We start from the raw sequence: 57,671 nt of genomic DNA, 5'->3' as shown, positions 1-57,671 counted from the left end.
CATGGATTATGTGCGTGACCTATTATAAGAAGTCCAGGAATCGTAAAGAGAGTAGAGAGTGCACTCCAAAGGATAAGTAAATTTCTTGTTCCAATTTTATCAGCTAGGATGCCAAATATGGGTTGGAGTAATATGAAAATAAAGAGTGCCGCGGTCATTACAGTTGTAGCTGTATGTTTATCAAAACCGGTAGTTGTGATCAGATATTTCTGCATATAAGTCGTACAGGTGTAAAATGTGAGAGATCCTCCAGAGGCGAAGAGAACAATTACAAAAAAAGCTTTTGTGTGTTTGCTTAGAAGCTCTTTAAGACTCCCAGTGTGTTTTTGAGAGCGGCTTTCTTTAGTGGTTGTTTCATGAAGTGAACGACGTAGATAAAGTATAACCAATGCTCCCAATCCACCAATGATAAATGGAATACGCCAGCCCCATGTTATTAATTGGTCTTCCGTTAGATAAAGTGCCAAAATAAATATAATAAAACTAGCTAAAAGTTGACCAGTAATAAGCGTACCAGATTGGAAAGAAGCGAAGAGACCGCGGTGTTTTTTAAGGGAAATTTCGCTTATATAAGTTGCAGCTATACCATATTCACCACCTGCTGAAAGTCCCTGCATCATACGGATTAGGAGAAGAAGAATTGCTGCAGTTCTCCCTAAAGTTTCATAAGTGGGAAGTATGGCAATGAGAAAAGAGCCCCCACACATCATAAGAATAGATATGAGCATTGAGCGTTTGCGTCCATAACGATCAGCAATAAAGCCAAAGAGCCAACTTCCAATTGGGCGCATAAGAAAACCAATAAAGAAGATTCCTGCAGTTTTAAAATATTGGGTAACAACATCGCCATCCGAAGGGAAAAATTGTGGTGCAAAGTAAATAGATGCAAATGAGTAAACGTAAAAATCATACCACTCTACTAGATTCCCTGATGCGCTAGATATGATAGCAAAGATACGTTTTCTTGGATCATGTTGTATTAAAGTTGTTTCATGTTTCATGAAATGTTCCCCTTTTAGATTTATAGTCCATATTTTCTAAACATTATTGTTTATGATTTCCAGAAAAATTCAATTGTGTAATGATTATTTTTTATGAAAACTATTAAAATACAATACTTTTGCAAATTTAAATTATTTATTCTATATTATAAATAGTTTTATTAATTATTTTAAATGATTAAAATCATTTTTAATGAATTTATAAGTAAATGGAATAGTATTCTCTACAAGACTTAATCAAGTTTTTACTACAGTAATATACCTTTAATTTCATGGGAAGTTGTTAAATTTAAATTATATCAATAGGCTTATACAATTTCTAGTAATTGAAATAGTTTATAATAGGCTATTTTATTCTTTTATTAAATAATTTTATTCATAGAATTAACTCTGTTTCTGAGTTGCAAGAGGTACAGTTATGAGGGCGTGATATAAAAAGGATAGAAATGAAAAAATCTTACAGCATTTGGGTTTCTCAATAGAGATACAAAATGATAAACAACCATTACAAATTAACACGTTATGGAAGTAATGTCTGTAGGTCATAGAAAGTATTCGATGACTGTCCATTATTGAGAGTAAGATAATGAAATGGGTTTCATAATTAAAAATTAAGTTTTTGTGTAAATAATTATAAAAAAGCCCACTTTCTTGGGCTTTTTTATCCAAAGAATAAGTTTAATGAAGTCTATCGTCTTTATCGAGATATCCTCCTTTATTTATATCGGGCATAAGGAGAATAGAGATGAGTGCAATGACCATCATACCAACTATGTAAAAAAAGAAAACAGATTCGTATCCCATATTTTTTAGTCCAAGTGCTACATATTCAGCAGAACCGCCAAATAGTGCATTACCAATGGCAAAAGCAAATCCAACACCAATTGCGCGGATTGAGGCTGGGAATAATTCTGCTTTTATGATACCAGCAATAGACGTATAAAAACTCATAACACAGAGTATTCCAATAATGATTAAAAGTGCTGTCCAGGCATTATGGGCATTCCCAATCATTTTAAGTACAGGAATGGTGCAGATAATAGATAAGGTACTCCAACTAATGAGTGAAGCTCTTGCTCCAATTTTATCGGCTAGGGAACCTAAGAGGGGTTGAAGTAGCACAAAAATAAAGAGGGCAGCAGTCATTATCGTTGTTGCGGTTTGTTTATCAAAGCCCGTGGTTGTGATCAGATATTTTTGCATATAAGTGGTGTATGTATAAAATGTGAGTGATCCACCAGCTGTAAAGCCAACAACCAAAAAGAAAGCTTTTTTATGATTGCGAAAAAGTTCTCTAAGACTACCAGAATGTTGTTCAGAGCGACTTTTGTGGGTTGTTGTTTCATGGAGCAAACTACGTAGATAAATTGCAACAATTGCTCCAAAACCACCAATGACAAAAGGAATACGCCATCCCCACGCTTTTAACTGATCTTCAGTAAGGTAAATGGCTAAAATAAATATTATAAAACTTGCGAGAAGTTGACCTGAGATCGTTGTTGCATATTGAAAAGAAGCAAAGAGCCCACGACGATTTTTGGGCGCAACTTCGCTCATATAAGTTGCTGCTGTACCATATTCACCGCCAACGGAAAGTCCTTGAAACATGCGGACTAAAAGGAGAAGAAATGCTGCTGTTATTCCCAAGGTTTTGTAAGTGGGAAGTATGGCAATGAGAAAAGAGCCACCACACATCATAAAAACAGAAATAAGCATTGAGCGTTTACGTCCATAACGATCCGCAATGAATCCAAAGAGCCATGCTCCAATTGGACGCATAAGAAAGCCAATAAAAAAGATTCCTGCAGTTTTTAAGAGTTGTGTAACGATATCTTCATCTTCAGGAAAAAATTGTGATGCAAAATAAACCGATGCAAAGGAGTAAGCATAAAAGTCGTACCACTCTACCAGATTTCCTGATGCACTGGATATGATAGCAAAAATACGTTTCCTTGTATCATGTGGATCTAAAGTTGTTTGATTATTCATGAAGTATTCCCCTTTTAGATCTATAACTTTTTTTAAAGCTATTTACGATGTGCATTATAAAAGCGACATTGTATCATGATTAAAGATTTTTTCTAGAGCTATCAATGTTGTTTGGGCTCATGGTATTGTTATATTGCGTAAATCATACGCTTTTGACTATCCTTAAGAAAGTATTGCTTTTTGTTTGATTGTGAATTACTTGCATATGATGAAGATATGATACTCTTTAGTTTATATGCTTGATGTTGTTTTATAAAATGGTGTGATTGACTATTATATGCAAGGTTGGCGTGTGCGTAAAAATGCTTTTTATGAACGATTTTAAGTACCAAGGAAGAATGGAATATTAAGAGCTCGTAAATAGTATAATGATAGTGACTTGCACTTTATATAGTGACTTGCACTTTATTAAGTGTAAAGAGGGTGGTACACATGTTTATACTTTATGGGGCTTTTACGTTATGTCATTCACGGGCGCCGTCGTGAAATGGAGTTGGGTGCATTGAGAAATATTTCTCAAAAAAGCGTGCGAATTTATAACATAATGTATTTCTATTTTTCATGAAAGGCTTTGTGTTGCATGAGGGTTCCATTAAGAACGTATTAAACAAAAGCATGAGGCAACATATAATCTTTATTATTGATAAAATTTCTTGAAAGATAATCGTTTTTCTTCGATTTTGAGCGGGAATGGGAGTATTAAATAAATTAAATGTTTTTTACCTTCAGTGAACCAAATTCAGTAAAAGAAGTATTTATGCATAATAATATGAAGCCATTTATTTTTATAAGCGGTATATGCAAGAGGAAAATTTCTTCTTTAGAGTGTTTGAAGGGATAAAAAATTGTGAGCTTTAAATTTCCATAAGGCAGATATAAAAAAGCCCAGTATTCTGGGCTTTCTTGTTAAAATCCTTTTTTGTTAACATCAAAGGTTAATGAATATCGTCTCCTTGTAAATACCCTTTTTTGCGAGCATCTGGCATTAAGAGAATTGCGATGAAGGCAACGATCATCATGCCGGCTATGTAAAAGTGGAATATAGATTCATATCCATGTTTTTTTAATTCGAGAGCTACAGTTTCAGCTGAGCCGCCGAAGAGTGCATTGGCAATAGCATAAGAGAGCCCAACTCCCATGGCACGCACTGAAGCAGGAAACATTTCTGCTTTTACGATACCTGAGACAGATGTATAAAAACTCAAAATACACAGCATTCCAATAACGATTAAGAGCGCAGTCCAAGTGTCATGGGTGCTACCAATGATTCTGAGCCCTGGAACGATAAAGATGATGGAGAGGGTACTCCAAATAAGCAGTGAAGTTTTAGTGCCAATTTTATCTGCGAGAGAACCAAAGAGGGGTTGAAGTAACATAAAAACAAACAGTGCAGCAGTCATTATTGTATTGGCGGTGGGTTTATCAAATCCGCTCGTCGTGATCAAATATTTTTGCATATAAGTTGTGCTGGTATAAAATATGAGCGATCCTCCAGCTGTAAAACCGATCACTAAAAGGAACGCTTTTCCGTGATTGTGTAGAAGCTCTTTAAGACTACCAGTGTGTTTTTGAGAGCGGCTCTCTTTTGTGGTTGTTTCATGAAGAGAACGACGCAGATAAATTGCAACAATTGCTCCACATCCACCAATCACAAAAGGAATACGCCATCCCCATGCCTTTAACTGATCTTCTGTGAGGTAGAAGGCGAGAATAAACATAACCAGACTTGCAAGAAGCTGACCGCCAATAAGCGTGGCATATTGGAAGGAACTAAAGAAACCACGACGTTTTTTAAGAGCAACTTCGCTCATATAAGTTGCTGTTGTGCCATATTCACCGCCAACGGAAAGTCCTTGGATCATACGGAGCAAAACGAGTAAAATGGCTGCTGTTGCTCCAATTGTTTCATAGGTAGGAAGGAGAGCAATAAGAAAAGAGCCGCCACACATCATAAAAACAGAAATAAGTAAAGAGCGTTTACGTCCATAACGATCCGCAATAAAACCAAAGAGCCAACCACCAATTGGACGCATAAGAAAGCCGATAAAAAAGACAATGGAAGATTTTAAAAGTTCGGTAACAACATCTCCATCAGAAGGAAAAAACTGCGAGGCAAAATAAATAGATGTAAAAGAATAAACATAAAAATCATACCATTCCACCAAATTACCTGATGCGCTTGATATGATAGAAAGAACACGTTTTCTTGTATCATGTGGAGCTAAAGCTTCTTGTTTTTCCATAGTCGATCCCTTCAATTTCACATTCATCCATCTTTGTTCATTATCCCTCTATGTTATTTTCTTAGAAGCTGTCTATAGTATTTTATCTTTTGCATCAAATTTTAGTCAGATTATAATAATTTCTTGTGTAAGATGTTTTCGGAAAAAGATTTGAATTATGTTTGTACGGATTTTACAGTTTTTATTTTCTATAATGAGAAGAATCGGACATAATAGCCTTATGAAATCATATCTTGCTCTTTTATCTCATGTTTTAAATCAGGGTATTGATCGGACAGATCGAACGGGTGTTGGAACGCGATCTATTTTCGGGTATCAGATGCGCTTTGATTTACAAGCGGGATTTCCATTGTTGACAACAAAGAAACTACACTTACGTTCAATTATTTATGAGCTTTTGTGGTTTCTTAAAGGCGATACAAATATCGCATGGTTGAAAGAGCATGGTGTGTCGATTTGGGATGAATGGGCTGATAAAAGGGAAATCTTGGTCCTGTTTATGGTTATCAGTGGCGTTCTTGGCCTGCTCCTGATGGACGCCATATTGATCAAATTAATAATCTTTTAACGATGATTAAGGAAACGCCAGATTCTCGTCGCTTGATTGTATCAGCTTGGAATCCGGCATTAATAGAGGAAATGGCTTTGCCTCCGTGCCATTGTCTTTTTCAATTTTACATTGCTGAGGGTAAATTATCTTGTCAGCTTTATCAGCGTTCGGCAGATATTTTCTTAGGTGTTCCATTTAATATTGCATCCTATGCATTGCTAACGATGATGATTGCGCAAGTAAGCGGTCTTAAAGTAGGCAATTTTATTCATACTCTGGGAGATGCTCATCTTTATTCTAATCATTTTGAACAGGCAAAATATCAATTGTCTCGTATACCAAATGCTTTGCCATGTATGCGCATAAATCCAGCGGTAACAGATCTTTTTTCTTTTCAATTTGAGGATTTTGAGTTGCTTAATTATAAAGCGCAGCCACATATTAAGGCACCGGTAGCAGTATGACGATTTCCATTTGTTTAATTGCTGCTGTTGCAGAAAATGGGGTCATCGGTCGTGAAGGTGCGATGCCGTGGCATTTATCGACGGATTTGCAACGCTTTAAAGTTTTGACGTTGGGTAAGCCCATTATTATGGGAAGAAAAACTTGGGATTCTATCGGGAGACCTTTACCAGGACGTATAAATATCGTCATTACGCGTAATTGTACCTTTGGTGCTGAAGGGGCTGTTGTTGCTCATTCTTTATCGCAAGCTTGTTCTCTTGCAACAAGCGTTGCTTCTCAAAATGATGTAGAGGAAATTTTTATTATTGGGGGGGGGGAAATTTTTCAACAAGGGTTGCATATGGCTGATAAAATATTCCTTACAGAAGTTTTAGCTTCTATAGAAGGTGATAGTTTTTTTCCTGTTTTTGATAAAGAAAAGTGGACTATTGTGGAAACACAAGATATTCCAAAAGGGGATAAAGATAGTCATCCGACACGTTTTGTTGTTTATGAGCGGAAATAATTTTTTTATATGAAGTGGAAAGGGTTTATCAGTTGCATGCTAATGAGATAAGAGAATCTCTATAAGATTCAAGTGAATGGTTGGTATTTGAATGAATGGTAGTCAGTTAAAGAGGTGATAATGCCCTGGACAAATCAAAATGGTGGTGGCCCGTGGAGTGGCGATAAAAACAAGAAAAGTGGTGACAAAAAAACATCGGCTAAGAATCTTTTTGGTTCTGGTGGTAATAATGGTGGCGAAAATGGTCCCAATCTTGATGATATTTTGCGTAAAGGAAAGGATCAGTTTCAACAATTTAGTAGAGGGGGAATTATTGTTTTGTTCCTTCTGCTTGCTGTGTGTTTTTTGCTCTATCAATCACTTTATATTGTCCAACAAAATGAGCAAGCAGTAGAATTGCGTTTTGGTGTGCCTAAGCCGGGAATTATCGGTGATGGATTGCATTTTCATTTTTGGCCAATTGAGACCTATATGAAAGTGCCTTTAACTGAAAAAACAATTGCAATTGGTGGGCAGACTGGACAGAAACAACAGAGTGAAGGTTTGATGTTGTCTAGTGATCAAAATATTGTTAATGTCAATTTTTCTGTTTACTATCGCATTTCACATCCAGGGCAATTTTTATTCAATGTGAATGATCAAGAAGGGACAGTTCGTCAGGTTGCTGAAAGTGCAATGCGCGAGGTCATTGGTTCCAGACCTGTTGATGATGTTTTACGCGATAAAAAAGAGGAAGTTGCTAACGATGTGCGAAAAATTACCCAGTTGACTGTTGATAAATATCAACTCGGTGTCGAAATAAGCCGTGTATCGATTAGTGAAGCTGCTCCTCCTACTAAGGTTGCTGCTGCGTTTAATTCTGTTCAACAAGCAGAGCAGGAACGTGGACGAATGATTGAAGAAGGAAATCGTGTGCGTTTTACGAAGATTGGTTTAGCAAATGGTGAAGCTTCACGTACACGGGAAATCGCAAAAGGCGAAAAAGCACAAATGGTTGAAGAGGCACGTGGGCGTGCTGAACGTTTTCAGGCTATAGCTCGTGAGGCTGCCATTTCACCAGAGGCTGCGCGATATCGTCTTTATATGGAAACGATGGGGCGTATTTTTTCTTCACCAAATAAATTGGTTCTTGATCAAATTAATTTTCCAGCAGTGCCTTATCTTCCTTTGAACGAATTGCTGCGTAACAATTTATCAGAAAAAGCAAAATCGGCACGTTCGGCATCGCTCTTGGATGCTCATATTTCTGGAGGGCGCTAATAATGCAACAGTCTCGTTTTTTGTTTATTTTTAGTACTATAATGTTTCTTTTGATCATTTTGTGGATGTCACTTTTTATTGTCTATCCTCGTCAACAAGTGGCAATTAAGCGTTTTGGTCAAATTGTTAAGGTCGAGTCTAATCCTGGAATTTATTTGAAAATGCCCTTTGTGGATAAGATGATTGTGGTGGATAATCGTTTGTTGCGTTATGATGTTCCTACGCAATCGGTACAAGTTCGTGGGGGGGCTTATTACGAAGTGGATGCGTTCTTTATTTATCGTATTACGGATCCTAAATTGTTTTTACAGCGTATTGCTTCAGGGCGTCCACAAATTGCGGCACGTGAAAACCTTGCACCACGGTTTATTGATGCTTTGCGCGCTGTTTATGGTAAACGAGAATTTAAAGCAGCCTTATCGGATGAACGAGGCGCAATGATGGCTGAGGTGCAACGGCAATTTTCTATAGATGCAGGTTCGCTGGGTATTACGATTGTTGATGTGCGTATTCGAAAAACCGATTTAACGGATGCTGTTTCAGAAGATGTTTATCGACAAATGGCTGCTGAACGAGAGGCTGCTGCGGAAAACATCAGGGCTCGTGGTCAACAAGAACGAGATCGTATTGTGGCAGAAGCAAATCGTGAATATGAAGAAATTGTAGCGGCCGCAAAGCGTGATGCTGAAATTACTCGCGGTGAAGGACAAGCCGAAAGTATTCGCATTTTATTAAGTGCGCGGGAAACTAATCCATCTTTTTACGATTTTTGGTTAGCGATGGAACAGTATAAGAATTTAGAAAGGATTCCGATGGTCATTGCACCAAATGAGGATTTCTTTTTTTATTTTCGAAATCCCTTGCAAGAAAAGAAAAAGCTTTCATCAACAATGAGTCCTAGTTTGAGCAAAACTGATTCAAAGTCTAGTGGAGAATAGATGTATACTATTTCATATGGGAAGTATGCTCTATAGCTGCTTTTTCTATGATGAATGGAAGAGAGTGTGAAGCCATACTGGTTGTGCATAATAAATTGGTAAGGCTCTTTGCGGCTTTGGTTAAAGGCATGTCATGGATAGAAGTATCGTGAGTAGAAATACGTTTTTGAAGTCTTTTATCACAAGAGTTGTTATCACAAGAGTTGTTTTGTGTGTGATTCTGTTTTTATCAGGATCAGTGAATTTGTCTTGGGGCGCAGAGACAGACAAGACATTGCTTTCTGTTCCTGATTTAGCTTCTGAGCTTTTGGAGACGGTTGTAAATATTTCTACGGCACAGACTGTTGAAGGAACAGAACAGGATGAAAATACTTCGGTACCCGTTATTCCCAAAGATTCATTGCTGGAGGAATATTTTAATGATTTTTTTACACCTAAAGATGGTCAAAAAAATAGTCAATTTCAAAAGGTGCGTTCTTTGGGGTCTGGTTTTGTGATTGATGCGCAAAAAGGGATTATTGTTACAAATTATCACGTTATTGTTGATGCTGATGATATTGAAGTTAATTTTACGGATGGTACAAAACTCAAAGCAAAGCTCCTTGGCAAGGATAGTAAAACTGATTTAGCATTGCTTCAAGTGGATGCGGGACGTAAAAAATTAAAAGCTGTGCGTTTTGGTGATTCAGAAAAAGCACGTATTGGTGACTGGGTTATGGCTATTGGTAATCCTTATGGTTTTGGTGGAAGTGTGACGGTTGGTATTATTTCTGCACGTAACCGTGATCTTAATGCTGGTCCCTATGATAATTTTATTCAAACAGATGCCGCAATTAATCGGGGCAATTCTGGTGGTCCGTTATTTGATAGAAATGGTGAAGTCATTGGCATTAATACAGCAATTGTTTCACCTTCTGGAGGATCTATCGGTATTGGGTTTGCTATTCCATCGGATATGGCCCTTTCTGTTATTAATCAATTGCGTGATTTTGGAGAAATAAGGCGTGGTTGGTTGGCTATTCGTATTCAGCCGGTAACAGAGGATATTGCAAAAAGTTTAAAATTGGATAATGCTGTAGGAGCGTTGGTGGCTGGTAAAATAGAACAGACGGAAGGAAATAATGTCGATAATAGCCAGTTACAAGCTGGAGATGTTATTCTTTCCTTTGGTAATTCCAAAATTAAGCATGCACGTGATTTGCCGCGTTTAGTTGCAGAAAGTTCAGAAGGAAAAGTGGTGGATATTACTGTTTTACGGAATGGGCAAGAAAAAACAGTAAAAGTTAAGCTTGGACGTTTGATTGAAACAGATGCAAATGAGGATATAGAAGAAGAAGTTGATGATAAAAAAAACAATGATCTGTCGAAAGACGTGACAATGCAATTGATGGGAATGACGCTATCTGAAGTGACTGAGGATTTGCGTCGTCATTATTCAATTTCAGATAAACTTCGAGGATTAGTGGTGACATCTGTTGCACAAAATAGCGCAGCGGATAAAAAGCGTATTCGCGTTGGTGAAGTCATTGTTGATATCAATCAGAGTGCTATCACAACAATCGATGAGGCTAAAAAACGTATTCATAAATTACGTGAAGCTGGACGCAAAAATGCTCTATTTATTGTAGCGCGTCCAGATGGAGAGTTACGGTTCGTAACGCTTCTAATGGATTGATCCTTAAAAAATTAATTTTTTGTTTTTTTATTAGCCTTAGTATATGGGGTATTCTGTAGCTCAGCCATGTGATGTCCAATATTTCTCAAGCTCATTTCTCGACGGAGATTATGGATTGTGTAACATAAAATCCACTAGGCAGCTCTGTTTTTGCGTTAAATAAAAGGATAAGTTGCTAGCATCATAGATTTGCTAGTTTCCAATATTGCAAAAGCCTAGGTTTTGAAATGCTGCATAAGAGATCTATGTCTTGTGTTTAAGTCAATTTTTATCTCTGCTTGTGGTGTACAAGTGAATGGTATTGATATGGCGCTTTATGAGAAGGATAAAAATGAGAAAATCTTATGGTATTGGGAGCTCTTATTGCAGGTTGCAAAACGCTCAACTATTATAAAACAAAGGATGCAATTATTATTATAAATAATGTTTTATCTAGTGAGACTTTTAGCCCTTTGTGATTATACTTTTTGTGCTATAGAAAATGTTTTTTTCACTTCAGTTTAAAAAAGTTATCCTAGAAAAAATCATATTAAACTCAATTGGTTATATATATTTATATCTTTCTTGGTAATGGATGAAAAAATAGTTATAAAAAAGATAATTTCTGAAGCCCTTATTATAAATCAGGTAGCATGCTATTTTTATAGGAAAAACTAAAGCTGTTTGATTGTATAGGTTAAGTTCAGTATTGTTTTTATGACTGATGACAAAGAATATGTTTATTTTTAATGGACTAACGGACAGAATGATTATGGCTGTAGTTTATTATTGAATTATGATAGCAAAAAATGCTTGGAACTTCCCTTGATGTCGTTATTACATTCATTTTTCTTTTTATAAGTTTCATAAGGTGCTTTGTCTTGAGGAGAATTTGTGTTCGTATTTTTGTTTAAAGTGTTCATTCTATGATAACAAAGATAAAATACAGGGGCTTTGGGGAATGTCATGCATGTTGCAATGAGTTACTAATTGGGAAAGATTGCTATTCATGACACAGAGAACAGTTACATTGATAGCAGGGCCAACGGCAAGTGGAAAGTCAGAACTTGCCTTGCAAATGGCGCAAGAAAAAAATGCTCTCATTATTAACACTGATTCAATGCAGGTTTATGATGTTTTAAATATTTTAACGGCACGGCCGAGGGAGGCTGATACCGCGATTGTTCCACATTATCTTTATGGTCATGTGAGTCCTACTTTGAATTATTCAGTAGGGCAATGGTTGTGTGATGTCCAGAAGCTATTGGCTACTTTTTCTTTAAGATCAGTTATTTTTGTTGGTGGAACAGGACTTTATTTTCGTGCTCTTTTAGAGGGAATTTCGGAAATCCCTCATATTCCAGATGTTGTGCGGCAGAAGTGGCGTTTGCTGCTTGATAAAGAGGGCGTTGCAAGTCTTTATCGCCAGTTGTTGCAGATTGATGCTGTTGTTGCTGAAAAAATTTCTTCACAAGATGGACAGCGTATTGTTCGTGCTTTGGAAGTTTATGATGCAACTGGTGAAAAGCTCAGTTGGTGGCAGAAGAAAAAAACAACGCCTCTCATTGCGCCGAATTTTACCGAAAAAATTCTTCTTATGCCACCACGTCCTCTGCTTTATGAACGTATTCATAAACGCTTGGATTCTATGATTGAAAGAGGCGTTTTAGAAGAGGTGATGATCATGAAGAATCTTAAGCTTTCCCCTTCGTTACCAGCAATGAAAGCGATTGGTATACCTGAATTTATGGCTTATTTGGATGGATATAGAAGCTTTGAGAATGCTCTTGAAGCGGTGAAAATACAAACGAGAAGATATGCAAAAAGACAAATGACATGGTTTCGTCATCAATTTGATGAAAAATGGATACTTATTTCTTGAGAAAAGCGCTGGAATTTTGCAAAAAAATTGCAAAAGATAATTCGTGAAGAAGAAATTTTTTAGAAAATATAATTTTTTATTGACGAATGGTATCAATGGAATTAGAGATTCTTCTATAAGGAATTTTTTTATATATTTTATACGTTGGAATAATGGGGGGTGATCATACAGTGTGTGTTGTGTAATGGGCTCCTTTGGGGGCTTTTTTTATGGGCTCCGTTAGGGGCTTTTTTATTGTCCTATCAAGTAGGTGAGTGGGAAAAATGAGAAATGATCCAAGAAAGCAAGAGAGTGTAGATGGAAAAATAATGTCGGGAGCTGAAATGGTGGTTCAAGCTCTTATAGATCAAGGGGTTAAGCATCTCTTTGGTTATCCTGGTGGGGCTGTTCTGCCTATTTTTGATGTGCTCTATCACCAAGATACACTCCAGCATATTTTGGTGCGCCATGAACAAGCTGCAGGGCATGCTGCTGAAGGTTATGCACGCAGTACTGGAAAGGTAGGTGTTATGCTTGTAACTTCTGGTCCAGGCGCAACGAATGCTGTTACACCTTTGCAAGATGCTCTTATGGATTCTATACCTCTTGTTTGTTTTTCTGGTCAGGTAGCGACAACGATCATTGGAACAAATGGCTTTCAAGAAGCTGATACGGTTGGAATTACAAAGCCCTGTACGAAGCATAATTGGCTGGTTAAAAATGTCAATGATCTTGCAGCAATCATCCATGAAGCCTTCTTTATTGCTCAATCAGGGCGTCCAGGACCGGTTTTGATTGATATTCCTAAGGATGTTCAATTTGCTTCAGGATTTTATAGAGCACCTCAAGCGCCGACATCTATACATTCTTATTCAAAGCCGAAAGGGAATGCGCAGGCTATCGAAGAGGCTGTTTCTCTCTTAGCAGAAGCAAAGCGTCCTGTTATTTATTCTGGTGGTGGTGTTATTTCATCAGGTCCTGAAGCTGTAAAGCTTTTGCGCGATTTAGTTCAACTGGGTGATTTTCCGATTACTTCAACACTCATGGGGCTTGGTGCTTATCCAGCTTCTGGCAAAAATTGGCTTGGAATGCTTGGGATGCATGGAACCTATGAAGCTAATATGGCCATGCATGATTGTGATGTTATGTTGGCTGTTGGAGCACGATTTGATGATCGTATCACTGGGCGATTGGATGCATTTGCGCCTCATGCGCGTATTATCCATATTGATATTGACCCTTCTTCTATTAATAAGATCGTAAAAGTGGAAGTGCCACTTATTGGTGATGTTGCTTGTGTTTTAGGAGATATGACGCAACTCTTAAAGATACAGCAATCAGCGTTTAACAGTGAAGTCCGTGAGGTGTGGTGGACGCAAATTAACCGCTGGAGAGCTCGTAATTCATTGGCATATGCGGAGAAAAAAGATGTTATCATGCCGCAATATGCTCTTGAACGACTTTATGCTCTTACCAAAGGTGCGAATGCTTATATCACAACGGATGTTGGACAGCATCAGATGTGGGCAGCACAATATTATCGCTTTGATAAACCAAATCATTGGATGACTTCTGGTGGTCTTGGGACTATGGGTTATGGTCTCCCTGCTGCTATTGGTGTTCAAATTGCTCATCCTGATGCGCTTGTTTTATGTATTTCTGGTGATGCCTCCATTCAAATGAATATTCAAGAGCTTGCAACAGCAATTCAGCATGACACACCTGTAAAAATTTTCATTTTAAATAATCAATATATGGGTATGGTTCGCCAGTGGCAGCAGTTGTTGCATGGCAACCGTCTTTCTCATTCTTATACAGAATCTATGCCTGATTTTGTAAAATTGGCAGAATCTTATGGAGCGGTTGGTATTCGTTGTTCAAAACCCGATGAACTTGATGATAAAATTCAGCAGATGATTGCTTGTGATAAGCCTGTTCTTTTTGACTGTCGTGTTTATCATTTAGAAAATTGTTTTCCCATGATCCCATCGGGATGTGCCCATAATGAGATGTTATTACCCGATGAGGCAAGTGAGGAAGCTGTTGCAAATGCTGTTTCTTCTGAGGGAAAGATTCTTGTATAAAATTAATATGGTAACAAAATAGTGAAGGATGGTGATGATGAAGTCTTAGGAGTCTTCATCTCTGTCTCTTCTTTGTGGAGAGTTCCTATTATCCTTAGAGCTCATTTTATGATTTTCATTCTTTGTTTAAAGACATGGGGGTTTAAAGACATGGGGTGTATTATTATTTGTTTATCTAAAAAATGTTATAAGTCGTGTGCCCAATTATGTTTGAATTTATTTGTACGCGATGTTTGTTTTTTAATTCATCTGTTCACTTTAATAGCTATTTCGTTGCATTTTTTAGATAATACATTGAATTATCTATTATAAATTAATTATGTTGTCTCATATATGAAAGATTCCATCGTGCAAGAAAAAAAGCCACCATGCTTGAAGGGTGCAACCATGCAATCATGTCTATGAAAACAATAGAAAAGTTTGTTACTATGTTTTGGTTTTGCATTATGAAATTACTCTAAATCGCTCTTTCAAGGGCTTGATAGGAGCCACCCCTAGCGGTTTGAAAGAAAGGGCAAAAATAACAAAAATCAAATGCAGCCATAGAAAATCAATTGGCCACAACAGCTTATAATTAGATAGTCACCTCACCTGATTATGCGGGAGAGATCTATACATATGAGATGTGTCGTCAATATATATATATATAAACCAGAATAATACTCAGCATCATATCATTATCAGGACATTAACATTGAAAATAAAATACTCTTTCTTTTATTTGTTCTACATATCTATGACTCCATAAATCTGCAGATACAAACACTCTTTGAATCCACCGCATTGGATTTTCATAACGATCAAATGATCCCAAAAATTTATCTCTAGAGTGTAGAGCCATTCTGTTATCAATGTATAATAATCTTCCTGGTTGTACATTAATTCCAAAAGATACAGCCTTAATAGCTTCATAAAAATGATCTAAAATTTCCTTGGCTTTTTTTTTGACTGTGGTTCTAACATGCCTGGATAAAAAACAGCGCTGATATCTGGAAATTCACTGTCCCCTTGAACGAGGGGCACTTTACTTGTAGAGGTTACCCCATTTTTTCTCCATCTATAGGGAACATTAATTATATATAAATTATCCCTTAAACTCCTCAAATCCTCCTCATTTAAAAGTTTTAAAGCTAGACGTGCATCAGATATTCTCGTTAACGGGCCATCAACATCATTGCGAACACCAGTTAAAAGTATCCCTTTAGGAGATAAATTTAAACCTTTTATAAATTTTAGTGCAGCATTTTCTATATGAAAATCTAACTCAACTTCAGATCCTAATCCTGTATAATCCTTTTTATTATCCTCTAAAGGAACTAGGTTATTTACTATATGTTCGCCTTCAAACTTAATTGAATAAGGCTCTCCGATTAATAAAGAAAACATCATAATTAAATTTTCGCTTATATAACCGCTTTTACAAGACGAATCTAAATTATAAGGATTAGGTGACGTATTAATTTTTCTATCAATAGGAAGGTTTTCAAAGATTAAATATGGTCTAGGGGTAATAGACATCTTTTGATTCATAAGAATTGTCAAGATTCTATGGGGTAGCAGCGAAAATGCTATTTTTTAGCTCAACCGAATATTCAATACCACCATATGGATCATAAATAATATGGTCTAAAGCCTCCCAAAGATTGTCTCTTTCGCCATTGCTCAACTCAAAAGTATTTTCATTTATCATTATAGTTTCCTCCCCAATTATATTCCCCTACTTTTTTATTAAGAAAAGTGAAAAAACAATTATTAAAATTAAAATCAACCATGTTAGTAAATAAGTGTCTGTAAAATCTTGGATTAATCCAAATAATGGTGGAGCAGCAATAATTGCGATTTGATTGACAGACATTGCTAATCCCAGAGAAAAGCCAACGCTTTCTTTCGGCGAGGAGTCTACAATATAAGCAACCCAAGGGCCATACCATCCTAATCCAAAAAAACCTAACCAAGCAGATAAAAGAGTTAAATAAATTATGGATCCATTCATGCCCAAAATTAATATTAAAAATCCAAAAACGACTGCAATCATGCAAAACAAGACAGGAAAAAATCGTCCTTTTTTACAATGATCACTCCACGCTGCTAAAATAATTCTTCCTAAGGCACCAGAAGCCTGTGAAACAAAAAACAAATAAGCACTTTTATCTAGAGGCAGGTGATAGATTCTATAAAAATAAACAGTTATAAAAATGGTTAAAACATATTGGACGATCACAAGTGAAACGCCTGAAAAAATAATATTCTTCATATGCGGTGCAGCCAACATCGCAAGACGAGACCTTACATTTGCATAGAACGAAACTTTTGCCTTGCTTTTGGGAACGATAGCGACAACTTTTGCTGGTGCGTGATAAAAAATAATAAAGATACATCCCCCTAAAAAAGAAACAATGGCACCGACCAAAAACGCACCTTGTATGCCATAGACAAACGCACTAGCAGGAAGAACCATCCCAGCTAATGCCCCACCTAATGGTAGTCCCGCCTGCCTTATTCCCATTGCAAATCCGCGTTGCGATTGTGGAAACCATGCAGAAACAGATTTAGCGCCACCAGGTTGAGCAGAACTATAAAATCCCCCTACAATGAGCAAACAAACCAAAAGGGAAATATAGTTATCTGCGATTGCTCCCAACAAAAGAGTGACAGAAACACCGAATGCGCCAACGCCAACAATATAGCGCTCGTTAAACTTGTCGAGTAATTCGCCAGCTATAAGTAAGCCAATAATAGGTAGGAATTGCGCTGCTGAAGACAGCAAACCTATTTGAGAGTCACTCAGCGAGAAATCCCTCTTAAAAAATTCAGCTAAAGGACCAATCCCTTGAACAAAGAAGCAGGCTGATGCTTGAGCGATAGTGGCAACAAGCAATACAATCCATCGATAATAATTTTTTCTATAAATTTATTATTGCTCACTCAGCCTCCCTCCAATTAAATTGTATTCCAATGAAGTAGCCTTTTTTAATAATGCTTGCAGCAATAAATGAGGTATTTTATGCGGATGACATAAAAATCTGTCAATACGATTGGTATTAATATGAAAGCTAAGGAAATAAGCTATTATGTGTCGTGCAAATTTGATACGCTAGCGATATAAGATAAATTTTACAAACATTGGCTCAGCCAGCATTAAGCGCTCTTCATAAAAGATGCTATATTTTGGCAAGCTTTTTCCATATAATTCTCAAAGCTTTCTTCAGTCACATAGCCCAGATGCGGAGTGCAAAGAACTCTCTCTGATTGCAATAATTTGCTCTCATATACTGGCTCGCTGTCATAAACATCCAGTGCAAAGTAAGTTGAATTTTCCAAGCTTAGTATTTTTTCTATCGCCCCTTTTTCAACCAAAGCTGAACGCGCTGTGTTGACAAAAAGAGCATGAGGTTTCATACTTAATAGATCATCTAATTGAATGATTTCTCTGGTTTTATCGCTTAAACGTAAATGTACGGATATAATGTCAGGACGTGTAAAAAATTCATCTTTTGAATGCGTAAAATGATAACCTAAATTTTTTGCTTCTTGCGTTGAGCGCTCGCTCCCATAAACCAAAATGGACATGCCAAAAGCTTGAGCATATTGAGCAACCATTTTACCAATACGCCCAAACCCGAATATTCCAAGAGTCGCCCCTTTCATTTGGTTGCCAAATGTTGTTTGCCATCGTCCTTTTTTCATATCAGACACAGATTTACAGAGTTTTCTACGCGCAGACATCATTAAGAGCCACGCAAATTCAGCAGCAGAAGTTGGATCTCCACCACCGTCTAATATTTCAATTCCTAAGTCTCTACAAGCTTCTATATCAATATGTGAACCTATAGGGCCTGTTTGGCAGATTAATTTTAAATTTGGCAGTTTCAGGAGAAGATTTCTATCAACTATAGTTCGCTCTCTGATTAAGATAAGAATATCTATCTCTTTGAGCTTATCCTCTAAATCACATTCTTTAGCTAAATTATTTATAACCAGTACTTCATGCGATTTCATTAATTTTGTAATAGACTGTAATGTTAGGGTGGCTTTTTGATAGTCATCTGGAATTAATATTTTCAATTTAAACCTCCCGTTTTATTCATCAATATTTGAGCTCATCATTTCATTTCTAAAACAATCAAAAAGTAATCTCATCGCTGATATTTTGACATAACGCTAAGCCTATTAGCAAATTATACCTCTTGATTTCATTGTTATTTATAGCAATAAGAATAGCATTAATCAGTTAATTTTTGTAAACTTTAAAACATTGTAACAAAAAGAAAAAGTTTGACTCAGTCGATGGAGAATTGCGCTTTTCTCATATTCTAGAGGACGAACCTGAAATGCTACTCTGGATTAAAACCAGCTCCAGTTTTCTTATAATAAACTACCAAGAAGGTCATACTTACGAACCAGATTTTATTGTCGAAACAGAAAAAGCTACATATTTGTGCGAGATAAAGTGTGCTTCATATAAGCGTGATGTCTTTCTTTATTCGTTGAGATATAACTTATTTGTAGCATGAAGAGTAAATTTATTGAAATCATGATAAGAGGGAGATAGGAACTTTATAGGTGTATCATCATAGGATTAAGCAGTTTTGTTGAGAGCTATTTCTATTTTTGCCAAAAGGTTTTTGATATATTTAATTATTATTTCGTAATAGTGGATGTACTTTATTTTTAGGTGCAAGAAAGCTGATTGATTGTGTAAAACAGTATTCAAAAATTACATTATTCTTATCCTGTTAAGGACATTTTTTCTAGCGAGGGTTTTGCAATTGCAATGCTCTTTTTCTCATTCTAAATTTTGGTTAGAAAAAGCGTATATAGGTGTTATTTTAAATTTAAGATATGCATATTCCATTGTTGGTGTTACTGTTATAAAAAATGATATTTTATTTGATAAGTATAAGGTGTTACCAAGAAGATCGATGTATAGATAAAATTTAGATTGTTACAATATCTTGAAAAAGCAATGGGTAAATAATTGATAATTGTGCTACGAAAGTTGTTAGATGGGCGTGTGTCAGCAATCCTTAATAAAAAAGTTTTTCTTGATAGTCGTTTTTTTTCAAAATACTGCTCTTTTTATGCAAATCTTATGTTGGTAAGCTATGCAATTTTCACCGGAACAGGATAATGCATTGAAGGCTGTTGCTGCGTGGTTGAAAGAGGGGCGTTCTCCACTTTTTCGCCTCTTTGGCTATGCGGGGACGGGGAAGACAACGCTTGCGCGCTATTTTGCGGAAACAGTTGATGGTTCTGTCCAGTTTGCTGCTTTTACCGGGAAGGCGGCGCAGGTTTTGCGTTCTAAAGGTGCGAGCAATGCTTGTACTATTCATTCACTCATTTATTGTCCGCGTGGAGAAGAGGAAGTTTCCGATGAAATAACAGGAAAAAAGTCTATTGCTCCAACATTTGCATTAAACCGGAGAAGTGCAGCTGCACAAGCGAAACTCATTATTATCGATGAATGTTCGATGGTAGATGAACAATTAGCGCGTGATTTAATGAGTTTTCAGACGCCTATTCTTGTTCTGGGTGATCCAGGTCAGTTGCCTCCTATTTCAGGAGGAGGATTTTTTTCCAATGGAGAACCAGATTTTCTTCTCTCAGAAATTCACCGACAAGCGCAGGATAATCCAATTATACGTCTTGCTATGAACGTGCGTGAAGGACGCGATATTGCTTATGGCGATTACGGGGCAGCGCGTGTTGTTACACGTAAAGAGGTGGATAAAGAATTAGTTTTGGAGGCTGATCAGGTATTGGTAGGGATTAATCGAACGCGTTATCTTTATAATAAACGTTTGCGTGAGTTGAAGGGGTTTACAGCGGATTATCCACAAGCGGGGGACAAGCTTGTATGTTTGCGTAATGATCCTGCTAAAGGCTTGTTGAATGGCTCTTTATGGAAAGTTCTCACTTCACAGAAGGAAACTGTTAAACCGGGTGTTAATCTTCTCGTTAAGCCAGAAGAGAGCGAGCGTGGGGTGGTGAAGATTAAACTTTTAAAAGCAGCGTTTGAAAATTCTAATAATGAGATTTCATGGCAGTTAAAAAAAAGATATGATGATTTTGATTATGGATATGCATTAACTGTTCATAAAGCGCAAGGGTCCCAATGGGACAATGTGGTTTTATTTGACGAAAGTTTTGCATTTCGTGATATGTATGCACGCTGGCTTTATACCGGAATTACCCGTGCGGCAGAGCGTTTGACGATTGTTCGATAGAGAATTTTTATTGCTTGGGATTATACTGGGCGATGTATTTTTTCTGTGTTTAGAAATGTATATGTAAATAGGGATGTATATGGCAGTAAAACTTTCGGTTAATCTCAATGCTATTGCTGTTTTGCGCAATCGGCGTAATCTTCCGTGGCCAAATATTGAGAGTATTGGGTATATAGCGCTTACAGCTGGCGCAGCAGGTTTGACGGTTCATCCGCGTCCAGATGAGCGGCATATCCGTTTTACTGATTTGCCGGATATACGCTGTTTAATTAACAGCTCTTTTCCTACGGCTGAATTTAATATTGAAGGTTATCCAAGCGCTACATTTTTGGATTTGGCAGAAAAATATGCTGATCAGATTACCCTTGTCCCTGATGATCCAGCTCAATCAACCTCTGATCATGGTTGGGATTTTGCTCGTGATGCAGAATTTTTGACACCCATTGTTCAGCGCTTGAAAAAAAGAAAAATTCGTGTGTCGTTATTTGCTAATCCTCTTGTAGATGGTCTTGACATTGCTAAAGCGATTGGTGCCGATCGTGTCGAATTTTATACTGGGCCTTATGGTGGTGCGTTTAAAGATAAGATAAAACAGGATCAAGAGTTGGATAAACTTACTGTAGCGGCAAAAAAAGCCAAAGAGCTGCACTTAGGCGTCAATGCAGGACATGATTTGACGATTACGAATCTTCCTGCTCTTGTTAGTCGTATTCCTTGGCTTGATGAAGTTTCTATTGGCCATGGGCTTATTGCAGATGCATTAGAGTATGGAATGCATGATACTGTTCAGCGTTTTATCCGGTTATTATCGTAATTTTTTCTCTCTTATAAAATTGAAAGAAAAATTTTATAAAGCTTTGCCACTTTATTTAAAACAATTTTATATATGTTTAGATAAATAGCATTATTAGCATGCATTATAAATATTCTATTGTTGCTCTGTTTATTGGTCGCTTGCTATCTTTTGTTTGTGAGTGTATGCGATGTTCTTTATTTGTACCATCCATTATGAGGAAGTGTTACAATCTTCTTACTATAATTTCTTTGAAGGGATAAGAAATAGGGTTTTGAAAGTATTTTCCTTTTCCTTATAAAGCAGTGCGTAGGATTTTAATGGATCAATACACAAAGTTTCTTGATGTTTGAGCTCATTTTACGGGTTATCTGTAAGTAGTATAACGTAAAATCTTCATGGATGATATGAAATCTATTGCTATCATCATTTTATTTGCTAATTTAATATTGTGGCAGCTTTTGCAATGAGATAATTTATAAGATATACTGTTCTCTATGTGCAATGCTGCTTTTGGCATATAAGGGTTTTGATGATTTCATCATGAACAGATTTAAAATCAAAAAATGCTTTTTATGAATAGGCTTAATGCAATAAGAGCTGTCAAATATAATGATGATATCGATTTTTAGCTTTATGAAGTAAAGAGGGTGGTGTGCAATAAACCTTAGACTATTATAGGGGATTCTTGAAAAGAGTTCGAGCACATTAAAAGTTTTTTATAAGACTCCATAAATGAATAACATAATGGCACTATGGGGGTGTTCTTTTTTGCGTGAGAAGCGTGGATATTAAAGAACGTAAAAAGTAAAATACTCTCTCTATTGTTCTAAAGATATTGTTGTATATGCTTTTGAAGGTTGTATTAAAACAATACTTATTATTTTGTAATTTTTCTTGCTATCCGTATTGATTTGGTTCATGTTAAAAATTGTATATTGTATCTTAATTTTTAGAATATAGTGTTTTGTTGCACGATAGAAGAGTAAAATATTAGCAAATATATTTTCTTTAGAAATCTTGTTTTGTGTAATTATTGTTTTTGTAGAATAGCAGTTGAAGTTGATTTGGGGATCCGTATATGGTTTGGGAATGTTTGGGGACTACAGTTTTTCTATGCAATATGTAAACTTTAAAAATTATTCGATTGCTGTGTTCTTATAAGCGGTGTTTTTTGTCTTTATAAGTGTATGATGCAGTGAAGATAACGTTTTTTATTTAATAAAAATAATCTGAAATCCAGTTTAAATAGAAAAAGAAGGAAGTTTTTTATGCGTGTTTATTATGATCGTGATGCAGATGTTAATCTCATTAAAGGGAAAAAAGTAGCCATTGTTGGTTATGGTTCTCAAGGGCGTGCGCACGCTTTAAATTTGAAAGATTCCGGTGTTAAAAATGTGCAAATAGCTTTGCGTTCAGGGTCGGAAACAGTTAAGAAGGCTATGGCCGATGGTTTTGAAGTGGTGAGTGTTGCTGAAGCAGCAAAATGGGCAGATCTCATCATGATGGCAACACCAGATGAATTGCAAGCTGATATTTATAAGGAACATATTCATGATCATTTACGTGATGGGACAGCGATTGCTTTTGCGCATGGTTTGAGCATTCATTTTGGCTTGATTGAACCTAAAAAACACGTTGATATTGTGATGATTGCTCCTAAAGGTCCAGGGCATACAGTTCGTCATGAATACCAACGGGGTTGTGGTGTTCCTTGCTTAATAGCGGTGGCGCAAGATGCTTCAGGGCATGCACATAATGTAGCATTATCTTATGCATGTGGACTTGGTGGTGGACGTGCTGGGGTGATTGAAACAACGTTTAAAGAAGAGTGCGAAACTGATCTTTTTGGTGAACAAGCGGTTCTCTGTGGAGGTCTTGTTGAACTGATTCGAGCAGGTTATGAAACATTAACACAAGCAGGTTATGCACCGGAAATGGCTTATTTTGAGTGTTTACATGAAGTTAAACTGATTGTTGATCTCATGTATGAAGGGGGTATTGCAAATATGAATTATTCGATTTCTAATACAGCTGAATGGGGTGAATATATGTCTGGACCACGTGTGATTACGGATGAAACCAGAGCAGAAATGAAACGTATATTGAAAGATATCCAAACAGGTAAATTTACGTCAAATTGGATTCAAGAATATAAAGCTGGCGCTGCTCATTTTAAAAGTATGCGGCGTTTAAATGATAATCATCCTATTGAAGAAGTTGGTAAAAAACTTCGTTCTATGATGCCTTGGATAAAATCTAATGCTTTGGTTGATAAAGAGCGTAATTGAAGCTTCTACAGAGATATTTTGTCAATAGCTTTTATAATTTTATAGATAAATATAAAAGGGTAACTAAAGTTACCCTTTTTTATATGTTTTTGCAGCATAAGCTTTATTTTTTAATTTTTTGCATAATTCTTTTTTCCAAAAAGAAAGTATACAATTCCTAAAAATATAAACCACGCTGGAGTGTATTTTAAAGCTATGGCAGTATCAGCTTCTAATGACAATAAATAAATAATGAATGCAAAGAAAACAAGAAGCGCGCAACACATAATAACACCTCCTGGCATTTTATAAGGAGAGACAGTATGCTGGAGAGGGCGATTGCGACGATAGACGATGTAGCTGATCAAAATAATAGACCATACAAATATAAACAAAGTTGCGGCAATCGTCGTAACAATTGTAAAAGCAGCTATGAGGGTTTGAGATAACGATACAACTGCATAACCTAATAAGATGCATAAACATGAAAAAAATAATGCATTGGCTGGGACGTGGTTACGAGAAAGTTTTCCTAAAAATTTAGGAGCACCCTTTTGTGTTGCTAGCCCATATACCATACGGCTGGTAGAAAAAATTCCACTATTTGCTGAAGATGCGGCGGCTGTGAGGACAACAAAGTTCATCAAACCGGCAGCAGTTGGAATACCAATAAGTGCATACATTGTTACAAATGGGCTTTTTTCTGGACTGATTTGATCCCAAGGTGTCACAGACATAATCACAAGGAGAGAGAATATATAAAAGAATACAATACGGATTGGTATTGAATTAACAGCCTGTGGTAAAGCTTTTTGAGGCTCTTTTACTTCAGCAGCAGCTGTTCCAGCGAGTTCAATGCCAACAAAAGCAAAAATAACAATTTGAAATCCAGCAAAAAAGCCTGTAATTCCTCGCGGAAAAATATTTCCACCGTTCCATATATTGCTAAGAGAAGCAACCGTACCGTTTGGAGAGACAAAACCGGTAAAGATCATATAAAATCCTAAAACAATTAAGACTAAAATTGCTACGATTTTGATAAAACCAAACCAAAACTCAAGTTCGCCAAATAGTTTTACGGCGACGAGGTTGAGAATTAAAAAGGACATAAGACCCATTATAACAGGAATCCACGGATTGAGTTCAGGCCACCAAAAGTGTGTATAAGTGACAATAGCAATAATTTCAGCAGTTCCAGTGACAATCCAACACAACCAATATGTCCAGCCGATAAAGAATCCGGCACACGGTCCTAGAAGATCGGTTGAGAAGTCAATAAAAGATCGATATTGTGTATTAGAAAGCAACAACTCTCCCATAGCACGCATGACAAAGTATAGAGCACACCCAATAATCGCATAAACAAGGAGGATTGAGGGACCTGCTACACTGATTGTTTTTCCTGATCCCATAAAGAGACCTGTTCCAATCGCTCCACCAAGAGCTATAAGTTGTATGTGTCGATTATGGAGCCCACGTTGCAATTTCTTCTTCGGCTTTTTTTTAAAATTTTGTTTATTCATTTTTGGGAAGTTCCCCTTAGTTATTTTAAGCTAAAAATTACCCTAAAAAAGGTAATCCCTTCTATCGGAACACGCTATGGCTAAAGAGTAAAGGAATTTTTTTCTATGACTATATGTGAATAAAGAAAAAACATTATTAATTAATGAAATAATTGTTTAATGTATAAGAATTATAATATAAATTATACTATATTTATTATAGATAATAATTATTTGCATAAATATTTCTATATATAACTTTTATTATTCACAAAATTTTACCATTATAGAAAAATATAACTAAAATTATAAATCTATTAAAAATAAATCTATATTTAATAAATTTACATATTTATTTAAAAAATGAAAATTTAGTTTAAATTTTAATAATAATAAGTAACGTTTATTACAAATAGAAAAATATTTTCATAGAATATTTTTTTATTATAGAGGGCTATTAAAATATATTCTGTTTAGAGCTGTATTTTTAATTTTGAGAAAAAATTGACTATAAATTTTGTTTTTTGAGCGTTTTAGACAAAATCTCATGTTTTATTAGTAAATAATATCAGTGAAGTTTATAGAGAGTTCTTTAAAAAAGAGCGCGTATCTTATCCTATTATGCAGTAAGACACTGTTGTTTAGAGCAGTGATATAAGACATATAAAATTTTACACATTAGGTATTTTTAGAATATGTGCTGAGTATTTAAAGCAGGGCTAGCCCGTAGAGCCTTATGTAGGTGAACCATATAAGTGCTCAGCAGTATTCCTCCTTAAAAAGCCGGATTGTTTACAAACCGGTAGTGGGAGGAACCATCGTCTTTTAAGGTGTGAGGAGGAGATTAAGTAGAAAAAGGGTAACTAAAGTTACCCTTTTTGGAGATGTTTTGTATAGATTTTATTTGTTCTTTGGAGCGATTTTTTTTCTATAAATATAAAATACATTATACCTAAGAAAATAAACCAAAAGATACTGTATTTTAAAGCTGTTAGGGTGTCATGTTCTAATGTCAACAAATAGAGCATGAAAGCAAAAAAAACTAACACAAGCCCGCACATAATGACACCTCCCGGCATTTTGTAGACGGATTCAGCATGTAGATGAGGGTGATTGCGACGATACACAATATAGCTAATCAAAATGACGGACCATACGAATAAAAATGCAATCGCTGAAATGCTCGTCACAATTGTAAAAGCACTTATGATGCTTGGAGATGATGATGCAATTGTGTATCCTACTAAAATACATAAGCAGGAAAAGAACAGAGCATTGGCTGGAACATGGTATTTGGAAAGCTTCCCTAAAATTGGAGGAGCACCTTTTTGTGTTGCAAGCCCGTATATCATGCGGCTAGTCGAAAAAATACCACTATTTGCTGAAGAGGCTGCTGAAGTGAGAACAACAAAGTTCACCAAACCAGCAGCTATTGGAATGCCTGCAAGCCAAAACATGGAGACAAAGGGGCTTTTTTCTGGAACAATTTGATTCCAAGGTGTAACGGACATAATTACAGCGAGAGAAAGGATGTAAAAGAGTACAATACGCACCGGTATTGCATTAATTGCTTTAGGGAGAATTTTTTTAGGTTCCTTGACTTCAGCTGCAGTTGTTCCAGCAATTTCTATCCCAACAAAAGAAAAAATGGCAATTTGAAACCCAGCAAAAAAACCTGTAATTCCTCGGGGGAATATATTACCGCCATTCCATACATGGTTAAGAGAGGCAACAGTACCATTGGGAGAGGTAAAGCCTGTAACGATCATATAAAATCCAACAATAACTAATGCTAAAATTGCTACGACTTTGATAAGACCAAACCAGAATTCAAGTTCACCGAAAAATTTTACGGCAAGGAGGTTAAGGATTAAAAAGAAACCAATGCAAGAAAAAACAACAATCCATGAATTAAGTGTTGGCCACCAGAAATGCATATAGTTAATAATAGCAATAATATCTGCAGCTCCAGTCACAACCCAGCTTAACCAATAATTCCAACCCACAAAGAAAGCGATTCCCGGTCCTAGCATATCGGTTGAAAAATCAATAAGGGACCGGTATTGTGAATTAGAAAGCAATAATTCTCCCATAGCACGCATGACAAAGTATAGGGCACATCCAATAATAGCATAAACGAGTATGATGGAAGGGCCTGCTACACTAATTGTTTTTCCTGATCCCATGAAGAGACCTGTTCCAATAGCTCCACCGAGTGCTATAAGTTGTACGTGACGGTTATCTAGGCCACGTTGTAGTTTCATCTGAGGACCATCTTTTAAATTTTGTTTACAGTTCATTTTTTGGGGGTTCCCTTTAATTATTTCGAGATTAAATTACACTAAAAAATGCATTATTTTGTATCGAAGCATGATATAAATGAGGTGTAAAGGAAAAAAACGTTTTTTATGATTTTGTGTGGATAAAGAAAAGAATATGGTTTTGAAAAAAGAGGATGTTTTTCTCTTAAATAACGTAACAGATATTTGAATAGGGAGCTTTTAATTTTTATTATTCATAATGATGAGAGTTTTAATTTTTGCTCAAATAGCGCTCGAGAGTTCTCATCTTAGTTTAAGAAACAGTTTTTAATAATAAAAAATTAAAATCACTTTTTTGTTTGTATGCTGCTATCATAAATCAAAAAGTTACTTTATTTTTCATAAACGAAAAGAGGAATATCATAGCTTGTTTCTTTTAAAGTGATGAATAAGGATTCTGTTTAGATATTGATAATATTTATAAAACGTTGCGAGAAATTCACATTGTTTACACAAAATCTTTGAGACTATGATAAAGAAATGCAGCGTAACTCAGTTATACAAAGAAAAAAAGAACAGGGGATTGTATAAGCTCTGTTAGAGGTTGAGCTATTCATAGTGAGAGACAGAATCAGGAAAAGATTACTCTATTATCCTTGCAATTTGTTATCAAAGGATAGGACTGTTCCTGTCGCTATGTTAATCGTACCTTTTATCCGCTGCTTTTTTTAAAGTGGAGCTGGCAAATGATATAAAAATGGCCATTAAAATAAACCATGCAAAGATGTTGAAAGAATGTATTATGATAAGTTCAAAGCCTTTTTTGATGCCACCGCCAGAAGACAAAAACTTCGGGAAGTCCGCTATAAATATTGATACTTTGAGGTTTAGTATTTGTGTCAAAAAACTGTCTATATAGCTGGTGAAAAGTTTTGTTTTACCGATAGTACTCTTTTCATATCGTTGATATTCTTTCTTTTGAATTTAAGCTGTGTATTCCAGATTTAATCGATTTAAAGCCCATGTATAATAAAGTGCTGCCATCCATGAGTTTTACTAAAAAACAGCGTTTTGTGGTTGAGAATGAGCGCGATACACCTAGGTGTGGAAAATGTCCCATGCACATATGTTACTGTACACAATCCTAAAACGTTTACAAATGCGTTCTTTCTTCCCAATCTCGTTGCATTATTGATGATAAGGGCCATATTTGGCCCCGGTGAGATGACTAAAAAAATGAAACAATGAAAAAGGTCAGTCTTTGATGATTCATTTTACTTTTAGCTCTGAAATTAATTGATCTTCGAGATATAATTCTATTCTGTCAAACTGAGAAAGTTTTCCTACACCCTGTGGAGTACCTGTGTATATGAGATCATCACGTCTTAGCTGAATGTAGTGACTCAAAAATGATATTATCTTCTCAAAGCTAAAGATCATATTTTTCGTATTACCAACTTGTCTTGTTTCGCCATTCAGCTTCATTGCAAAGGTTATTGGGTTGTTTATTTTTTTCTTGTTGATGAAGTCAGAGACGTATGCAGCGCCTTTAAATCCTTTCGATAAAAGCCAAGGAAGCTTTTTTTCTTTCAGTTTTGTTTGCAAATCCCGCGCTGTGAGATCAAGACCTATTGCTACGGCATCATAGCATTCTTCTGCTTCTGCCTCCGTGACCATGAAAGCGTCCTTTGAGATTTTGAGCACAATTTCAGTTTCAAAATGTATTTCTTTGGAAAAATCAGGGAGATAAATTTCGTTGCCTAAAACGAGTGAACTGTTTGGCTTGCTAAAGATAACGGGTTCATCTTCAACAACATTGCCTAGTTCATGAACATGTTCAACATAATTGCGTCCAACACAGTAAATGTCATTTATCATAAGAGCCCTCCAAATTTTTTATTTTCTTTTTGTATAGGCAAGAGAGAACTTTGCAAACAACATTTTTTCTTATACCGTGTTGTACGTGTTCTGAATAAGAGACATTGTGTGGGTTGATGACTAACTACGATGACAGCCCTTCGTATTGTCTCTCTTTTGAAGAGTGCCCAATCTTATAGTCTTTGAGAGATAAAAAACACTGCTTTCATTTTGGTTACTAGTCGCGTGAAATACCTTTAATATTTTAAAGGTATTTTGGTCGTCTACGCAGCGATCAGTAGGGTCTGAAAGCCCTAAAGTTCGATCATAAAAATGAGCTTACTCTGTGGGTGTCTCGGAGTTCTGGGAGATTTTGTTATGTCCAGGTGCGATGAGCACTAAAAGCAAAAAAGCTGATTCAAACTCAGTACTTTCAGGTTTCCGGAATACTAATGCGAGGGCGCTCGCACTTGCACAAGTTCCCTTGCGTTCCTTTGCGGTGTGTTCGGATACACAAGTTGGAAAGCGTCGTAAGAATAAAAATGATGCTGTTGAATTTGATATCTCTGATCTTGTCTTGCCTGCAACAACCGATGCAAAAGAACTAGCTAGCAAAACAAATAAGGTTTCTCCTGATCCAACCTACCATTCGATACAAGTGATTTCGGATGCACAAAAGGAATATGATTTACCGGAATTTGATCTGATCATTTGTGATGAAGCCCATAGGACAATGGGGGGTGTTTTAGGAACAGACAAGCATGAATCCGAATTTATCAAGGTTCATGATAACAGCATCATTCGGGGTAAAAAACGTCTGTATATGACAGTAACGCCAAAGATCTTTAGTGATAATGCTAAAAAATAAGCCAATGAGATGAATGGCATTCTGTCATCTATGGATGATGAAGAGCTCTATGGAAAAGAGCTATACACCTACACATTCTCAAAAGCCGTTAAGAATGAACTCTTAGTTCCTTATAAGATTATTATTTTAGGTGTTAATGAAGAAGAGGTAAGTCAATCCATTCAACATCTGATAACAGACGATAATTATGGGCTTATTCTTGATGATAAAACCAAAATCATGGGTTGTTATCAAGCCCTTACCCAAATAGATCTGAAAATTGATCTTGGGGATGGCCCAGCCCCTATGCATCGGGCTTTGGCTTTTTGTAAAGATATTAAAACTTCTGAACGTATCCGTGATACATTCAATTCTCAAGAAATACAGAAAGAATTGTATGCTCTTCATAAGTTTTATAAAGAGACGCCGCCTCTTGACTGTACCTTTGCTCATATTGATGGAACCTTTAGTGCTAAAGAGCGTACAAAACAACTTGATTGGTTAAAGGAAGATGCGGGGGAAAATACCTGCCGTGTGCTCACCAATGTAAGATGTCTCTCTGAAGGAGTGGATGTCCCTGCTCTTGATGCAATCATGTTTTTACACCCGCGCAAAAGCCAAGTGGATGTGATACAGGCGGTGGGGCGTATCATGTGTTACGCCAGGGGTAAGAAAAGAGGTTATATCATTTTACCCGTTGTTGGGGTACCGACTGGGGTTTCTTCTGAACAGGCTTTAAAATACAACAAGAGATACAGTGTTGTTTGGCAAGTGATCAATGCTTTGCTTTCTCATGATGAGAACTTTGCCAATACTCTTAACCAGATAAATTTAGAACAAGATGTCAGTCATGTCTTAGAGATTGTTGCCTTAAAGATTATGACGACGGTTGAAGATGAAATCCATGTTTATGAGAAACCAGAAAGCGCAGGGCTTGAGATTGGAAAAGCAGCTCATGAACCGCAACATAGTCATGCAAACAAGATTACCCTTTTATAAAGAGTTTTCCAATGCTCTCAAAATACTGATTGTTAAAAAATCTACCATGAGTGATTATTGGGGCATTTGGGCTGGCAATGTTGCTGAGATTGCACAAAACCATATCACACGCCTTCAAACCATACTATCCGATGAAACCAATGAAGCCTATCATGCTTTTGAGAGTTTTCACAAAGAACTAAAAAACACCTTAAACAGAATTAGATTTTTCATATTGCCTATAAGAAATTATATCGCAATCTAAAATGATAACTTTATTGTTATCAAAAGCTCTGTTGAGAATGCTTATATTACTTTACGCTTTTAATTCCTTAATTTTTGAAAAAAGTATAAGCATACCTATACTCCCCCTACAAAACATATGCCATGGGTTGAATTTATATGTTGCAATGTTGATATAGGTTGTTTTTATTTTATATCATTTGAAAAAAATAATATAGGGTCTAAAAAGAACTGACAAAACTCTTCCTATACAATCACTCAGATCATTTTTTGGGAGAAAAGTCGCCTAATGCCCTGTAAAAAGTTTTGTGTGACTGTTTTAAAAGGTTCTCAAAAGAGATTCCTTTATTGTTTGCTACTATGATTTTTTACCAAAAGATAAGATTGATAGCATGATGTCTCGTTTATATGCGTGTCGTGTTGAGTGGATTAGAGGAACTGGAGAGTGAATTTATCTCTAATTATTGATAAGTATATTGTCGCGTTAAACTGGGGATATTGATGTATTAAACATTGACGAGCTAAACAGCTTTGGTTAGAAGTTTTTCATATAAATGTGGGGGGAGAGATTTCCAGCAATTAAAATAAAGCGTTTTTTGTAAAATAAAGCAGTTTTAGGTGTCCCTTTTCTTTGGTTACAAAGGCATGTGCTTTTGTTAAAAGCGTCATAGAGCAGTGGTTGTTTTGGGTGGTGTCATAGGGTCGTGGCTGTTTTGAGTGGTATTGTTAGAGATTCATGAAGTTCTTTTAAAGAGTGTTTCATGAATAGTGCAAAGCGGGGGCAATCTGTATTGTTATTGATATTTTTACGCCAAAGTTCTCTTTTGAGAATTTTTCGTGCTATTTTTGTTTTATTTGGCTTATTTACAGGTGTAAGTGTTTATGCGCGCTCCTCAGCTATTTTTCATTCCCCAACAGATAATTTTTCTCGCGGGTATTCAGAAAAGCAGCAATTAGAAAGAATTGAGAATTTACGCGCTTTAACGCCTAAAGGCATTACAACGCCTTCAGAGAAAAATCCAGAAATGCTTTTGGGGGGGAAACAATGTTTTCCCATTCATGCTCTTGTTGTTGAGGGAGTGCATCATGTCAAAAAGCGCTCTATATCAGCCGTAACAGAGCCCTATGTTGGAAGATGTATCGGTCTTGTCGATATTCAGCTCTTAATCAAGAAGTTAACCAAAGTTTATTTGGATCAAGGCTATGTGACGGCGCGTTTTTACATTCCTGATCAAGATATCAAAAACAGCAAGACGCTCAAATTTGTTGTCGTTGAGGGCAAGCTCTCAGAGATTTACTATAATGGTTCACCGGCATCTCGTTATAACAATGTTGTATGGAGTGCTTTTCCTGGGCTTAAAGGTCATGTTCTGAACATGCGCGATATTGAACAGGGGCTTGATCAGATCAACCGTTTGAGTTCAGCGCACGCTCAAAGCGAACTTCTTCCAGGGCGTGAAGAAGGGAGCACCATTGTCAATATTAACAATCATCCCGATAAAACTTTCAAAATTACTGTTTCTCATGACAATATGGGACAATCTTCCACGGGTTATGCGCGTTATAGTGGGGGTTTGAGGGTAGAAAATATTTTAGGGATGAATGATGCGTGGGATTTTAACTATCAACGCAGTGAGCCCGATTATTGGGGTGGGAGCAAGCAAGAAGGACATAGCAATAACATTTCAGCGAGTGTGAGTATTCCGTACGGTTATTGGACTTTTGGATTGAATGGCACTGTTTATAATTACCAAAGCATTATCCCTGGTAACTTTACCGATATTGAGACGACGGGAGATTCCAGTGAGTTACACGCGAGTACAAGCAGGGTTCTTTACCGGGATAGTGTTTCCCTTACAACCTTGAATTTAGGTCTTTCTTATAAAAGAACCAACAATTACCTTCTTGGCAATAAGATTGAAGTGGGCAGCCGTCAATATAGTGTCGCCAATTTTGGGATTTCGCATTCTCGCCAGATGTTGGGTGGGACTTGGACCTTTGATGTGAGTTATTTGCAAGGGCTCCCCTTGTTTCATTCAGTCAAGAAACATGCGCCAGGAGCAGGGGATGCGGAGCCACAATTTGCCAAATTTACCGGTACGCTTAGTGTCATGACGCCTTTTAAGGTAGGGGGCTTGGACTTTATACTGAGCAATCTTTTGAGTGGTCAATATTCACCGCATAATTTATTGGGGGCTGAGCAGATTTCATTGGGAGGGGCTTCCAATGTTCGTGGCACGCGTGAGAGTTTGCTTTTTGGCAATAACGGTTTTTTTAGTCGGAATGATTTGTTGCTACGCACCATTCCATGGCGCAACCACGCGACCTTCAAAAAGGTTTTTGGTGAACTCCGCCCTTATGTTGGTTTGGATTATGGGCATGTGTTTTCGCAAGCTTTGTATGGGATTAAGAGTGACCAGCTTGCCGGTTGGACAGCAGGTGTCAAGCTTGCGGGGGGTATGGTCTCTCTTGATGCAAACTATTCCAGTATTTTTTGGAGCACAGTTAAGCACAAAAAATCAGGAACATTTTTTATGACATTAACAATGGAACTTTAAGCGTCTTTTATTGGGGAGTTAAAGTATGAAATATGAGAAGAGAGCAAACAGAGCAATTTTATTGGGCGTTTTAGTTTCCAGTACAATGCTCAAAAAGGTTTTGGTAAGCGGACTTGGTGTTTCTTTTTTATTAACACCTTCAGTGTTACAGGCACAAATTACTGTGGATCCTAACGCTAATGCCGCCCATCGCCCAGATATAGTCGCAGCACCCAATGGGGTTCCCTCGATTGATATTGTTACCCCTAATGGCAAGGGCTTATCACACAATAAATATTACGATTTTAATATTGGCAGCCCAGGTGTCATTTGGAACAATCATGCGCAGGAAGTGGGGCAATCGCAGTTGGGGGGCATTATGCCGGGCAATCCGCATTTGCGCTATTCTGGTTCAGCAAAAGTGATTTTAAATGAAGTAACCAGCAGCAAGCGCAGTGCGCTTCATGGTCCAGGAGAGGTTTTTGGGCGCCCAGCCGATGTGATTATAGCCAATCCCAATGGGATAAGCTGTGATGGCTGTGGCTTTATCAATACGCCCCATGCGACCTTAACCACAGGTGTACCCGAAATTGATGCGAGCGGTTTTCTGAAAGGTTTTGAGGTGAGAGGTGGGGACATCATCTTTGGTGCAAGAGGAGCCAATTTTTTCTCAGGCCAAGGGGCGGTTGATATTGTCGATATTGTCTCACGCACGGTGCATTTTGAAGGACCTGTTGCAGGCAAGGAGATAGGAGTGACAGCAGGGACGGGTCATTTTGATTACGCTTCTCGGCAGATGAAAGAACTGACTGATATTACCGGCAAGCCGGAATATGCGATAGATGGTTCTGCGTTAGGTGCTCTACAAGCGGACAGAATAAAACTTGTGGCGACAGAAAAAGGTGTTGGGGTTCGCATGCGCCATGATATGGCAGCCAATGCGGGGCAGTTGCGCCTTTCTGCGGATGGAAAAATATCGTTGAAGAATGTTTTTGGTCATAAGGGTGTTGTCCTCAAATCGAAAAGCCAGAGCGTATTGGCAAAACACATCACTTCAAAAAAGCATATTGATATTGCAGCACATAAGGATGTGACGTTAGAAACGGTTGGCGCTGATGGTCATCTGAAAATAGAAGCGCAGGATGGGCTTTTATCGATTGCGGGTAAGGCAACTTCTGGAGGCAATATGGAGCTGTCTTCACGCCAGACTTTTAAAGTTGCTGGGCTAGGGGCAGGTGCTGATATGGCTCTTGAAGCGGGTGGAGACTTGAAACTTGAGGGGATTGTTTTAGCACAAGGGAACCTCAAGGCACATGCCGGTGGTGATATAAAGGCGCAGCTTTTAGCCGGTGGGGTTGATATGACGGCAACGGGTGCTACAGGTGTTGTTGTTCTTGGCACCCAAGGGGATGTTGATCTCCAGAGCAGTCAAGGTGCGATTGTTGCTGAAAATATTTATGGGGCAGGAGATATCACCCTGGTTTCTCATAACGGACTTTCTGTTTCTGAAACAATTCTGTCGCATCAAAATATCGCCATTCATGCACAACCAGAAACAAATGCCCCCGTTCATTTTGGGCAACTTTTAGCCTATGGCAAGGCAAATATTGAGGGTGGGGCGGTTGATTTTTCTTCGCTGATGACGGGTGATGATGCTGTTTTAAAGGGTGGCAGCCTTGATGCAGGCACACTGATGACAGGGTTAGATTTTGTTCACTCGCAAGTAAGCCCTTCGAATCCTTCTGGTGATCTTGTTTTTTATGACAAAGGTTCTCTTTCTATCACGGCACAAACGGGCATAAAGGTTGGACATATTATTAGTGGTGGTAATATTGACCTTTTTGCTGGCAACGACATTTATTATGATCAGGTCATTGGCTATGGCACAGCCACATTGACATCGGTATCAGGCGGGATCAGTGTTGAGAATGTGCTGTCTGCTAAGGGGGATGTGAGATTGACAGCACCAACACTGGATTTAAGCAATAATCGTTCTCATATTTACACGCCGCAAACGCTGTATTTAATTGCGGATCATATTGATGTCTCGGGCAGCGAATTGACGTATGGTGGTTTAGATTTTCACAGCACCAATGCCCTTGATATTCACAATGCACGGCTCCAAGCCGTGACAGATCAGGGTGGGACTGGAGATATTCTCTTTGTTGCTCCAGGGGTTATGGTGGATCAGGCAACTTCTGTTTTAGCGGCACGAGATTTCACCATCAAAACAGGGGCGCTTAAAAATAGCGGTCAATTGGCATCGGGGCAGGATTTAGTCTTTAGCGTGACAGGCAATGTGACCAACAGCAAAACGGGTTTAATCTATGTGAAGGGCAATGGTGCTTTACAAGTTGATGGAGCTTTGCTCAATGATTTTGGCGCCATAATGGCAGAGGGTGATTTATCTTTCACCAATGCAGCTGGCAGCGGAAAAAGCCTTTCCCTTGTCAACAAAGCGGGCTTTATTCAAGCAGGTGGAAATTTAAATATCCAAACCAAAACTCTGAAAAACGAAGCCGATAGCACGCCTGTTATCACGGAAAAAACGGAAGAAGTCGCCATCGCATTCCAAAAACCAGACAAATATAATTTTCTTGATGGTAGGGGTTTATATCATGATACGAGATCGAATAGTTGGGGTAAAGGAAAGCTTTCTAAGTGGCCGTTTGGTAGTGATAAGAAGAATTTTATATTTGAACAACAGGTTTGGGCAAGCAAAGAAGAAATCTACGGCACCGCAATTTTAAGCGATGGAACAGTCTATAAGGCATTTACTTGGGAATATAATGATAACAGAAAAGGCATAGAACAGTATTCCTGGAATGGTTCTCGGCGGAAGGGAGGATGGTTCGGGTCAATAAACGAAAACTGGTCACACATGACAGAAGAGACTGTCACGCAGGCGTTTTCGCATAAGCCTACCGTTCAAGGGATGATACAATCTCACGGTAATCTCATCATTAACGCAGATAATATTGACAACCATTATAGCATTATAGAAGCAGGGGGAAATGCCGATATCCAAGCCAATGTGCTGACCAATTTAGGGGCAACAGCTTATAAAAACACTTATCTTAGTTGTCAGGCTTATACAGACAGTTGTTATGGCTATAAAGCTGATGGAAGCCGCGATGTTTCTTTAGATATAGCCAATGGCAAGGATCGTCAAACTGGCTCAGAAGCTTTGGAGAGCGTTCCTGGTCTTGTTCAAGCGGGTGGCACTTTAAATCTGGTGGTCGATCAACTCCACAACACGGCAGCGGAAGGTTCGATTACAGGGGATGCGCATTTTGAAGCCAAAGCGGTTGGGGGTAATCCACTGGAGGCCTTAAGTGGTTTAACTGGGGCTGGTGCTCTCTTTACACCAAAAGTGGATCTCAATAATGCAGGGGAACTTTCTGAGGGGCTCCCTTTGCCAAAGCCTCAATCGGGTGGGATTGGTGGCACGCTGCCCAAACAGAATTTCATTTATGAAACGCGGGCAGAATTCCTTGATGTCGGCAAGTTTTATGGCTCAGCCTATTATTTGAACAGAATTGGTTACAATCCTGACAGAGAGATTTTTTTCTTAGGCGATGCATATTTTGAAAAGCAGCTGATTGAAAAACAAATGCGTGATCTTGTTGGTCAAGGTTTGGGCAAAGGTTCCTTTATTCCCGGAAGTGATGCCATTGAACAAGTCAAAACCTTGCTGGATGGTGGGGCAGAATATGCAAAAGCACACAATCTCCCCTTTGGTGAGGCTTTGAGTGAAGAACAATTGGCGTCCCTAGAAGCGCCGATGGTGATTTATGTGCGCCAACAGGTTAAAGGCATGGATGTTTACGCACCGGTGCTTTACATCCCTGAAAAAGACAGAGCTTCCTTTGTTTCTGCTGGGGCTTTGATCATGGGGGATGATGTCAATATCACCAGCCAAAATACCAGCAATTCCACAATAACCAATTCAGGGCGGATTGCGGCAAATCACCAGTTGCATGTGCATGGCGGGGATATCTTTAGTCAAGGCGGGCATTTTGCGGCGGGTAACGATGCTATTTTAGTTGCAGAGAAGAATATTCGTTTGGATGCAGGGCGCACAACGGTTGACGGCGTGGAGACAGTATTAAACACCGAGGCGCTTTCTGCTGGGGGCAATGCGAGCGTGATTGCTAAACAGGACATTACCGCCTCAGGGGTGGGGATCACCACCGGAGGTGATCTTGCCATGGCTACAGAACAAGGCAACTTGACGATTGGTTCAGCAGAAACCCATTACCATGATGAACAGGGTGATGCCACCATGCACCATAAATCGGAAGTCAATTCTGGAGGCTCGACGACACTTCTCTCTGGAAAAGATTTGAATATTTTAGGCTCTGATGTTCAAGCGCATGATAATCTTCTCTTAAAAGCTGAGGGCAATGTTTCGATTGATGCCACGCGCAACAGTGCCAATAGCCATCGCGGGGATCAAACCTCTCATGTTGCTGTGCATAATGGCTCTCATTTAAGTTCTGGAAAAGAGACCATGGTTCTATCTGGAAAAGATATCCATATGGCTGCTTCCGATATAGATGCGAAGGGCAATGTTGCTCTTGGCGCACAAGGGGAGATAACAATAGGGGTAAGAGAAGATGAGATGGAGTATCATCTTCGCGCCAAAAACACGAAAGTGGACATGCAAGCCTCTCATGCCGTTGGCTCTTCGATAAAATCGGGAGGTGATACCACGGTCATTGCAGGGCAGGATGGCAAGCCGCATGACCTTAGCATCACAGGTAGTTCCATTGCGGCTGAGGGCAAGGTGGGGCTGAAAGCCAGCAACGATGTCCTGATCACCAATGCGGAGGATAGCTTACATTATGAGATGTCGTATCATAAAGACGGTGGGGTGTTTAGTAGCAGCAAATCCGTGCATAACAAGGTTGATGCTACCCAAGTTGTGGGGTCAAGCATATCTGGGGGCAAAGGCGTTGCCATTGACTCAGGAAACAACACGGAAGTTGTCGCCTCGACGCTCATAGCCGGTAAGGCAGAGGAAACGTCAGAAGAGAAAGCACTGGGAGATCAGAAACAAGCGGATATTACCATTCACGCTGGGGGAAAGATTGTCATAAAAGGCGCCCAAGAACAGTTGGATCAACAAGCACAATCGTCATCAAGTGGCTTTTTGCATGAGAAATCGTCCGATACATCTCAATCGCACACCACAACGGTCTCCTCTGTTCTGGGGGCAACGGGCAACATTATCACGCAATCAGACAAAGAGACCACAATCACTGCTTCTCATATGTTTGCAAATGAAGATATTCATGTGACGGGAGAAAATGTGACGATTGATGGCATGACGGACCACCATAGCAGCCATTCAGAGGAGCATGAAACAGGTTTTGGCGTGGGATCAGGTAAGGGCTTTGTGTCGATATATGGCAGTGAGGGAAAGACAGAAAATGAAGAGAGTTTTGAACATCAAGGCTCTTCTCTCAATGGCAAAAATATCACCATCACCGCCACGAAAAAAGATGTGAACGTGGTGGGCTCTGATTTTAACGCAGAGGAAAATATTAATGTTTCGGCAGCCCATGATGTGAATGTTTCACCTGGTCACAATCGTCATAGGGCAAGCTCAAAGGAAGAACGCACAGGTTTTGGGTTTCAGTTTGAAAAGAACCCTAGCGGTGCTTCTGTAGGTGTTGGAATTGCGAGCGCCAAAGACACAGGGGACCAATGGGAAAATACCAATACGCCATCTCATTTCAAGGCGGGCAAAGATGTGCAGATCAATGGTGGCAATGATGTGAATTTACAAGCAACCATTGTTTCGGCGGATCGTGATGTCAACATTGATGCTGGCAATAATATTACCCTATCGGAAAGCTATGATACCTCTAACGCAAAAGAAAAGCATGAAAAGTCTTTTGCGGGTGTGACAGCTTCTGGTGATATCGGTGTCCTTGGCACGGTACAAGGCTTAAAAGATTCAGCGGACCGCATGAACAATAAGGATGGCAATAACACAGTTATTAATGGCATACTGACCGGCATGAAAATCAATCACCTCTTTAACAAAGGCAGGAATTTTGTTGATTGGCTGACTGGCAATACAGGGGAAAAGGGGAACATAACCAAAGGACTGAGTAGCCCATTAGGAGGGTTGGGGGGCTCTACCAAGGATGCTCTTGCCAATATGGCTGGCGCATCTGGCAGTGTAACCGTGGGCTTTAAAACTGAGAAAGTAGAAGCCTCTTCTCAAGTTTTCACCGCAGTAACAAATAGCATAGAAGGCAGACGCGCTGTTAACATGCATGCCCATGAAGGTAGCATCCACGGTGTTGGAGCCGATATTATTGCCAGCACAAATCCTTTGATCAACGATGAACAGAGCGGGAATATCACTTTGGAAGCAGGGAAAGATATCACCTTTGAAAGTGCGCAAAACACACAAAGCACACAAAACAACAGTGAAAGTTCTTCCATGAGTGTTGGCACCGGTTATGGCACGGGGGGCGCAGGGGCAACAGGCAGTGCTTCTTTTAGTCAAGGGGAAGGTTCCAGTGATGAAGTGCATCACAAAAACAGCCATATTATAGGCACCGGCACAGTTCACACCAACAGTGGAGGAAATACCACACTGGCAGGCGCTGTGGTTTCTGGAAACCAAGTCAAAGCAGACGTGGGGAGTAATTTCACCATTACCAGCCGCAGTGATACGGGACAAACTTCTAGCAAGCAAAACTCTGTTTCTGTTGGGTTTGGCGCTGGACAAACGGGTGGAGGGGGCTCCATGAGCGCCTCTTTCCAAAAGGATAAATCCTCTAGTGATTATCATAGTGTTGTGGAACAATCAGGCATTAAAGCGGGTGATGGCGGCTTTCAGATCAACGTTAAAGACAAAACAACCCTGGCCGGAGGCATCATTGCCAGCACCGCGCCGGCAGAAAAAAACAGCCTGACCACAGGAAGCATTAGCACCAGTGATATCACCAACAGTGCGCATGCTAAAGCCAGCAGTCAAGGGGTTAGCCTTTCTGGGAATGATACGATAAAAAATATTGCTAAAAATGCTTTAAGTCATGGAAAAGCTAAGGATGGAGCAGAAGGGGAAACCAAATCCGCTATCAGTGATGGGAGTATCATCCTAACCGATACAACTGGACAGAGGGCGATGGGGCAAGACGCTGGACAAATCATTGGCTCTCTCAACCGCAACACCGCTACAGCCCACCAGGCAGTAGGACAGCTAGATGTCGCACCGCTTGAGGGAGCAGTGCATAATCGCGTGGATATGATCAATGATTTATCGGATGAAGGATTGGGATACTGGGACAAAGTGCGCGAAGTCGCAAATGTCAAAAAACATCCAGTTGGTGAGGTTGCGCATGATGAAAATGGCAATGTCCTCTATTTAACCGATGAAAATGGAAACTATATAAAAGGCAGTGATGGAAAAAATATTGTTCTGTATAGCTATTTAACGCCAGATGAAGAAAAGCATTTACAAAAAGGCCCTAATGGTGCTGTTTATATGTTCTACAATGGCATTTTTAATTCCCCCGATGAAGCAGCAGGTAATGCTGTGCAAATGGCTGTTAATAAAAATGGTCACCTTTATTTTACCTATCACCCTGAAGCTAAAGACACACTAGTAGAGTTAGGGGTAGCATTTTATGAGTATTTTGGGGGATGGAGCAATTCAACCAAAAAGTTCCAAGATTTTATCTATCGTTATGGCAATGACAATGCTATTGTTAGTGCGCATAGCCGTGGTAGTCTGACAGTGGGTAATGGAATGCGTGACTTTGAAAAGCATGGCATTCACGGTATAGCAGAAAAAACAGATATCTATCTTTTTGGGCCAGCTGATAACGCTCTATCGATAGCGAATGCACACTATTATGTGAGTGATGGCAAGAAAGATCATATTTACTTACAAAACCATATATTCGATCCCATAGGTACAGAAATTGGTCACAATCTACCGACAGCTTATAAGGTACCCTTGAAGTTCCCCTATGTATTATTTCCACCAGCAATTCCAATGAAAGAGCAAGTGGGAGCGCTAGGCGGCTTTAACCCTAGCACCCATAATTGTTATGGTGATGCGTCGGCAGCATGTAAACGTGATTATGGAACACCTCATAATGCAACAATTTATGCACCTCATGCGATTTTAGATAATTTAGGTTTAGGTTATTTATGGAGAAAAAAATGAAGAGATTGTTTAAATTATTGAGTGGGCTTATTCTGTTAAGTATCGCTGGATGTGACATATCAAATATTGACAAACCTTCTCCAGCATACGTGAGTATGTGGGAGAAGCCTGGTGCAGACTTTACTGAGATAGGAAAAGCCCTCTTAGAATGTGGCATGCCGAGCCTTATCGATCCTGATTCAGAAAATAAAGAGGTAAACAATAATGGATGGGCAACAATTGATGCCTGTATGGTTCAGGCAGGATTCCACTATAAAGATAAATGGGGAGGAACTTGGTGTGATAATTATAAAGCGGAAAATCTTCCCATTTGTCAGCCTGGTGCTGTCATCCCACAGCGCAGTGTCAAGAAGCGCTTAAATAGCCCGTTTTGTAAAAGAAGTCCAGTACAACCTGAATGCAAACCTTAAGTTTTACTGTTTGTAATGACCAACAATCCGCCATCCTTGCCTTCGCTTGGAATGGCGGGATTGTTCCACTAATCATCTCAATATTGTTCACCGTTGTTTAAAACGGCGGTGACAGAAAATATCAACAGGCTTATGAGCTGTTTTATCGTAAATAAATCCATTGAAAGAGGGACAAAATGAAGAAAATCTTAAAACTGTTGAGTTGCATAGCTCTGTTAAGTATCACTGGATGTGTTAACTCAATTCCCTCACTTTCTCCAGCATTATGGAGAAATAAAATACTTTTAGAATGTGGAGTACCGGACCTTAATAAGGTTGTGGCGCTAGATTTGAATCAATTTGCCAGTATTGAAATGTGTATGGCGCAATCAGGTTTTCGCCCTAGCTTTACAATACAAGATTGGTGTGAAAATCATAAATCAGACAACCTTCCCATATGTCGTCCTGGTGCTGTCATGCCTCAGCGAAGTGTTGAGAGACGCTTAAATAGCCCTTATTGTAAAAAACATTCAGAACAACTTGAATGCCAGCCTTAAGTTTTACTGTTTGTGCTGATCAACAATCCGCCATCCTTGCCTTCGCTTGGAATGGCGGGATTGTTCCACTAATCATCTCAATATTGTTCACCGTTGTTTAAAACGGCGGTGACAGAAAATATCAACAGGCTTTTGAGCCTTCTTATAGTCACTAAATCCATTGAAGGAGGGACAAAATGAAGAAAATCATAAAATTATTGAGCGGTATAGCTCTGTTAAGTACAGCTGGATGTCAGTTAGGAACTCCTCCCCCATCGACTTTGGTTTTATGGGAAAAGCCTGGAACAGATCGGGCTGTAATTGAACAAGCACTTTTAAAATGTGGCTGGAAACCGGTTTATGCTTCTTCTAGTGATATGAATTCGTATGCGAGTGAATTTGCCTCAGTTTATGAGTGCATGAAAAAAGCAGGTTTTCGATATAAATTGCAGGATTCAAAGGGGATTTATTTTACACAACCTCCGAAAAGTGACTCGTTCCTAACCGATCTCATGATAGCTGGATATCAGAAATTTATGGATAATGACACTTTTGGTCTAAGCAATACGAGCAAGAAGGAACGGGCCATGATAGCTCATTTTGAGAATGAAAGAAAACGTCAGCAAACAAAAAAAGCTTTACAAAAGCGACCATCAAAGCGTCCTAGCCATTCTTAAAGAGTTAGTTAGACAAGAAGCACGAATGATGAAGGGAGACAAAATAGTGCCCTTCTTATTCAAGCGGGTGGCACGTTGAATTTGGTGGTCGATCAACCTCACAACACGGCAGCGGAAGGTTCCATTACGGGGAATGCGCATTTTGAGACACAAGCCATTGGGGGGGATTTTCATTGGAGGCTCGACGACACTTCTCTCTGGAAAAGATTTGAATATTTTAGGCTCTGATGTTCAAGCGCATGATGATCTTCTCTTAAAAGCAGCGGGTAATGCTGTCCAATTGGCTGTTAATAAAAATGGTCCGCTTTACTTTACATACTTTCTCCAAGCTGACGATGTGCTGGTAGAGTTAGGGATAGCAATTTATGAGTATTTTGGGGGATGGAGCAATTCAACCAAAAAGTTCCAAGATTTTATCTATCGTTATGGCAATGACAATGCTATTGTTAGTGCGCATAGCCGTGGTAGTCTGACAGTGGGTAATGGAATGCGTGACTTTGAAAAGCATGGCATTCACGGTATAGCAGAAAAAACAGATATCTATCTTTTTGGGCCAGCTGATAACTCTCTATCGATAGCGAATGCACACTATTATGTGAGTGATGGTAAGAAAGATCATATTTACTTACAAAACCATATATTCGATCCCATTGGTACAGAAATTGGTCATAATCTACCTACTGCTTATAAGGTACCCCTGAAGTTCCCCTATGTATTATTTCCACCAGCAATTCCAATGAAAGAGCAAGTGGGAGCGCTACGCGGCTTTAAACCTAGCACCCATAATTGTTATGGTGATGCGAGTGATGCGTGTAAACATGATTATGGAACACCTCATAATGTAAAAATTTATGCACCTCATGCGATTTTAGATAATTTAGGTTTAGGTTATTTATGGAGAAAAAAATGAAGAGATTGTTTAAATTATTGAGTGGGCTTATTCTGTTAAATATCGCTGGATGTGACATATCAAATATTGACAAACCTTCTCCAGCATACGTGAGTATGTGGGAGAAGCCTGGTGCAGACTTTACTGAGATAGGAAAAGCCCTCTTAGAATGTGGCATGCCGAGCCTTATCGATCCTGATAGAGAAAATAGAGAGAGAAGCAACAATGCAAGAGCAACAACTTATGCTTGCATGATTCAATCAGGATTCCGCTATAAAGATGAACATGTGGGTGGGTGGTGTTATACATTTAGAGAAGAAAACCTCCCCATTTGTCAGCCTGGTGCTGTCATACCACAGCGCAGTGTCAAGAAGCGCTTAAACAGTCCGTTTTGTAAAAGGTATAAAAACGCGGATGAATGCCAGCCTTAAGTCTTGCTGTTTGTGCTGATCAACAATCCGCCATCCTTGCCTTCGCTTGGAATGGCGCGATTGTTCCCTCAGTCTTCCTATTGAACGCCAGAAGACATGCATGCCCACAAAGGCAGCATCCATAGTATTGGCGCTGATATTATCGCTGGTACCAATCCAGTCTATGCAAATGATGAGCAGAGCGGGAATATCACCTTGGATGCAAGACAACATATCACCTTTGAAAGTGCGCAAAACACGCAAACAATGCAAAATCATTCGCAAAGCGCTTCAATGAATGTTGGGTATAGTTATGGTACCGGTGGTACAGGGTGGATGGGGAATGCTTCCTTTGGTAAAGGCAAGGGTTCCAGTGAGGAAGTGCATCACAAAAACAGCCATATTATAGGCACCGGAACGGTTCATACCAACAGTGGAGGAAACACCACATTGGCAGGCGCTGTGGTTTCTGGAAATCAAGTCAAAGTGGATGTGGGAGGAAGCTTGACCATAAAAAGCCAGAGTGATACGGGACAAAGTTCTAGCAAACAAAATTCTCTTTCCATTGGCTTTAATGGTGGAAAAAAGGATGATGCAGCCACAACCAATATATCCTTGAACAAGGATAAATCCTCTAGCGATTATCACAGTGTTGTGGAACAATCAGGCATTAAAGCGGGTGATGGCGGCTTTAAGATCAACGTTAAAGACAAAACAACCCTGGCCGGAGGTATTATTGAAAGTACCGCGCCGGCAGGAAAAAACAGCCTGACCACAGGAAGCATTAGCACCAGTGATATCACCAACAGTGCGCATGCTAAAGCCAGCAGCCAAGGTTTAAGCCTTTCTGGGGGTGGTCCGATGTATCAAGGCAAATATGGTGTCGGGAAAAACATCGCTAAAAATGTCTTAGATCATTCAAAAGCTAAAGATTCAGAGGAAGGATACACAAAATCTGCCATTAGCGATGGCACCATCGTCTTGACCGATGAAGCAGGGCAGAAGGTATTGACAGGGCAAGATGTCGAGCAAGCCATAGCCTCCCTTAATCGTGATACTGCCACCGCCCATCAGGGTGTACAACCGCTCGATGTAGGCAGGCTGGAACAAATCGTCCATGAAAATCGTGAAATGGTAACCCAACTCTTAGAAGAAGGGTTTAAATACAGCGATGAATCCTATAAAACCATGTTTATCAAAGAGCACCCCATCGCTGTGGTCGACCGTGATGAAAATGGCAATACAATCTATGAAAAAGATGCAAATGGACAGTATATCAAAGACGCTCGTGGACAAAAAATCCCTAAGTTTCATTATTTAACGGATGAGGAAAAGCAGCATTTGCAAGCCGGCTCTGATGGCAAGGTGCATGTGTCCCTCAATGGCATTTTTACACCCCCCTATGAGGCGGCTGTTTATGCAGAGCAACATGCGAAGGATAAAAATGAACCGCTTTATTTTGTTGTGTTCCCCAAAGCCGATTCTGCTATCTCAGAACTACTGGTTGCGGGTTATCAGAAGTTTATGGAAAATAACTTTTGGGGTTTGACCAATTCCACACAAGAAGCAAAAGATTTGGTGTATAGCCATGGTATTACAGGGTTAGAACTTTATGGCCATAGCCGTGGGACGATGACATTGGGGAATATGCTGAATTCTTTCAAACAAGAAGGTGTGCACGGTATAGCCGACAACACGAATATCAATTTCTATGGACCCGCCTTTAATGTTTTAGTTGCATCCGGTCTGTTAGGTTATGTGAGTGATGGCAAACAAACCACGATAGGCTTTGATGGGCATAGATATGACTTTGTAAGCAGAGTTATTGGTGGCAATGATTATACCTATGAGACACTCCCTGCTGGCAGTAACTGGTGGAAAGAAACATGGAAAATGTTCTCAGATCCCATAAGTTCCCATACCTGTCTTGGAAATGCGAGTTATAAATGTAGATATAATTATGGCACATCTCATCGTGAACAAGTTCCTTCAAGTAAATCATGGAGTAAAAAATGAAACAAACCTTAAAATTATTAAGTGCGATAACTCTATTGAGTATAGCTGGGTGCCAGTTTAATAAGACTCCCACATCTTCTATAGGGGCATGGGAAAAGCCAGGAGCAGATTTTACGGAGATAGGAAAAGCCTTGTTAGAATGCGGTATGCCAACCCCTTATGATAAGGATCCAGAAAGTAGAAAGCTCAGTAATAATGCAATAGCAACAATTCATGCTTGCATGGTTCAATCAGGATTCCGCTATGAAGAAAGGGGGGGGGGGTGGTGTGTAAACCATAAAGCCGAAAACTTACCCATATGTCGTCCGGGCGCTGTGATCCCGAGGCGCAGTGTCAAGAAGCGCTTGAACAGCCCTTTTTGTAAAAAGCATCCAGAACAATATGAATGCTATCCTTAAGTCTTACTGTTTGTAATGACCAACAATCCGCCATCCTTGCCTTCACTTGGAATGGCGGGATTGTTTCACTAATCATCTCAATATTGTTCACCGTTGTTTAAAACGGCGGTGACAGAAAATATCAACAGGCTTTTGAGCCTTCTTATAGTCACTAAATCCATTGAAGGAGGGACAAAATGAAGAAAATCTTAAAACTGTTGAGTTGCATAGCTCTGTTAAGTATCACTGGATGTGTTAACTCAATTCCCTCACTTTCTCCAACATTATGGAGAAATAAAATACTTTTAGAATGTGGAGTACCGGACCTTAATAAGGTTGTGGCGCTAGATTTGAATCAATTTGCCAGTATTGAAATGTGTATGGCGCAATCAGGTTTTCGTCCTAGCTTTACAATACAAGATTGGTGTGAAAATCATAAATCAGACAACCTTCCCATATGTCGTCCTGGTGCTGTCATGCCTCAGCGAAGTGTTGAGAGACGCTTAAATAGCCCTTATTGTAAAAAACATTCAGAACAACTTGAATGCCAGCCTTAAGTCTTGTTGCTGGTGATGGCCAACAATTCCCCATCAGCAATACTATAATCATCTTTATAGATGAAATCGGGTAGAGGGATAAACCACGAGCGCGCGCATCTTTGCGCTCTACTTCCATTATAAAAGCCACGCTCGGCAAGTGCTATACGGCGTGTCTTTAAGCTTTACAAAGCCTCTGCCTTTGGTGCTAATTCGGCAATAACATGATTTTTCTGCTCTATTTGGCTTTGTAAGTGATGCAAGAATCCTATCATCGCTTGAGGACTTGAGTAATCGATTTGCGAAACAGCTATCTGCTTTGCAAGCTTTTCACATTCGATAAAATACTCTCTTGTTTGATGACCTTTGTTATTACGCTCTTCTTTGAAACACATTACCATTCAGCTTTTTTAATTCAACACGCTTTGGAAAACTCCCACCTTTGATAAAAGCATGGGGTAAAATTTCTTTTTTTCCGAACATTTTGTATGTTACGCCGCGTTTTGTTTCTTGTGCTTGAAAAAATTTAAGAGGTATCGGTGTTCCAGAACCAATGATATCTGTCTCGAGAAGCTTTGCTGTAGCCTTTCCTTTAATATAAACGCCTTTTTTGACACGCTTTGGTTGGGCGGATGTAACATCGGCAATTTGTTTTTCTGCAAAGCGTTCGACTTGTTTTGCAGAGGTGTTTAGAGCATTACGCAAAGCCCAATTAAGGCGTGGTGCTTGAAGACTGGTGAAGGTATCCTTTACCTGTTGAAAATACCATTTTTGGTGGATGATTAACTTCAACGTCTAAGCCTTTTTGGGGGTAGGTGACTTGGAAGCTTTAGATGCTTTTGGCTGTTCGAGTGAGGTTTTCTCTGTCATTGGTTCAGACGATGTTTGTACGGCTTCTTGTTCTATCTGCTTAATTTGTTCAATTGCCTTGTCAGATTTTGCTGTTGTCTTGACGTCAACAAAAGGTTTTGCAGCATTAGCGCGTTTGAGACGTGCGTAGACTTGATTGGAAACTTCAACAAATGGATTATTGGGTGTTGATGGTTCAAAGCGAACAGTGCTTTTATTGTCTCCAACAACACACATTGGCTTAGTGATGATTACTTTCATCATTGCTCCTTTTGAATCATAATTAATGACATCATTGGTCAATAAATGTCATTTAATAGCTTTTGCTATTTGCAAAATAGATTAGTCAGAATTCCCCAGAAAACAGGGCTTTCTAGCCACGTTTCAAGTTCACATTTTACTGAATTTTTAGGGAATATTTTTGAATTTTAGACACAATACGACCAGTGCCGTGCCGTCATTAAATACGATTTTTTACATCATGTCAACAAAAAAATCATGATCTTGTATTTTTTTTATTTTTTTACCTAAATATGGTGTTTTTAGAAACAAAAAGGTACGTATTGACACAGCTAAAAAAGAAGAAAATCTAAATATTAAGCTCGTGACGCGCTGCTGTTGCCAAAAAAGCAGATCTTGTTAAACCTCTTTCTTGTGCACAATCATCAATTGCACGTAAGAGTCCTCTTTCAATAGATATATTCGTACGTACCACTTCTGCATCATTTTCAATAAAGGGGACTTGTATTAAAAAAGCTCCTTCTGACAAAGCTATTTTGACAGATTCCCGTTGTATGACTTCCTCAAATTTTGAAGGAATAGGCACTATATCTATATCTTCACAATAAAGTTGAAGTGCTTCTGTTGCGTTTGCGATTAAATTTTCTTCCTCATCAGCAGCAGAAAAAAGCCCCTCAAAATCAGGAAACTGAACACCAAAAGCAGAATCTTCATCTTTATGAACAAGGGCAAAAAATCTTTTCATTTTTCTTCTCCTTTTTTTAACCAACCTGCTTGTTGTGCGATAGAACGTGCTGTACCAATCGGAAGATTTTTTTTAAGATGTGGAACAATAACAACCTTACCATCTTTTTTTAATTTATGATGAGAGCCTTTTACTTTGACAAGTTCAAAGCCATCACGCTTTAATTTTGCAATGATTTTTCGGCTATCTTGTTCCATTCCCTAAACTCATAATGTGTAAATATATACACATTTTAGTGATTTTTCATCTGATGTCAATTCTTTTTTAACGGCTAAAGTGCTTATGAAGCACATTAAGAACAATACGCAAAGAACTAACAAGATGTGTTAGCGATTGATCTTCTATAACAAGATATTGTAATGCAGCATAAAGATTATACTGTCTATAGAGGTGTTGTGTTTCTTTGATAGCCTCTTTCGTCACTTCATAACAATGAGTTGCTCTTTCAATCCACCGTTTTTGTGCCTCCTCATTTGATGAAGGAGTAAAGTCATCATAAACAGCATTAGGCAATCCTTTTGCACATAGGTAATTGTTTTTCACTTCAAGATATTTTTGTGCAGCATCATATTGGTCTTGATTGATTTTGCCTTGCAAATAAAGCCGCCCGATATAGGTACCGGAAAGCGGATTTTTAGCCTCTTCTATGGTCAAACAGAAGCGTTTGGCACGCATTTCAATTGCCAATTTATCCATGGCTTCATGCGGTGTTTTTGCTCGTGAAATGCGTCCATTTGGTTCTCTGATACATCCTTAATCCGAGGACGTCCGCGTTTTGCACGTTTTTTTCTTTTTGTCATATTTTTTCAATCAAAATGGAATAGCATCATTAAGAGATATGCTATGATCAGCAGCCCCTGAAGCAACAGCATAACTTTGAGAAGTAATAGGTGAAGGGGTAGGGGATGCCGATTGATCTTTTTTGGCATCAAGCAAATACAACTCGCCTTTGAATTGTGGTAAGACAATCTCTGTTGTGTAACGGTCATGCCCATTTTTATCTTGCCATTTACGTGTCTGTAATTTTCCTTCTATGTAAACCTTTGAACCTTTGTTGAGATATTGAAGTGCAATTTTTGCCAAATGTGGATTAAAAATCACCACTGAATGCCATTCTGTTTTCTCTACTTTTTGATGGGTATTTTTATCTGTATAGCTCTCAGAAGTCGCTATACTAAAATTGACTATTTCTGCTCCAGAAGTCATTGTTTTGCTTTCGGGATTAGCACCAAGGTGCCCGATTAACGTCACTTTATTTAGCATATTTGTAGCCCCATTAGATTTGTACTTTAAAACGTATAAAATCTTAGCGTAATTTGCTTATTTTTTAAATTGTTTCAGTTTATTAATAACAGTTTTTAATGTATTACATTATAATATTATTTGACAAATTATTCATCAAAAAACCATGTCACACAAATGGCACGGCTTTCTTATTTCTGCTTTTAACTTTTCAATAAATATCCTTTCATTAAGAATCTGTATCAAACTTTTTTGTTCGATTTATTGTTGACTATCGAACCTTTTTGTGCGATGTTCATTTTATGCAGAAAGGGGAGGCTCAATGAAACGAGAAGCATTGCTTAGAGAATTACGTAAAGAAGCCAGAAAAAGAGGCATTCATTACAGTGAAGCTCCTGATGCAGGTAAAGGGTCACATTATTTGGTAACTTTTGGAGACAAGACAACCGTTATAAAATCTGGTGAATTGACCCACTTTACGTGAAAATAATAAAAAAGCAGTTGGGGGTATGAGTTACTCTCTCAACAGCTTTAATTTTTCGTTTCAAAGGCATTTCGATTATGGCGAGGAGACCTAAACATGGAGTACACTTATCAAGCAAAACTGGAATCTGATCCAGATGGTGGTTTTATTGTAACCTTTCCAGATGTACCAGAAGCAATAACAGCTGGAGAAAATAGAGCAGAGGCATTAGAGAATGCTGTTGAAGCTTTAGGGGTAGCATTACGGAGCTATCCTATGCGTGGTCTGCCTTTACCAATGCCACAACAGTATAAAGACCTTGTAGAGGTTACGGTAGATGCTTGGAATGCTCTTAAACTTGCAGTGGTAGACGCCTTTAATGAAGCGAATATCACAAAAACAGAATTGGCTAATCGTTTGGGTAAAAAAGAAACAGAAGCAAGACGCATTCTTAATCCAAATTATCCAACTAAGCTTCAAACACTAGAGCAAACACTGAGTGTTCTTGGCAAGCAAGTCATTATTACAATTAAAAACGCGGCTTGAAACGTCTTCCCCACCTTTGAAGATGGGGAAGGGGATGTTCTTACTTAAATCTAAGCAGCTTTTACGACAGATTTTGTTACAACCTGTTTTGCTTCTTCAATGAGTGTTTTATACTGTTTGCGTTCTTCTACTAATGTAAAGGCTTTAACAAATTGTTGATGATCAATGGCAAAACGGAGTGTTGATATTTAAGAGTTTTATTATACCGTTGTTTTTACAAAATGAGCTGTTTAAGCGTCTCTCGACACTTCTTTGAGTCCTGACAGAACCATTAAGAGAATATACCGGAATCCTATCATCTTTACAATTTTCACACCATTTCCCATCTTTAATTTTATAGTGAAATCCTGATTGGATCATACAAGCATGAATCATCGACCATTCATGAAAGCCTAATTTGCTATTGTCTCTATCGCTACTATAAGGAGATAGCGCACCACACTCTAACAGTGCTTTTCCTACCTCAGTAAAATTTACACCTGGCTTTTCCCATATAACAAAGTATGTTGAAGGAGGCTTTGAGTGACATCCAGCCATATTTAATAAAGCTATGCAGCTTAATAATTTTAAAGTTTGTTTCATTTTTCCCCTTTTTTAATAGATTTATTGACTATGAGAAGGCTTTAAAGCCTGTTGATTATTCTTATCTCCAATTTCAAATTTGTCACTGAACTCCCAGCAAATAGACCCCTTTTTTTTCAAAAAGGTGATATTTCAAATCCAACCTCTGCAATTTTCAAAGAGATTGTGGACAGCAATACCAGCACTGTCGATTGTTACTAAATTGTTCATGGTGAACTCTTTGTTGTTAGACGTTTTTCATTGACATTTTTTATAAAAATGCCGGGTGCTCAAAAACACGGCGAACAGTCCGTCGTTACGCTTTTCCCATAAGGGTATTGTATAGCACAACTACACCCGACAATGCCATTATATGCGTGTAACATACAATGAGTCAAAGCCTTTAATGTGCGGAAGAAAAATTGTGTCGGCAATCTATCCGCTGTTCGTTTAAGGTGTTTTTGAGGCACCTAACACCGAAGATATACATTACAGGAATAATGTCAAGAATCTTTCGATAGTTTTTTATCTCCTTGTTGATTTCATCTATGAACGTTGAGAAGAGACAACGTCATTTAAACTAAACAGTTTTATAAAATCGGAAATTTTACTTTTGGTTTTTAACGGAGCACTGTAGTGTGTAAATAGATATATTTATTAAACTGCGTGTACGCAACATAAGGAAAAATACACAGACTAAAAAAGAATACCAAAGAGCAATATCTGAATACCAAAGTACAGTATCCAATGAAAAAGAAAGCTTATGCTCCACGTACTTAGAAATGACAGATAAAGAAACCGTTTCTTTATAATAACTACTTGGGAAAATTAAAACGACAAGCGCTAAACTTATTAGCTTTAAAAGTTTATGCATGTACTGTTGTAAGCCACGTGTTAATGTCTTCCAACCTGTTGTATTGCCGCGTTTGTATTTTGGGTTGCTCTGCAATTCAGAAGGAATATTAGAATTGCATAAAATTGCAAAAACAGTTGTGACTATTACCAAAGAAACAGACGCGAATGCCAAAATACTCTGAATAAAGTAGAGATTTTTTTAATTCCTAAAAAACATAAAAATATAAAAGTTATAATACCCAACAAGGCCCTTAGCTACTTATCTGTAAACATATTTATTTCCTGTGGTTTTCGATAATTTTTTGATCTCTTTATTGATCTCATCTATAAGGGGCTCGTAATTCAGAACGCTTCTAGGAAGATTACCACCGTAAACCCACACTTTTACTTGCGCTTTGGTACTAAAATCTGCATTTTCTGGTGCGGTATAATACTGACCGCCATCAAACTTTTCACATTCTCTTGTGCCGTTTTCATATTCGTAGAGGTTGTAAAAATACTCTTCCGCTCCATCATCCCAAGGCACATAACCAACAGCCGTTGCAACAAACTTTTTTGCATGGGTTGTTTACGGATTGTTAAGAATAAATGTTTTAAAATGAACATGCTTTAATCCTAATTTTACAAATTTGTCTATTTGCCTCAAATTTGACCGTACAGAGCGTTTTATATTAGAGATTTTTATCATAAAATATTTAAATCACTTTGTACGGTGCCTTTTTATCGATTTAAATACGTATCTAATCGTAAAATGATCACCAAACTTCACTACTTTGCTATTCTTTAAAAATCACTTTTAAATTCGCCTGTCATTAGTTCATGAAGGCTTTGGCTCGTGAAAGCAGATCTTTCTCAAGCTCTTCGCAATATTCAGAAAAGTCTGATGCTTTTGGTATGAATTTTTTAGACATGCCTTCTACTTTGCTCTGCCAAAATACGTTTTAAAGCTTCTTTCAAAACCAATAAGGAAACACCTTTCAGTTCAGTTTGGTAAGCCATAGCGTAAGCGTCATAATCCATATCTTTTCGCATTTGAAAGCCACCTGCAGAAAACAAACGAAAGGTGTTAGCGATATCATCATTTGAAGCTTTTACAGCAATAAACCTGTGAAGCCATAGACAAGCCTCAAGTGCATTTTCTTCGTTTACCCTTATCAGTTTTTCCCATGAATTGTTCATAAAAAAATTGATGATTCTTTTTTCATTTGGTTTTTGTTTCAAATTTTCCATATAATCACCTATTTTAAGCTATTGCTTTGGATTGATTGAGTAAAACAATATTTCCTCTTTCTGCTTTTGCACGTGTATTCATGATAGCTTTGTGAATAGTCTTGACTTTTGACAAAAGTTCCAATTCTAACTTTTTGCAATATGACGCAAGCTCTGAAGCGCTTGGCATGAACACTTTGGATATTTCCTCTACTTCACCACGTGCGAACCGCTTGATGGATTCCTGTAGAATTACAGATGAAATACTTTCAAGAGCCATGCCGTAGAAAAGAGCGGAAAAATCATGGTCCATATCTTTAGGGATTTTCATTCCAGAAGAAAGCAAACGAAAGGCAAAAGAAATCTCATGAGCAGAAGCTTTTTTAGATACTAATTCCTCTAACTGTTGGCAAGCTTTAAGCGTGTTTTGCTCTTCTTGTACGGTCATCTCATATCCAGGTTTCAGCATGATTGGAAACCCTTGATTCACATGCTTTAAAGCTTGTGCTAAAAAACTCTATCTCCGAAATCTTTGATGCGTTCTGCAATGATTTCTCCATTGCTTTTTTGCTTTTGAGAGTGATTTCCATAGTTTCCATCTTGTTGATTAATTTCGTATTCTTTTGAATTCCTTACCCAGTTACGCCATGTTGCTTGTCAATCACGCTTGCTAGCATCCTTACCCGTCTTGGCATTCCAATGATCTCGAAACTTTGCGATTTCGACTTTGACCCGCTTCGCTTTCTTAGGAACGCTTTCTCGCTCGTGAATGATTGGTTGGTTTGTTTCTAACGTTTCGATTTTCTCTGATGTGGTCTCAACAGCATGAACCTCTGTTGGCTCGTCAACCAAATCAGTTATTTCTAAATCTTCAAATTCAGTTTTTTTGCTAATACGATAGTATTAGTTTTTTATTATATATGTTATTGTTTATGTAATGTGTTGTCGTGATGAACTCATCGTGATGTCATCATGACCTCGTGATGATGTCGTCATGACTTCATCATGTTCTCTTGATGAGTTATCTTTCTGCTGATTTCTCTTGGTATTTGCAGCTTTTATAGCTCTTTCTGAAAGCCTATTTAAATTCTTCTTCGACTTGTGTACTCCATAAATTTCCATTTTCTAATTGAAGAATTAATTTTTTCGGATCAGTTTTTCTAATGATTTTTTAAAGGTTCGTACTGAACAACCAACGACGCGCGCTAATACAGAAGTGTCATCATAAATCGGCTCACAGGCTCGATACATAAGAGCAGTGAGTGTGCTATAAGTAGCTTTCTCTGCTGCGTCGGTGCCAGCAAAGTCCATAATCCACTCTTGATAAAAATTACGTACCCAAGGTAATTTACTGGACATTCTCTTTGTCCTCCCTGTGCTTATGCCATGTGGCTTCTTTTAATTCTTTCTCAACGCGGGCATTCCACAACCCTTTATCTGTTTGGAGAAGTTTGTTATTCTGCGTTAAATATTCGACAATAGCTGCAAATTTTTTCTGCGAGCAATGACAAACGCGTGCAAGCGTTTGAAAATCTTCTTTAATTGGTGCTTTTTTATCGTACATGCAAACGAGAAGGGTTATATAACCCCCCCCGTTGTTCAGATATCATTTTATCTGTACCACTTATTCAGTCATACAAATAGAATCTTATCCATGGCATTGCATTAGGCATGCGCATCCCCTTCTTTCATTAAATATAAAATTGCTAAAACATCTGCTTCGTTGTCGTCTTTAGGCGTATGTCCTTTTGCACATACCGTCTTAATCATTTCTTCTTTTGAGGCATTGCCTTTTCCTGTTGTTGCTTTCTTAATTGTGCCAGCGGGAATGCCTTCATATGATATCTGATGATGTTCATACCACGCTGTTAAGGTTGCTAGAAAGCCCCCATAAATATGAGAAGCGTCTGTACCTACATACCGGCGCACCTCTTCAAAATATACCGCATCAATTTCATCAACGGACTTCTTTAGTTCAGTAAGCCACTGTTTAAAGCGTAAATAACGCATACCACCGCCTTCAAAACGGCGTGATTGAAAATGTTCTGTATCGCTTGTTATACGACCATCCGCACCACGTATCGCCCAGCCTGTCTTAGTACCTAGATCAAGGAAGAGAATGGTTTGTGCATTGATGATCGTGTTCCCCCATTAAGGGCTGTTGCGTATTTATATGTGCGCTGTGAAAGAGCGTGTTGTGATTGCCTGTCTTGAAAAATGTTTTTGAAAAAGTACTTGAAACTGCTTTTGGGCCAAATTTTTTACTGCCATTCGAGGAAAAATAATCTTAGAAGCAGTTAATCTTCGAATTGACTCTTCTTGTTTTTGAATTACATCTTTTTGTGCACGTATTATTTCAGCTTCTTTATCTATTATTTTGTCTTTTTCATCTATCTCGTTTTTGAGCCTTTGCATCGTTTACAAGAGACATGAAGAATATAAGCCAACCTCAAATTAGCAATAAAATAAATAACAACTGGCTACTACTAAACTCAGATCTATCTCCATTCTATACCTCACTTACTTTTTTCATATTTTACTCTTGTTAAGAGTGTAAATGATGCTTCTGGTGTTGGAGAAATCTTAGGATTGATGATGGGGCGTTTGTTAGATGCAAATGGCCTCGAAGAAGAGCTTAAGTATTACAAATCAGTTACAACAGAAGCTAAGCGAATTTTACCAAATCCTGTTGTGAAAGCTGCTTAACGTTAAAACATGCCTCATTTGTTCATCCTCGAGGATGAGGAAATCGAGATTGACTGCCTCTCCACCCTAAAAGACGAGGAGGGGGGCAAAGTGCTAAAAAGGTAATTCAAAAAGCAGTAATGATTCGTACTTTAGCATTATCGCGGTGCCATCTAATAGTATT

43 protein-coding genes and 8 pseudogenes (1 of these 51 running past the window's edge) are annotated in these 57,671 nt (G+C 38.4%); 23 read left to right on the top strand and 28 right to left on the bottom strand.

What is annotated here, in order from left to right; translation table 11 throughout:
* The 3 genes from QHG57_RS07890 to QHG57_RS07880 all read right to left on the bottom strand — a co-directional run.
* A protein-coding gene (locus tag QHG57_RS07890; protein ID WP_330167833.1) for an MFS transporter crosses the window boundary here: on the bottom strand, nucleotides 1-1,001 show its 5' portion. 307 nt of this gene lie to the left of the window's left edge; the window shows 1,001 of its 1,308 coding nt (coding positions 1-1,001); its start codon is at nucleotides 999-1,001; the stop codon falls past the left edge of the window.
* A gap of 678 nt (nucleotides 1,002-1,679) precedes the next feature.
* On the bottom strand, nucleotides 1,680-2,990 hold the full coding sequence (locus QHG57_RS07885) for an MFS family transporter (RefSeq protein ID WP_330169054.1): 1,311 nt from the start codon (nucleotides 2,988-2,990) through the stop codon (nucleotides 1,680-1,682).
* A gap of 935 nt (nucleotides 2,991-3,925) precedes the next feature.
* Nucleotides 3,926-5,233 carry an MFS family transporter gene (locus tag QHG57_RS07880; RefSeq protein WP_330167831.1) on the bottom strand — a complete coding sequence of 436 codons (1,308 nt, stop codon included), beginning with the start codon at nucleotides 5,231-5,233 and terminating at the stop codon, nucleotides 3,926-3,928.
* A 220-nt stretch (nucleotides 5,234-5,453) separates the two neighbouring features.
* On the opposite strand from QHG57_RS07880, the pseudogene QHG57_RS07875 reads away from it, so the two are divergent.
* From QHG57_RS07875 to QHG57_RS07845, 7 genes and pseudogenes are all read left to right on the top strand, one after another.
* Nucleotides 5,454-6,247 (top strand): annotated as a pseudogene (locus QHG57_RS07875) (thymidylate synthase).
* Nucleotides 6,244-6,753 carry a dihydrofolate reductase gene (locus QHG57_RS07870; RefSeq protein ID WP_330167830.1) on the top strand — a complete coding sequence of 170 codons (510 nt, stop codon included), beginning with the start codon at nucleotides 6,244-6,246 and terminating at the stop codon, nucleotides 6,751-6,753. Before QHG57_RS07875 ends, QHG57_RS07870 begins: the two are co-directional and overlap by 4 nt.
* A gap of 120 nt (nucleotides 6,754-6,873) precedes the next feature.
* Nucleotides 6,874-8,013: an FtsH protease activity modulator HflK gene (hflK, locus tag QHG57_RS07865; RefSeq protein WP_330169053.1), complete on the top strand. Its 1,140-nt coding sequence runs from the start codon at nucleotides 6,874-6,876 to the stop codon at nucleotides 8,011-8,013.
* Nucleotides 8,014-8,015: 2 nt separating this feature from the next.
* Entirely contained in the window at nucleotides 8,016-8,951 is a 936-nt protein-coding gene (hflC, locus tag QHG57_RS07860; RefSeq protein ID WP_330167828.1) for a protease modulator HflC, read from the top strand.
* 133 nt (nucleotides 8,952-9,084) lie between these two features.
* The gene (locus QHG57_RS07855; RefSeq protein ID WP_330167827.1) at nucleotides 9,085-10,626 is read left to right on the top strand and encodes a Do family serine endopeptidase; all 1,542 of its coding nucleotides are present in this window, start codon (nucleotides 9,085-9,087) and stop codon (nucleotides 10,624-10,626) included.
* A 988-nt stretch (nucleotides 10,627-11,614) separates the two neighbouring features.
* Nucleotides 11,615-12,487 (top strand): tRNA (adenosine(37)-N6)-dimethylallyltransferase MiaA, encoded by an 873-nt coding sequence (miaA, locus tag QHG57_RS07850; RefSeq protein WP_330167826.1) that lies wholly within the window; start codon nucleotides 11,615-11,617, stop codon nucleotides 12,485-12,487.
* A gap of 263 nt (nucleotides 12,488-12,750) precedes the next feature.
* Nucleotides 12,751-14,550, top strand: coding sequence for an acetolactate synthase 3 large subunit (locus tag QHG57_RS07845; RefSeq protein WP_330169052.1), 1,800 nt, complete (start codon nucleotides 12,751-12,753; stop codon nucleotides 14,548-14,550).
* 688 nt (nucleotides 14,551-15,238) lie between these two features.
* Here the strand turns inward: QHG57_RS07845 and QHG57_RS07840 are convergent.
* The 5 genes from QHG57_RS07840 to QHG57_RS07820 all read right to left on the bottom strand — a co-directional run bounded on the left by QHG57_RS07840 (nucleotide 15,239) and on the right by QHG57_RS07820 (nucleotide 18,615).
* Nucleotides 15,239-15,454, bottom strand: coding sequence for a hypothetical protein (locus QHG57_RS07840; protein WP_330169587.1), 216 nt, complete (start codon nucleotides 15,452-15,454; stop codon nucleotides 15,239-15,241).
* 17 nt (nucleotides 15,455-15,471) lie between these two features.
* Complete coding sequence (locus QHG57_RS07835) at nucleotides 15,472-16,080, bottom strand: Fe(II)-2OG oxygenase family protein (protein WP_330169051.1); 609 nt, start codon at nucleotides 16,078-16,080, stop codon at nucleotides 15,472-15,474.
* Between the two features lie 16 nt (nucleotides 16,081-16,096).
* Nucleotides 16,097-16,240: a hypothetical protein gene (locus QHG57_RS07830; protein WP_330169050.1), complete on the bottom strand. Its 144-nt coding sequence runs from the start codon at nucleotides 16,238-16,240 to the stop codon at nucleotides 16,097-16,099.
* Nucleotides 16,241-16,267: 27 nt separating this feature from the next.
* A complete protein-coding gene (locus tag QHG57_RS07825) occupies nucleotides 16,268-17,428 on the bottom strand; it encodes an MFS transporter (protein ID WP_330169049.1) in 1,161 nt (386 codons plus the stop codon).
* A gap of 260 nt (nucleotides 17,429-17,688) precedes the next feature.
* On the bottom strand, nucleotides 17,689-18,615 hold the full coding sequence (locus QHG57_RS07820) for a D-2-hydroxyacid dehydrogenase family protein (RefSeq protein WP_330169048.1): 927 nt from the start codon (nucleotides 18,613-18,615) through the stop codon (nucleotides 17,689-17,691).
* Nucleotides 18,616-19,655: 1,040 nt separating this feature from the next.
* On the opposite strand from QHG57_RS07820, the gene QHG57_RS07815 reads away from it, so the two are divergent.
* The 3 genes from QHG57_RS07815 (at nucleotide 19,656) to ilvC (ending at nucleotide 23,861) form a co-directional block, all read left to right on the top strand.
* Nucleotides 19,656-20,777 carry an ATP-dependent DNA helicase gene (locus tag QHG57_RS07815; protein WP_330167822.1) on the top strand — a complete coding sequence of 374 codons (1,122 nt, stop codon included), beginning with the start codon at nucleotides 19,656-19,658 and terminating at the stop codon, nucleotides 20,775-20,777.
* A gap of 79 nt (nucleotides 20,778-20,856) precedes the next feature.
* Nucleotides 20,857-21,591, top strand: a complete 735-nt coding sequence (locus QHG57_RS07810; RefSeq protein ID WP_330167821.1) for a pyridoxine 5'-phosphate synthase — start codon at nucleotides 20,857-20,859, stop codon at nucleotides 21,589-21,591.
* A gap of 1,250 nt (nucleotides 21,592-22,841) precedes the next feature.
* On the top strand, nucleotides 22,842-23,861 hold the full coding sequence (gene ilvC / locus QHG57_RS07805; RefSeq protein WP_330167820.1) for a ketol-acid reductoisomerase: 1,020 nt from the start codon (nucleotides 22,842-22,844) through the stop codon (nucleotides 23,859-23,861).
* Nucleotides 23,862-23,971: 110 nt separating this feature from the next.
* On the opposite strand, the gene QHG57_RS07800 is transcribed toward ilvC, so the two are convergent.
* The 3 genes from QHG57_RS07800 to QHG57_RS07790 form a co-directional block, all read right to left on the bottom strand.
* The gene (locus QHG57_RS07800) at nucleotides 23,972-25,363 is read right to left on the bottom strand and encodes an amino acid permease (RefSeq protein WP_330167819.1); all 1,392 of its coding nucleotides are present in this window, start codon (nucleotides 25,361-25,363) and stop codon (nucleotides 23,972-23,974) included.
* 848 nt (nucleotides 25,364-26,211) lie between these two features.
* A complete protein-coding gene (locus tag QHG57_RS07795; RefSeq protein ID WP_330169047.1) occupies nucleotides 26,212-27,642 on the bottom strand; it encodes an amino acid permease in 1,431 nt (476 codons plus the stop codon).
* A 1,230-nt stretch (nucleotides 27,643-28,872) separates the two neighbouring features.
* Nucleotides 28,873-29,481 carry a fumarylacetoacetate hydrolase family protein gene (locus tag QHG57_RS07790; protein ID WP_330167817.1) on the bottom strand — a complete coding sequence of 203 codons (609 nt, stop codon included), beginning with the start codon at nucleotides 29,479-29,481 and terminating at the stop codon, nucleotides 28,873-28,875.
* Between the two features lie 454 nt (nucleotides 29,482-29,935).
* Here QHG57_RS07790 and QHG57_RS07785 point away from each other — a divergent pair.
* The 11 genes and pseudogenes from QHG57_RS07785 to QHG57_RS07735 all read left to right on the top strand — a co-directional run.
* A pseudogene (locus QHG57_RS07785) lies at nucleotides 29,936-31,502 on the top strand (helicase-related protein); the annotation flags it as partial.
* A 787-nt stretch (nucleotides 31,503-32,289) separates the two neighbouring features.
* Complete coding sequence (locus QHG57_RS07780) at nucleotides 32,290-34,086, top strand: ShlB/FhaC/HecB family hemolysin secretion/activation protein (protein ID WP_330169046.1); 1,797 nt, start codon at nucleotides 32,290-32,292, stop codon at nucleotides 34,084-34,086.
* A 25-nt stretch (nucleotides 34,087-34,111) separates the two neighbouring features.
* Nucleotides 34,112-42,262, top strand: a complete 8,151-nt coding sequence (locus QHG57_RS07775) for a hemagglutinin repeat-containing protein (protein ID WP_330169045.1) — start codon at nucleotides 34,112-34,114, stop codon at nucleotides 42,260-42,262.
* The gene (locus QHG57_RS07770) at nucleotides 42,259-42,672 is read left to right on the top strand and encodes a hypothetical protein (RefSeq protein WP_330169044.1); all 414 of its coding nucleotides are present in this window, start codon (nucleotides 42,259-42,261) and stop codon (nucleotides 42,670-42,672) included. The genes QHG57_RS07775 and QHG57_RS07770 overlap by 4 nt, the downstream gene beginning before the upstream one ends.
* A gap of 176 nt (nucleotides 42,673-42,848) precedes the next feature.
* The gene (locus QHG57_RS07765) at nucleotides 42,849-43,208 is read left to right on the top strand and encodes a hypothetical protein (RefSeq protein ID WP_273724680.1); all 360 of its coding nucleotides are present in this window, start codon (nucleotides 42,849-42,851) and stop codon (nucleotides 43,206-43,208) included.
* Nucleotides 43,209-43,384: 176 nt separating this feature from the next.
* Nucleotides 43,385-43,864 carry a hypothetical protein gene (locus tag QHG57_RS07760; RefSeq protein ID WP_330167812.1) on the top strand — a complete coding sequence of 160 codons (480 nt, stop codon included), beginning with the start codon at nucleotides 43,385-43,387 and terminating at the stop codon, nucleotides 43,862-43,864.
* A gap of 142 nt (nucleotides 43,865-44,006) precedes the next feature.
* Nucleotides 44,007-44,774: a hypothetical protein gene (locus QHG57_RS07755; RefSeq protein ID WP_330167811.1), complete on the top strand. Its 768-nt coding sequence runs from the start codon at nucleotides 44,007-44,009 to the stop codon at nucleotides 44,772-44,774.
* Nucleotides 44,771-45,184: a hypothetical protein gene (locus QHG57_RS07750; RefSeq protein ID WP_330167810.1), complete on the top strand. Its 414-nt coding sequence runs from the start codon at nucleotides 44,771-44,773 to the stop codon at nucleotides 45,182-45,184. Before QHG57_RS07755 ends, QHG57_RS07750 begins: the two co-directional genes overlap by 4 nt.
* Nucleotides 45,185-45,277: 93 nt before the next feature.
* Nucleotides 45,278-47,179: pseudogene (locus QHG57_RS07745) on the top strand (hemagglutinin repeat-containing protein); the annotation flags it as partial.
* On the top strand, nucleotides 47,176-47,577 hold the full coding sequence (locus QHG57_RS07740) for a hypothetical protein (protein ID WP_330169043.1): 402 nt from the start codon (nucleotides 47,176-47,178) through the stop codon (nucleotides 47,575-47,577). The pseudogene QHG57_RS07745 and the gene QHG57_RS07740, both read left to right, overlap by 4 nt.
* A gap of 176 nt (nucleotides 47,578-47,753) precedes the next feature.
* Entirely contained in the window at nucleotides 47,754-48,113 is a 360-nt protein-coding gene (locus QHG57_RS07735; protein ID WP_330169042.1) for a hypothetical protein, read from the top strand.
* A gap of 167 nt (nucleotides 48,114-48,280) precedes the next feature.
* On the opposite strand, the pseudogene QHG57_RS07730 reads toward QHG57_RS07735, so the two are convergent.
* The 7 genes and pseudogenes from QHG57_RS07730 to ssb all read right to left on the bottom strand — a co-directional run.
* A pseudogene (locus tag QHG57_RS07730) lies at nucleotides 48,281-48,472 on the bottom strand (antA/AntB antirepressor family protein); the annotation flags it as partial.
* A 1-nt stretch (nucleotide 48,473) separates the two neighbouring features.
* Nucleotides 48,474-48,884: pseudogene (locus tag QHG57_RS07725) on the bottom strand (hypothetical protein); the annotation flags it as partial.
* 3 nt (nucleotides 48,885-48,887) lie between these two features.
* A complete protein-coding gene (locus QHG57_RS07720) occupies nucleotides 48,888-49,202 on the bottom strand; it encodes a hypothetical protein (protein ID WP_330168801.1) in 315 nt (104 codons plus the stop codon).
* Nucleotides 49,203-49,530: 328 nt separating this feature from the next.
* On the bottom strand, nucleotides 49,531-49,926 hold the full coding sequence (locus QHG57_RS07715) for a type II toxin-antitoxin system HicB family antitoxin (RefSeq protein ID WP_012754737.1): 396 nt from the start codon (nucleotides 49,924-49,926) through the stop codon (nucleotides 49,531-49,533).
* The gene (locus QHG57_RS07710; protein ID WP_330168551.1) at nucleotides 49,923-50,123 is read right to left on the bottom strand and encodes a type II toxin-antitoxin system HicA family toxin; all 201 of its coding nucleotides are present in this window, start codon (nucleotides 50,121-50,123) and stop codon (nucleotides 49,923-49,925) included. Before QHG57_RS07710 ends, QHG57_RS07715 begins: the two co-directional genes overlap by 4 nt.
* A 67-nt stretch (nucleotides 50,124-50,190) precedes the next feature.
* Nucleotides 50,191-50,622 (bottom strand): hypothetical protein, encoded by a 432-nt coding sequence (locus QHG57_RS07705; RefSeq protein WP_419196689.1) that lies wholly within the window; start codon nucleotides 50,620-50,622, stop codon nucleotides 50,191-50,193.
* Between the two features lie 114 nt (nucleotides 50,623-50,736).
* The gene (gene ssb / locus QHG57_RS07700; RefSeq protein ID WP_330169041.1) at nucleotides 50,737-51,189 is read right to left on the bottom strand and encodes a single-stranded DNA-binding protein; all 453 of its coding nucleotides are present in this window, start codon (nucleotides 51,187-51,189) and stop codon (nucleotides 50,737-50,739) included.
* 301 nt (nucleotides 51,190-51,490) lie between these two features.
* Between ssb and QHG57_RS07695 the strand changes: the two are divergent.
* Together QHG57_RS07695 and QHG57_RS07690 are read left to right on the top strand one after the other, a co-directional pair.
* Nucleotides 51,491-51,681: pseudogene (locus QHG57_RS07695) on the top strand (hypothetical protein).
* A gap of 67 nt (nucleotides 51,682-51,748) precedes the next feature.
* The gene (locus QHG57_RS07690) at nucleotides 51,749-52,177 is read left to right on the top strand and encodes a type II toxin-antitoxin system HicB family antitoxin (protein ID WP_330167791.1); all 429 of its coding nucleotides are present in this window, start codon (nucleotides 51,749-51,751) and stop codon (nucleotides 52,175-52,177) included.
* Between the two features lie 162 nt (nucleotides 52,178-52,339).
* Here QHG57_RS07690 and QHG57_RS07685 read toward each other — a convergent pair whose 3' ends face one another.
* The 10 genes and pseudogenes from QHG57_RS07685 to QHG57_RS07640 all read right to left on the bottom strand — a co-directional run bounded on the left by QHG57_RS07685 (nucleotide 52,340) and on the right by QHG57_RS07640 (nucleotide 57,217).
* Nucleotides 52,340-52,759, bottom strand: coding sequence for a hypothetical protein (locus tag QHG57_RS07685; RefSeq protein WP_330167790.1), 420 nt, complete (start codon nucleotides 52,757-52,759; stop codon nucleotides 52,340-52,342).
* A gap of 586 nt (nucleotides 52,760-53,345) precedes the next feature.
* Nucleotides 53,346-53,839 (bottom strand): annotated as a pseudogene (locus QHG57_RS07680) (hypothetical protein).
* Between the two features lie 13 nt (nucleotides 53,840-53,852).
* A pseudogene (locus tag QHG57_RS07675) lies at nucleotides 53,853-54,199 on the bottom strand (hypothetical protein).
* Between the two features lie 297 nt (nucleotides 54,200-54,496).
* Nucleotides 54,497-54,823: a hypothetical protein gene (locus QHG57_RS07670; RefSeq protein WP_330169040.1), complete on the bottom strand. Its 327-nt coding sequence runs from the start codon at nucleotides 54,821-54,823 to the stop codon at nucleotides 54,497-54,499.
* 13 nt (nucleotides 54,824-54,836) lie between these two features.
* Complete coding sequence (locus QHG57_RS07665) at nucleotides 54,837-55,271, bottom strand: hypothetical protein (RefSeq protein WP_330167788.1); 435 nt, start codon at nucleotides 55,269-55,271, stop codon at nucleotides 54,837-54,839.
* A 188-nt stretch (nucleotides 55,272-55,459) separates the two neighbouring features.
* The gene (locus tag QHG57_RS07660) at nucleotides 55,460-55,654 is read right to left on the bottom strand and encodes a hypothetical protein (protein WP_330167787.1); all 195 of its coding nucleotides are present in this window, start codon (nucleotides 55,652-55,654) and stop codon (nucleotides 55,460-55,462) included.
* 285 nt (nucleotides 55,655-55,939) lie between these two features.
* The gene (locus tag QHG57_RS07655; RefSeq protein ID WP_330167786.1) at nucleotides 55,940-56,161 is read right to left on the bottom strand and encodes a DUF1376 domain-containing protein; all 222 of its coding nucleotides are present in this window, start codon (nucleotides 56,159-56,161) and stop codon (nucleotides 55,940-55,942) included.
* Nucleotides 56,151-56,366, bottom strand: coding sequence for a DUF1376 domain-containing protein (locus QHG57_RS07650; RefSeq protein WP_330169039.1), 216 nt, complete (start codon nucleotides 56,364-56,366; stop codon nucleotides 56,151-56,153). The genes QHG57_RS07655 and QHG57_RS07650 overlap by 11 nt, the downstream gene beginning before the upstream one ends.
* A 101-nt stretch (nucleotides 56,367-56,467) precedes the next feature.
* Nucleotides 56,468-56,941, bottom strand: a complete 474-nt coding sequence (locus QHG57_RS07645; protein WP_330169586.1) for a crossover junction endodeoxyribonuclease RuvC — start codon at nucleotides 56,939-56,941, stop codon at nucleotides 56,468-56,470.
* Between the two features lie 30 nt (nucleotides 56,942-56,971).
* A complete protein-coding gene (locus tag QHG57_RS07640) occupies nucleotides 56,972-57,217 on the bottom strand; it encodes a hypothetical protein (protein WP_330169038.1) in 246 nt (81 codons plus the stop codon).
* Nucleotides 57,218-57,671 lie beyond the last annotated feature (454 nt).

This window comes from Bartonella grahamii subsp. shimonis (assembly GCF_036327415.1).
Classification (GTDB): domain Bacteria; phylum Pseudomonadota; class Alphaproteobacteria; order Rhizobiales; family Rhizobiaceae; genus Bartonella; species Bartonella shimonis.
This window is presented reverse-complemented; position numbering and strand designations above follow the sequence as displayed.

Coding starts and splice junctions, on each gene's coding strand:
- QHG57_RS07760 (WP_330167812.1), top strand. CDS start 43,385: ATGAAGAAAATCATAAAATTATTGAGCGGTATAGCTCTGTTAAGTACA.
- QHG57_RS07720 (WP_330168801.1), bottom strand. CDS start 49,202: ATGAAAGTAATCATCACTAAGCCAATGTGTGTTGTTGGAGACAATAAA.
- QHG57_RS07855 (WP_330167827.1), top strand. CDS start 9,085: ATGGATAGAAGTATCGTGAGTAGAAATACGTTTTTGAAGTCTTTTATC.
- QHG57_RS07640 (WP_330169038.1), bottom strand. CDS start 57,217: ATGCAAAGGCTCAAAAACGAGATAGATGAAAAAGACAAAATAATAGAT.
- QHG57_RS07710 (WP_330168551.1), bottom strand. CDS start 50,123: ATGGAACAAGATAGCCGAAAAATCATTGCAAAATTAAAGCGTGATGGC.
- QHG57_RS07715 (WP_012754737.1), bottom strand. CDS start 49,926: ATGAAAAGATTTTTTGCCCTTGTTCATAAAGATGAAGATTCTGCTTTT.
- QHG57_RS07690 (WP_330167791.1), top strand. CDS start 51,749: ATGGAGTACACTTATCAAGCAAAACTGGAATCTGATCCAGATGGTGGT.
- QHG57_RS07705 (WP_419196689.1), bottom strand. CDS start 50,622: ATGGATAAATTGGCAATTGAAATGCGTGCCAAACGCTTCTGTTTGACC.
- QHG57_RS07830 (WP_330169050.1), bottom strand. CDS start 16,240: ATGATAAATGAAAATACTTTTGAGTTGAGCAATGGCGAAAGAGACAAT.
- QHG57_RS07880 (WP_330167831.1), bottom strand. CDS start 5,233: ATGGAAAAACAAGAAGCTTTAGCTCCACATGATACAAGAAAACGTGTT.
- QHG57_RS07845 (WP_330169052.1), top strand. CDS start 12,751: ATGAGAAATGATCCAAGAAAGCAAGAGAGTGTAGATGGAAAAATAATG.
- QHG57_RS07800 (WP_330167819.1), bottom strand. CDS start 25,363: ATGAATAAACAAAATTTTAAAAAAAAGCCGAAGAAGAAATTGCAACGT.
- QHG57_RS07780 (WP_330169046.1), top strand. CDS start 32,290: ATGAATAGTGCAAAGCGGGGGCAATCTGTATTGTTATTGATATTTTTA.
- hflK (WP_330169053.1), top strand. CDS start 6,874: ATGCCCTGGACAAATCAAAATGGTGGTGGCCCGTGGAGTGGCGATAAA.
- QHG57_RS07665 (WP_330167788.1), bottom strand. CDS start 55,271: ATGCTGAAACCTGGATATGAGATGACCGTACAAGAAGAGCAAAACACG.
- miaA (WP_330167826.1), top strand. CDS start 11,615: ATGACACAGAGAACAGTTACATTGATAGCAGGGCCAACGGCAAGTGGA.
- QHG57_RS07775 (WP_330169045.1), top strand. CDS start 34,112: ATGAAATATGAGAAGAGAGCAAACAGAGCAATTTTATTGGGCGTTTTA.
- QHG57_RS07835 (WP_330169051.1), bottom strand. CDS start 16,080: ATGAATCAAAAGATGTCTATTACCCCTAGACCATATTTAATCTTTGAA.
- QHG57_RS07810 (WP_330167821.1), top strand. CDS start 20,857: ATGGCAGTAAAACTTTCGGTTAATCTCAATGCTATTGCTGTTTTGCGC.
- ilvC (WP_330167820.1), top strand. CDS start 22,842: ATGCGTGTTTATTATGATCGTGATGCAGATGTTAATCTCATTAAAGGG.
- QHG57_RS07815 (WP_330167822.1), top strand. CDS start 19,656: ATGCAATTTTCACCGGAACAGGATAATGCATTGAAGGCTGTTGCTGCG.
- hflC (WP_330167828.1), top strand. CDS start 8,016: ATGCAACAGTCTCGTTTTTTGTTTATTTTTAGTACTATAATGTTTCTT.
- QHG57_RS07655 (WP_330167786.1), bottom strand. CDS start 56,161: ATGTCCAGTAAATTACCTTGGGTACGTAATTTTTATCAAGAGTGGATT.
- QHG57_RS07750 (WP_330167810.1), top strand. CDS start 44,771: ATGAAGAGATTGTTTAAATTATTGAGTGGGCTTATTCTGTTAAATATC.
- QHG57_RS07885 (WP_330169054.1), bottom strand. CDS start 2,990: ATGAATAATCAAACAACTTTAGATCCACATGATACAAGGAAACGTATT.
- QHG57_RS07870 (WP_330167830.1), top strand. CDS start 6,244: ATGACGATTTCCATTTGTTTAATTGCTGCTGTTGCAGAAAATGGGGTC.
- QHG57_RS07735 (WP_330169042.1), top strand. CDS start 47,754: ATGAAGAAAATCTTAAAACTGTTGAGTTGCATAGCTCTGTTAAGTATC.
- QHG57_RS07770 (WP_330169044.1), top strand. CDS start 42,259: ATGAAGAGATTGTTTAAATTATTGAGTGGGCTTATTCTGTTAAGTATC.
- QHG57_RS07650 (WP_330169039.1), bottom strand. CDS start 56,366: ATGTACGATAAAAAAGCACCAATTAAAGAAGATTTTCAAACGCTTGCA.
- ssb (WP_330169041.1), bottom strand. CDS start 51,189: ATGCTAAATAAAGTGACGTTAATCGGGCACCTTGGTGCTAATCCCGAA.
- QHG57_RS07685 (WP_330167790.1), bottom strand. CDS start 52,759: ATGAAACAAACTTTAAAATTATTAAGCTGCATAGCTTTATTAAATATG.
- QHG57_RS07670 (WP_330169040.1), bottom strand. CDS start 54,823: ATGGAAAATTTGAAACAAAAACCAAATGAAAAAAGAATCATCAATTTT.
- QHG57_RS07790 (WP_330167817.1), bottom strand. CDS start 29,481: ATGATAAATGACATTTACTGTGTTGGACGCAATTATGTTGAACATGTT.
- QHG57_RS07795 (WP_330169047.1), bottom strand. CDS start 27,642: ATGAACTGTAAACAAAATTTAAAAGATGGTCCTCAGATGAAACTACAA.
- QHG57_RS07765 (WP_273724680.1), top strand. CDS start 42,849: ATGAAGAAAATCTTAAAACTGTTGAGTTGCATAGCTCTGTTAAGTATC.
- QHG57_RS07740 (WP_330169043.1), top strand. CDS start 47,176: ATGAAACAAACCTTAAAATTATTAAGTGCGATAACTCTATTGAGTATA.